The following is a 57,382-nucleotide window of genomic DNA, read 5'->3' on the forward strand; positions in this document are numbered from 1 at the left end:
GCCTCGGGTTCGGGTGTCGCAGACGTTGGGCGTCGTGGTGATTGGCGTGCCTTCGAGGATGCTCCGCTCGACGTGCCTCTGCAGGCGGCTCTCGACGCGTTCATGGAGATCGGTTATCACGGCGCGACGATGCGAGACATCGCCCGGCGGGCGGGCCTGTCGGTGCCGGGCATCTACCACCATTATGCGAGCAAGCAGGACATGCTCGAGACGATTCTCGACGCGTCGATGGACGACTTGATCTGGCGGTACGAGGCCGCGATCACCGAGGCGCCGGACACCTACAGCCGCTTCACCAATGCCGTGGAGTGCATGGTCTTGTTCCATACATGGCGTCGTGATTGGGGCTTTCTCGGCCGCAGTGAGCAGCGCAGTCTCGAGGGTGAGGCCGCGGTGCGTGCCCACGAGCGACGCATCGCCACCGAACGGTCCTTGATCGGGATCGTCGAGGACGGTCGCACCGAGGGGATCTTCGCCACGAAGCAGGCCCGGGTCTCCGGCCGTGCCGTGATCATGATGTGCGTCGGGACCGTCTACTGGTTCCGCTCAGACGGACAGGACCGCCCCGAAGAGATCGCCCGTCAGTACGTCGACCTAGCACTGCGCATGGTCGAACACACCAGCACGCCGTGAACCGACGCCTCGGACGCGACCGATGATGACTCCTTGAACGAGGTCGATCCGAATGTTCCCGGAGAACTATCGAGTCTCCCGCAGACCCTCAGTGGGGGCGGGAGCGATTGACGCGAGGCGCTTGAGCTGGCTGACGTGGGACGGTTCGAGCTCGGCGATCGAAGCGACTCCAAGCAAGGTCATCGTGCGAACGATCTCCGACCTCAGGATCTCCAAGGCTCGATCCACCCCGGGACGGCCGCCCGACATCAGGCCGTACAGGTACGCGCGCCCGACCATGGTGAAGTCGGCCCCGAGTGCGATTGCCGCGACTACGTCCGCTCCGGACATGATGCCGGTATCGACACCGATCTCGATCTCCTGACCGACCTCTCGTACCACGTCGGGTAGGAGATGAAAGGGAACAGGCGCCCGATCGAGCTGACGGCCGCCGTGATTGGAGAGAACGATGCCGTCGACGCCGAGCCCGGCCAGCCGCTGTGCGTCGGCGACACTCTGGACGCCCTTGACGACGATCTTGCCCGGCCACAGTTCGCGAATCACTTCCAGGTCCGTGTGCGAAATCGTCGGGTCCATCGCCGAGTCGAGCAGTTCGCCTACCGTGCCGCCAGTCGACGTGAGGGACGCGAACTCCAGCTTGGGCGTCGTCAGGAAGTCGAACCACCACCAAGGGCGGACCATCGCGTTGGCAAATGTGCGGACCGTGACATGGGGTGGGATCGAGAACCCGTTCCGCTTGTCGCGCAGGCGCGCGCCGGCGACTGGAGTGTCGACGGTGAAATGAAGTGTGTCGAATCCGGCGGCAGCGGCGCGGCGAGTGAGCTCGAAGGAAATCTCCCGGTCGCGCATCACGTACAGCTGGAACCAGTTCCTTCCTTGGGGGTTCGCTGCTTTTACCGCCTCGATCGAGGTGGTTCCCAGTGTCGACAGCGTGAACGGAATCCCGGCCGCGCCCGCGGCGCCGGCCCCGGCAATCTCGCCCTCGGTCTGCATCAACCGCGTGAATCCCGTAGGGGCGATGGCGAGCGGTAGTGCCGCCGGTCCACCCAGGATCGTGGTCGATGTATCGACGTTCCCGAAGGATCGGAGGACGCGCGGGTGGAACTCGACATCCTCGAATGCCATCCGTGCGCGGGCGAGGGAGAGCTCCAACTCGGCCGCGCCGTCGGCGTAGTCGAAGGCCGCTCGGGGAGTGCGGCGACGGGCAATGCGGCGCAGGTCGTAGATCGTAAGCGCCGATTCCAGCCGACGCTTCCTAGGGCTGATCGTAGGGCGGTTGAACCTGACCAGGTCGAAGATCTCGCGAGGACGGGGGAACTGTCGCTGCACCATCTGGAACCGCCTTGAAGTGGTGATCTGTCTGACGCTGACTGAGCTTGAGTCGTGTGTCGTGGTGGGCCTTGCTCGAGGGCTCCGGGGCAGTTGCCTTCGCGTCTACCACCCACAAGCCGAGTGGCGCGCGTCGAGCCGCCAACCGGCCTCCGGCTAGCTTCGATGTTCGGAATGCTTGTCGAACATTAGCACCACGTCGATTCGTGTTCGGCATCTCGTGTGAGCCGCTGACCTCAGAATGGCCTTCCAGTGCGGGTGTCTTGCTGCAGATCGCTCGCGAGCGCTGCTTGTGTGCAGAACATGACTTGCCCGATCGATCGCTCGGTGCTTAGATGGCCTTCACGCGGTCGGCTGCCCGACCCGCGGTCGCGATCCGGGCGATGAGCACGTCGTAGACCCACTCTCTCGAGTGCGAGTGGTGGTCGGTTGCGAACAGTGGAAAGTGGGAAGCGCACGATGAAGAATCTGATGGCGTACTCCGCCTATTTGCCGGGCCATGTGCTCGCGCATGAAACGTTGGCCGGGGCAGTCGGTGGGCGAGGCGGTCGAGGCGGTCGTTCGGTGGCCGGCTTCGACGAGGACGCGATCACGATGGGGGTCGCCGCGGCAAGCAAGTTGCCGCCGGTCGACGAAGGCGCACCACTGTTCTTCGCAACGGCGTCGCCACCATTCGCCGACAAGACCAACGCCACCATCGTGCGAGCAGCACTTGGCTGGGATGAATGGCGGCTCGCGGTCGACCTTGCAGGTCTTCGGAGTGGGTTCGGTGCGCTCAGCGTCGCGTCCTTGACCGGCGGTGTCGCCGTCATGGGCGACCACCGACAGGGCCGAACTGGATCCGCCGACGAAGCCGATGGTGGCGCCGCGGGAGCTGCGTTTGCCTTCGGAGAAGGCCCGGACCCCGTAGCGGAAGTCCTTGCGACAGCCTCTGCGTCGACCGAGTTGATGGACGTCTGGCGGGCCCCAGGGGCCCAGTATGCCGAGTCGTGGGAGGAACGCTTCTCGCAGCACGTTCTCAGCAAGGCGATCGACGACGTAGTGGCGGAGGTCGGGAAGCGTAGCGGGATCAGCGACTCCCCCGCCGTTGTGCTGGTCGCAGCTCCTCAGCGACGCTTCGCCCTAGGTAGGGCGAAGGCGCTCGGCGCTCTCGACACGTCCGATGTCCTTTCAGTCCATCGTTCCCAGGTGGGCTACTGCGCCGCCGCTGATGTGGGGGTTCAGCTTGCACGCGCCCTGGACGTGTCGCGAGCGGGTGACATCGTTCTCGTGATCAATGCGGTCGGGAGTGTTGATGCGATGACGCTTCGGGTGCTGCGGGACGGCCCAGGAGTCGACGGATGGACACAGTGGCTGGAGTCCCGTCGCTCCCTGAGTTACGTCGAGTTCCTGACGTGGATCGGCCGGCTCGGGCGGGAGCCTGCGCGTCGCCCCGAGAAGCCGGGTGTGGCAGCGCCTCCAGCGGTCCGGAATGCCTCGTGGAAGTACGCGATGACAGGTGGGCAGTGCCGCCAGTGCGGGAAGGTCTATCTGCCAGCGCATCGCGTGTGCGGAGGGTGTGGTGCGGTTGACAGCCAGACACCGTACTCGGTGGCATCTCGGCAAGGCCGGGTCGCGGCGATCAGTACGGATGCGGTGACTGATTCGCCGTCGCCCCCGGCGATTGCGGCCATGGTCGACTTCGACGGCGGCGGCCGGATCATGATGGAGATCGCCGACTCGGCTGCAGGCGAGATCGCCCTTGGTGACGTCGTTGAACCCGTGTTCCGTCGGGTCTACGAGGTCAAGGGAATTCCGAACTACTTCTGGAAGGCACGTCGAGTCATGGGAGCCGAGGCATGAGTAAGGGGTTGCACGACAGGATCGCCATCGTCGGCATGGGCTGCACGAACTTCGGTGAGCTCTGGGACAGCTCGAGCGACGATCTTGCAGTAGATGCGGTCGAAGCCGCGATCGCTTCGGTCCCGGGCCTGAACAAGTCCGACATTGAAGCCTACTGGTACTCGACACTCGCGACGGGTCACTCGGGTTTGCCCCTAGCGAAGGCTCTGAAGGTTGAGCGACCCGTGTCCCGGGTCGAGAACTACTGCGCTAGCGGTTCAGACGCGTTCCGGAACGCGGCGTTCGCCGTGGCCGCCGGAGTGTATGACGTGGCAATGGCGGTCGGGGTGGAGAAACTGAAGGACTCCGGATACTCGGGGCTTACGGTCGATGATCCGCCGAGCGACAACACACTTCCAGAGATCAGCAATCCAGCCTCCTACGCGATGCTCCCAGCGTCGTACAGCGAACACTACGGCGTCGATCCGGCGGAGTTGCGCCAAGCGCTGACCCACGTTGCTTGGAAGAACCACAGCAACGGAGCACTCAATCCCCGCGCTCAGTACAAGTCGGTCGTCTCGAAGGAGACCATCGATGCCGCGCCGCGAGTAGCGGGCGACCTGAGCGTCTTCGACTGTTCGGGCGTTGCGGATGGCGGTGCTGCCGCGATCATCGTCCGCGCTGAGGATGCATACAAGTACACCGACATGCCGATGTTCCTGAAGGGGATGTCGCTCCATGCGGGGTCCAGTTCCGGGGCGTCGACAGCGGGGCAGCGGCACGTGACATTCCCGGAGGTCACGGCCTGCGCCAAGGCTGCATACGCAGAGGCAGGCGTGACTGATCCACGCACCCAGATCTCCATGGCCGAGGTGCACGACTGCTTCACGCCCACCGAGATGATCCTGCTGGAAGATCTCGGGTTCTCCGAGCGTGGACAGGGCTGGAAGGACCTGATCGCAGGCCGTTACGATCTTGATGGGGACCTCCCCGTCAACCCCGATGGCGGTCTCAAGTCGTTTGGACACCCTGTCGGTGCCAGCGGTCTGCGCATGATGTTCGAGCTCTGGCTGCAGTTTCGAGGTGAGGCGGGTGCACGCCAGCTCGACAACCCGACCCTTGGCCTGACCCACAACATGGGCGGATTGCCTGGCGAATTCGTCAGCTTCATCGCATTGTTCGGCGCGGAGCTTGATCGATGACGGGAGTCGTCCGCAGGGTGCTTGTCGTTGGCGCAGGTCAGATGGGCGGCGGAATCGCGCAAGTGGCGGCCCGGGCGGGGTTCGACGTCACACTGGTCGACACGACGGACGATGCGCTCGACCGAGGACTCGCCAGCATCCGCGGCAGCCTTGACCGCTTCGTGCGTTCGGGGCACATCAACTCGGAGGACGCGGCTCGGGCCCTCGACCGCATCGATACATCGGTGGATGTGTCCAGCTCAGCGAGCGGGGCCGACCTGGTGATCGAGGCGATCGTGGAGGATCTTGGTGCCAAGCAGGGGCTCTTTGCCCTGCTTGACGCGGCATGCTCACCTGAAGTTGTCTTGGCGACCAACACTTCGCAGTTCCAGATCGGCCGGATCGCCGAGTCGTGTCAACATCGGGATCGTGTCATCGGGGTTCATTTTTCCAACCCACCCCCGCTCATGCCGCTCGTTGAGGTGATCCTCGGCGCCCTGACGAGTCCCCGCACACTCGATGTCGTGAACGACTTTCTCGTGACTTGCGGCCGTGAGACCGTGCTGTGCCGCAAGGACGTGCCGGGATTCATCTCCAACCGGCTCAGCACTGCCCTGTTCATGGAAGCGGCCCGCCTGGCCGACGAGGAAATTGCCTCGCCGGCGGACATCGACAAGGTGGCTCGGCTCATGTACGGCCACAAGATGGGACCTCTTGCGACCCTCGACCTAGCAGGACTCGACACGGCCTTGAAGGTGTCGACCGCGTTGAGCGAACACTACGGCGGGGACCGTTTCACGCCGCCGCCCATCTTGGCTCGTCTCGTCGCCGAAGGCCGGTTCGGAAGGAAGACCGGGTCCGGATTCTACGAGATTGCTTGAGCGCGTCCGGTGAGCCGGTCCGCACCTCGACGGTCATCTCGACCTCGATCGCCCAGCGGCTCGGATCGCGAAATGAGCGGCGCCATCATTGCGTCACCTCGGTCAAAACTCCATCACGAGTGACTGACCGCCCTAGGTGCCGAAGGGGAGTCCAAGTGCCTAGTGTCGCGCGCACACGGAATCCTTGGACGGTTCGACGCCGCCATGGCACGCCCCTCGCTGCGTTGGCAGCACTCGGAAGACAGCCGGTATGCCGTCGTGCCGCCGCCTTGCGAGGCACGCACCCTGACGACGCCAACCATCCAACTACTTCGCACCCGCGCCGCTAGAGGGACCGTTCTTACCTACGACTTCCACGACCACTTGGGCTATCTCGACGTGCACGGCGATGGCGCACGGATCCGCTTCGTTCGCAGCTCGGTCGTGGCAGTCGAGCGACGAGATCTCGAGGTGGGAGAGGAGGTCGAGTTCGACGTTGTCCAGTGCCGAGGAACTTTCTGGGCCGAGAACCTCCGCCGCATCGACCGCCCCCGCAATGTCGGCGGTCGGGGTGTTCCGCCGGGAGTTCAGCTGTTCGGGGACGCAAGACGGAGTTGTTTTTCTGCGGCATCGGGGAGACGAGACAACGTTGCCGGTCCATCTCGCCGATCCTCCGCTGCGAGCGCCGCCTGCAGCCGCTGCCGCGATACATTGACTTCACGCGGGGCGCTGTCCGCCTTGACTCAGCCAACCGCTCAGGATCGCTTCCAGCGCCTGACGCGCGAGACGCTGTGCCCGCTCATTGCCGACGGAGTCGAGGCGCCCGAGGGCTCCTATTCCGTACAAGGTGCCCCACACCACGTCGCATGCATCGCGGTTGTCTCCCAAGTCGACCCGCTGACTGCTGGCCCACACCCCCAGCCAATCCTGGAGCAGATCCAGAACCGGCTCAACGATGGCGCTTCGCTGTACGGACTCCACCGCCACCACGTTCATCGCGTCGAACAGGTGAGGGTGTTGCCCAGCGAAGCGCACGTAAGAGGTCGCTGCGCTTAGAAGACGCAGGGAGGGATCGGTCTGAGCAGATACCTCTTGCAGTTCCGCGGTGAGCATCTGATAGCCGTGTGACACCAGCTCGAGCACAAGTGCGTCCTTGTTCTCGAAGTGCTGGTAGACGATCGGTGCCGTGTAGTCCATCTCCGTTGCTACACGCCTCGTCGTCACGGCCGTCGTGCCCTCTTGTTCGAGAAGCTGGAGAGCGGTCTCGACGATGCGTCGACGCATAGCGGCCCGCTCCTTGCTGCGCCGCGAGCTGCTGGCGGTCTCCTCCACCCGTTGCCCTCCTGTGCCTTGCGTGTAGTCTAACAACGTTAGACAATCTTCCGATGTTAGGAGCCGTGATGATCTATCACATCAATCGAGTCAGCATGAAGCCGAGCGCGACGGCGGAGCAAGTCGAGGCGGCACTGCAGAGCTGGCGCAATCAGGGCCAGACCATCCGGGCGGTCAAGTCATACGTCGTGGGCCGCGACCTTGGCGGCGACTACGAGTACAGCGCAGTCTTCGCAGTGGAGGATCTGGATGGGCTCTTCGAGTACCTCACGCATCCGACCACGTACGAGACTGACCATCTCGGGCTGAGTCTCGTCGAACGCCTCGACATCTTCGACGTGAGTGACGACAACGACCCCGAGCTCAACGCGAAGATCCAGGAGCTTCACCGACGCCGTAATGCTCTCAATCCGGAGATCGCCAGCATGCTCGCTGACGTCCCGACCTACAAGGGGGCCGGCGTTGATGACTGATGCGCCCGCAGTGAACCAGCCCTGCCGCGAGCAGGGCGCTGCGATCAATGTGGCTGCTAGCTGGCCCGTCAACGCGAGAAGGGCGCGCCCAACATTTAAGGCAGACGGCGAGTGGAGGGGCGGAAATGGCTGACTACGTCATCCTCGGTGCCGGGTCAATCGGCTCCAACATCGCGCGCCTGCACACCCGGCGCGGGGAGCGCGTCCGAGTCGTCACTCGTAGCGGCTCGGGACCAGATCACCCACTCGTCGAGAAGGTCGCTGTTGATGCGTCCGACGCAACGCGCCTGACCGAATTGTCCCGGGGCGCGAGAGTGATCTATCACGCCGCGAATCCGCCCTCCTACACGATGTGGGAACGCATGCTTCCGCCTCTCCAGGATGCGGCAATCGCCGCGGCGAAAGCCAACGACGCAGTTCTCGCACTCACGGGGAGTATGTACGCCTACGGGCCTCAGCCCGATGGACACATGGACGAACACACGCCGATGAATGCCACGGGAAGAAAAGGCCGACTTCGTAGGCGTCTGTGGGAACGGGCCCAGGCGGCCGACATCCGCACAGTCGAGGTGCGTGGCTCGGACTATGTCGGCAGAGGGGCTGCCGGCATCTATTCCATGGTCATCGGACCAGCGTTGGAGAAGGGGAAGACAGCCTGGATGCCGGGTGATCTGGATACGCCGCACACGTTCACCTACAACAAGGACATGGCCGCAGCCCTGGTCGCGTTGTCCGATGACCAGCGTGCCTGGGGGCATGCCTGGCATGTGCCTTCACCGCCAGCCATCTCGCTACGAGACCTCGCGCACCGCTACGCTGCGGCCGCTGGCAAGCCACCGGTCAAGCTCGTCCGAATGCCACGCTTTGTCATGCGCACGGCGGGGTATGTTGTGCCGATTGCTCGAGAGATGGCCGAGATGGACTACCAGTGGTACTCGCCCTTCCGGATGGATGCCACGCGGACCGCGAACATGTTTGGCCTTACAGCGACGGATATCGACACCGCAATCGAGGACGAGGTCGCCGGCGCCGGTCCCAGTAGTGAGTGACCGGATGAACGCCACGGCTTTCGGCCGCAGGGTCGAAGTGACCAAGGTTCCGACGTCCGCTGCTGAGAGCGATAGCACGATCGCGGATACACTGTGACGTGAACTGGCGGGATTCGGACACGTCACCGGGGTGCAGAAGCGTTGGGCTTTCAGCGATTTCGGGCATCACCGAAGTTCGTGAAACGGTCAATCTCGAGCTCTAATCCCACCGCCAGCTGACAGCCGGATCCCCTGGGGGGTCCGGCTGTCACTCTTTCAGCGGGCTCTGTTCCCCTGCATATGCGGAGAATGAGCGTTCTTGGGTGTTGCAACAATCGAGAAGGCGACGGAACACGACGTCGCCGACGGCGACCTTGATGGCGGTGAACCCCGCCGCGCGTCCTGCGTGAGCAGGGCGGTTAGATCGCCGCACGGACCCACCGCGACTGGACGTGCTCCAATACCCGGTCGCGTCACCCGGTCGCAATCGATGATCGGAGACGATTTGGATGGAGTCGGAGACGGTGATCGAGGTGGCCCGGCGGGCGGCGGGCCTGTCGCGGCGTCGTCTGGCGGAGCTGGCCCAGACCCAGCAGTCGTCGGTCTCGGAGCCCTAGAGTCGCTGCACGCAGGTGCGCACGGCATGGCAGGGTTTCGGGCGTGTCCAAAGCCGAACCGTCCTCTGCTCCGGGTCGCGGCCGACCTCCGGTGTCTTCGCGTGCAGCTATCGAGCAGCACGCGATGGCGCTCTTCTTGGAGCGTGGGTATGCAGGTACGACAATGGCGATGATCGCTGCCGAGAGCGGCCTGAGTCGAAGTAGTGTCTTCCGGTACTGGGGATCGAAGTCCGAGATCATCTGGGCGGAGTTCGACGCCCACACCGCGCATCTGCGCGAGTTGCTCGACGCAGCTGATCCCACCCCGCCCACGATGACGGTGATCCGGTCCGCCGTGGTGGCGAACCTGTCCCGTTCCATCGACGCGTCGGCGATGTGGCTCGAGCGTTTCATGATCCTGGACAGAACTCCGGAGCTGCGGGTCGAGGAGTCGGCTCGCTGGCTCGCCTGGGCAAGCGAGGTCGCCGAATACGTCGCTCGGCGTCACGGACTCCCGGTCGACGGCGTCACAGCCCAGAGCATCGGCTCGGCAGTCCAAGCCGCCTTCCTGGCCACCCTTCGGCAGTGGGCGAAGAGTGCGGAACCGCCGCGCGATGGAGTCGCCCAGGCGGACGCCGCGCTGGCGCCGCTCTGTGCGGCACTTCAGGGATGGCTGGACCAGGTCTAGGCGAGCACCTTTATTTTGGAACTCGGTCCCATTAATCTCGAAGGAGGTCTCGGCATCGCGAGACCGCGCAAGCCGTGATCACACGGCGGCGGAACCGATATGAACGGAAGTCGACATGGGAAAGCTCGACGGCAAGGTCGCCATCGTCACTGGCGCGGCCCAAGGGATGGGCGAAGCGCACGCGCGACGATTCGTCGCTGAGGGCGCCAAGGTGGTGCTCACCGACGTCAATGAGGCGGTCGGCAGCCAGCTCGCAAACGAACTCGGGAGCGACGCGCTGTTCATCCGCCACGACGTCGCCTCGCTCGAGGACTGGGTGCGGGTCGTGAGCCGCGCGGAGGAGTCGTTCGGGCCTGTGACCATCCTCGTGAACAACGCCGGAATCTTGGGGCCTATCAAGGACGTCGTCGAGATCGAGCCTGAGGAGTACCTCCGGGTCATCGCGATCAACCAGCACTCACAGGTGTGGGGGATGAAGACCGTGATCCCGTCGATGCGTAAGGCCGGCGGCGGCTCGATCGTGAACATCAGCTCGACCGCCGGGATGGTTTCAGTCGTCGGAGCCCCGAACCTGGGATACGTGGGCAGCAAGTTCGCTTCCAGAGGCATGACCAAGCAGGTCGCAGTGCAGTTTGGCCCCGAGCAGATCAGGGTGAACTCGGTGCACCCCGGCTACATCAAGACTCCGATGATGGTCGCTGCCACGGACAGTGACGGCGGTGGCATCGCCGACGCCGTACCGCTCCGTCGGATGGCCGAACCGGAGGAGGTCGCAAGCCTCGTCCTGTTTCTCGCCTCCGATGACTCGTCCTACATCAGCGGCATGGAGCACGTCATCGACGGCGGGCTCACGGCGTCCTAAGCATCGATTGCTTGGCGCTGTCGGCGCCGCTGGTTGTGCGATCGGGGTGTTCGCTGCTCAGTCGGCGAGCACCCCGAGCCTCGCTCTCGGGCGAGGGCTCACACCGTGTGCGCGCGTGGAACTCCCCGCTGAGGACTGCTGGCCGAACGCGTAGGCAACCAGACGGGTGCCGACTGCTCCTGGTCCGGGAGCTGTCCGCAGAAGAACTTCAGGTGCAATCGCGCAGGCTGGTTCGAGCCCCGCACCGCGTTGACGGATCAGCGGGGTCGCGATACGCCACGACGACGCAGAACATCCAGCGTCGTCGTCGCCCGAACCGGACGCTGTTTGCCCTGTGCGCCGAGTGGGAACCGTGCCGGAAGTCGCGGGGGTGACGACGCTCAAGGAGAACCATCATGGGTTACGGCATCGGCGCATTCCTGCTCGCTCTCGGATTGATCCTGGCTCTAGCCGTTCAAGACGCCATCAGTGGCGTCGACCTGACCACGGCCGGGTGGATCCTCGCGGCAGTCGGCGCCATCGCACTGGTGCTCACCGCGGTCACCTTGAACAGCCGTGGACGCGGTTCGCGGATCCGGACGACGTCCACACATTCGGACGGCAGCCAGACGGTCCGCGAGACTCGCTCCGACCTCGGATGACGGCCCTGCGTGCCAGGCGAGGTCGCCGTGCTGCTGGTGCACGAGCATGACTGGCACCTGCGAGAGGTCCGGCATGAGGAGGGGAACGCCATCGAGGAGTACGCCTGCACGGGCTGCCCGGCAGTGACGTTCAGGTGACCAGACGCTGGTCCTCGGCGATGTAACGGAACGACCTGGCCGCGACATGAACCCTTTGTCGGCGGCCCTGACCACCGCCACCCCCGCGAGTCAGGGCCGCCGACGACCCCTCCGCGCCTTCACGATCTTGTCACGCGGCGTGGGGTGACCGACGATCGGCGATCGTCCGGATGCGCGTCAGTTTGGGAGTAGTCGGTCCCTCGGCGTGCCCGGTGGAGCGCGGCTGCATCGGGCACGCGGTCACCCGACGTGGGCCGTCCCAAAAAGATCTCGGCAGGCGCGTAAGGAATCACCCCGGTCGTGAGTCCTTGGTATTGCCGTGTCCGCACCTGGGCACGTGCAGTCCCTCAGAGGAGAGCACGCATGCGTTTCCCGTCGTCACTACCACTCCGTCGCCCGGTGCCGCCCAGAGGCTCCTCGAGGGCCACCCATCTGGCTCTCGCCACGGCGGTCGTCGCCACCGGGCTCAGCGTCCTCGTCGGTGGCCCCAGTGCCGTCGCCGCTCCGGCGCCGGACCCGGTCGCCTTCACGGCCGGCGTCGGGGCCTACTCAGGCACGGTGCCGGACGGTTCGTGCTTCGTCGACGTCCGGGTGACCGGCGGCGCGGGGGGACACAACATGGTCGGCAACGGCGTGAGCCAGCCCGACGCCAACGGCGCGGCGGCCCGGATCAGCACCCGGTTCGCCGTCGTGCCCGGTGAGTCGTTCGGCGGAGTCGTGGGCGGCGGTGGCGGGCAGAACCGCACGGCTGGCAGCAACGGCGGTGGCAACGGTGGCGCGCTCACCGGCTCGAACCAGATCCACCCGGGCGCCGGCGGTGGTGGCTGGACCTCGCTGCAGCTCGACGGAGTCGACGCCGTGGTGGCTGGCGGCGGCGGCGGCTCGGGCGGCGGGCACTCCTTGAACCAGGGCGGCGGCGGCGACGCAGGGCTGCCCGCCGCCCCCGGCGTCACGGCCGGCGCGGCCGGCGTCGACGGTCTCGACGACCCCGCGGCGAACGTCGTCAACGCTGGCGCGGGCGGCGACTCGGGCGGTCCCGGGGCAGGCGGCGCCAACAGTGCCGACAGTTCGCGGAGCGGCGCCCCGGGTGCGGGCCGCGTCGGAGGCGACGCCGGTCCGGACAGCACTCCCGACACGGGCGGCGGCGGTGGTGGCGGCTGGTTCGGTGGCGGCGGCGCTGCCTCGACCGTGGGCAACGGCAACGGCGGTCTCAGCCAGGGTGGCGTCACCGGCGCCGGCGGTGGCGGCGGCGCCAGCTTCATCGCCGCCGACAGCCCGGGCCTGCCCGGTTTCGCAGCCTCCGGCATCAGCTCGGAAGCCGTGGGTGAGCGGGCGACGGCGGGTGTCGGCCAGAACGGCGATGTCAGGCTCGACTTCGTCCCCTGCGACTACGACCTCGCGGTGACCAAGACTGTCGACAACACCACGCCGGCTCCGGGCGACACCGTGACCTGGACGGTCACCGTCACCAACAACGGTCCCGAGCCGATGATCCGCGGTGACCTGCTCACCATCGACGACACCCTGCCCGGGCCTGGCGCCAAGACGGTCACGTCCGTGGCCGTCAGCGGCGGCAGCAACGACCGCGGGCTGTCGCGCGGAGCGGTGACCTGCGGAGTGGCCGCCGGCGACCCCATGCCCGCCTCCCTCACGTGCTCGCGCCCGTACGCCGACGACGTGTCCAGCTCTCCCGATTCCGGGACCCGCGGCATCGACTCCGGGGAGACGGTGACCATCGTCTACACGCAGGAAATCCCGGCAGGCACCGCCGACGGCACCAGCATCGAGAACGTCGTCACGGTCACCGACCGCGGAGCGCCCGGCGACAACACCGACGACGCCACCGTGACCGTGACCGCCGGACCCCCCGTTGCGACGGATGACTCCCGCAACACCCCGTTCGACACTCCGGTGACCCTCCCCGCGACCGACAACGACGACCCGAGCGACCCCGGGACGCCTCTGGTCCCTGCTTCCACCGTGTTCACCAGCCCGGACGCGACCGACAACGGCAAGACCCTGGTGACCCCGGAGGGCACCTGGAAGGTCAACGCCGATGGGACGGTCACGTTCACCCCGGCTCCCGGCTACACCGGGACCACCCCGCCGGTCGAGTACCGGATCACCGACGCCGCCGGTGGCACCGACACGGCCGACCTGGTCGTCACCGTCCGTCCCGGCCCCTCCGCCACCCCGAACACCGACACGACGCCGCAGGACGTCGACGTCACCGTGGACCCGCTGCCCAACGACACCCCCGGCCCCCTGGCCGACGGATCGGCAGGCAGCTGGGACAAGGCCACGGTCGTGTTCCCCGCCGGCCCGAACCCGGGCACCGTGTCCAACGGGGGCAAGACGCTGACCGTCCCGGGTGAGGGCGTCTACACGATCGACCCGGTCTCCGGCGAGGTCACCTTCGACCCCGAGCCGCAGTTCACGGGTGTCGCCACCGCCGTGACCTATCGGGTCACCGACTCCAACGGCAACGACGCCACGTCGACGGTGACGATCACGGTGACGCCCATCGTCCCCGTGGCGAACGACGACGCCGCCGACACGGCGTACGACACGCCGGTCACCCTGCCGGCGGTGACCGACGACGCGGCTGGTGCTTCCTCGGCACCGCTGGTGCCGGGTGCGACGGTCTTCACCAGCCCGAACGCGACGAACGGCGGCAAGACCCTGGTCACGTCGGAGGGTACGTGGCAGGTGAACAACGACGGTTCGGTCACCTTCACCCCGGTCCCCGGATACACCGGGACGACGCCCGCTGTGGAGTACCGGATCACCGACGTGAACGGCACCACGGACACGGCCGCGTTGACGGTGACGGTGCGTCCCGGGCCGTCGGCTCGACCCGACACTGGCGCGACTCCTCACGACACCCCCATCACAGTGCCCCTGCTGCCCAACGACACCCCCGGCCAGAACGCCGACGGGACGCCGGGCGACTGGGATCGCTCGACGGTGGTCTTCACCTCTCCGAATGCCACCGACGAGGGCCGGGTCCTGCAGGTGCCGGGCGAAGGCACCTACACCATCGACCCGGTCACGGGTGCGGTCACGTTCGACCCCGAGTCCGGCTTCTCGGGCCGGGCCACGCCGGTGGAGTACCAGGTGCGCGACAGCAAGGGCCACGCTGCGCGCTCCACGCTGACGATCACCGTCACCCCCGCACCCCTTCCCCCTGCCGCGCATGACGGCTTCGACCTGGTGCTGGACAAGCGGGCGGTCAGCGGGACCCAGGTGCGGGTCGGCGGGGCCGTGCGCTACAAGCTCACGGTCAGCAACAAGGGCAAGGACGCCGCGAAGGGGCCGATCACGCTGACCGACCCGCTGCCCAAGGGACTCGAGCTGGTCTCGGCCACGGGCAAGGGCTGGACGTGCAAGACCCGCAAGGCGTCCGACACCGTCACGTGCGTGCTGAAGAAGGGCCTCGGGGCCCACAAGAAGGCAGCTCCCGTGTTCGTGGTCGCCAAGGCGACCAAGGCCGCTCTGGGTCGCGCCGTGAACGTCGCCAACGTGCGCGTCGCCGGTGAGACCGTCCGGTCGAACAACAAGGGCAAGGCCGCCGTCACCGTGGCTCCCGCCCAGCTGCCCGCCACCGGGTTCCGTCTCGCACCGCCCGGGATGTGATGCAGTGACACGTGGACGGCTCCACCGCAACATCCGAGCCGTCCTCGTCCACGGGGTCGTGCTGGGCGTCGCAATCGCGGCGTCCGCCACGACCCCGTGGGTCGTGTCGGCTCATGCCGACACGACCCGGGCGAGGGCACAGTGCACGTCGGTCGACCACGGGTTCCGGCCCACCACGATCGCGGTCGAGGGTGTGCTCCGCGCGACCAAGGTCCTCGCCCGCGGGCAGGACAGGAACGGGGTTCCCCAGCCCCCGCCGCTCACCGCACGGGGCAAGTGGCAGCTCGCCTGGGACAAGGCAGCCGGGGTCCGTCCCGGTGACGACAGGGGTGTCGTGCGCTTCACCGCGCACACCTATCCCTATGACAACCCGCCACCGGCACTGGGCAACCTCCTCCTCAAGCGCCTGCGCACCGGCGCCCGGCTGACGGTCTCCGGCGCCGGAGGAGAGCAGATGTGCTACCGGGTGACCCGGCGCCAGCAGGTCCGCGCCGACGCGTTCGTCTCGGGCTACTACGACACCGTCGGCAAGCCCCGCCTGGCCATCCTGGTCTGCTCGGGCAAGCGTCGGGGTCCGGGGGACTGGACCCACCGCACGATCTGGTACGCCGTCCCGGTGCCTGCCGCAGACAAGTGAGTGGCGTCCGCGCGCGGGGCCTCAGCCCTTCGCGATCCGCAGCATCTCCTCGCGGGGCACGACCTTGATCCGCTCCCGGCCGGCGGCCTCGCCCAGGGCGACCTCGTGGGCGTCGAGGCGTTCCCAGCCGGACCAGGTCGTGACGGCGACCCCGCGCTCGGCGAGCTGGGCCACGATCGCGTCCGGGTCGCGGTCCACCGAGGGGGCGTGCTCGAGGTCGGCGAGCAGGCTGGCGACGGTCTCGGCGGCGTCCGACTTGGTGTGCCCGATCAGGCCGACCGGCCCACGCTTGATCCAGCCGGTGACGTAGGTGCCCGGCACGGCGGCGCCGTCGAGGTCGAGGACCCGGCCGGCGTCGTTGGGTACGACGCCCGCGGTCTGGTCGAACGGCAGGTCGACGAGCTCGCTGCCCAGGTAGCCGACCGCGCGGTAGACCGCCTGCACCGGGGTGTCGACGTACTCGCCGGTGCCCCGCACGGTGGCGTCGCCCTGCAGCTCCATCCGTTCGGTGCGGATGCCCTCGACGCGGTCGGTGCCCAGCACCTCGACCGGTGCCTGGCAGAGATGGATGTGGATGCGGCGCGAGGCCCCGGTCGGCTCGGCCTCGACGTACTTGAGCAGGGTGTCCACGACGAGGCGGGTGCTCTTGTTGCCGCTGATCGCGGCCTGGCTGGCCTCGTCGATCTCGAAGCCCTCGGGGTGCACGATCACGTCGACCTCGGGGGAGTGCGAGAGCTCGCGCAGCTCCATCGGCGTGAACCGGACCTGTGCCGGGCCGCGGCGTGCGAAGACGTGGACGTCGGTGACCTGGTTGAGCGACAGGCCCTGGAAGACGTTGTCCGCGATCTCGGTGACGAGCTGCTCCTCGGCCGGCTTGGCGAGCATCCGGGCGACATCGAGCGCGACGTTGCCGGCGCCGATGACCGCGATCTCGCGGGCGTCCAGCGGCCAGGACTCGGTGGCGTCGGGGTGTCCGGCGTACCAGGAGACGAAGTCGGCGGCGCCGTGGCTGCCCGGCAGGTCGATGCCTGGGACGTCGAGCGGCCGGTCCGTCGCCGCACCGGTGGAGAAGACCACGGCGTCGTAGTGGTCCTGGAGGTCGGCGAGCTTGAGGTCGGTGCCGTACTCGACGTTGCCCAGGAACCGGATCCGGTCCCGGCTCAGCACCCGGCGCAGCGCCTTGATGATCTCCTTGATCCGGGGATGGTCCGGCGCGACGCCGTACCGCACCAGTCCGTACGGCGCAGGCAGGCGCTCGAGCACGTCGACCCTGACCTCGGGGTGCTCCTGCGTCAGGATGTCGGCGGCGTAGATGCCGGCGGGGCCGGCGCCGACCACGGCGACGCGGATGGTGCTCATGGGGACTGTCCTTCGGTGAGGGTCGATGGGGCGTGTACCACGAGCGTGCGTCATCACGGGGGGTCGCCGTAGACCCTCCGTCCCTGTGGGGACACAGGCTCAGCCTGTGACTGGAGGATGCCGTAGCGTTGTCGCTCGTCCGAGGGAGGGTGCCGTGTCCGACGGTTGGGAGTTCGCCGACACCTGGGTGCTGGCCGCCATCGGCGTCTACCAGCGACCGTGCACGATGGTCGAGGTGATCGGTGCAGCGGACTGGATCAACCACGCCGTGCTCCTCGAGGACGAGGTCGCGTCAGCGCTCGGCAAGCTGACCGGCGCTGGCCTGGTCCGGATCTACGAGGAGTGGACCTTCGAGCTGACCGACGAGGGCACGAGCCTCTGGTCGGAAGGCGCCGGGGACCTCCAGGGTCAGCTCCAGCTGATCGAGGCGCAGCTGTCGGCGTTCGAGCCGGGGAGGGCGGCCGTGAAGCTGCCCCGCGGTGTCATGGACCAGGCGCTCGCGGACTACCGACACGGCTCGTGATCGGGTGACCCGAGCCCACCCCGCAGGGTGGGATAGAAGGTGACCGCACGGGCTACCGCACTGGTGCCGGCTCGGTCGGGTGACTCCTTGACACTCCGCATCCGCGCGCCGGAAGTGCGGTTTGCCGCGCGGATGACGCCCTCGCCGACGGCGGGGGCGTCGTCTGCCGAACTGGCCGGGAATGCCGTCGTCGCCGATCGGGCACCCCTGGGTGGAACTCCAGAGGAGGACACGCATGACGGACGAAGCACAGGACAGGCCGGCGCCGATCCGGGTGGCGCTCTCGAACGACTACGAGATCGCGCTCCTCGGCTTGGCGCAGATGCTGGCGCGTCACCCAGACCAGGTCCAGGTCGTCGACCTGACGACGCTGACGACGATGCCGCGCGAGGCGGACGTGATCCTGTTCGACACCTTCGGTCGGCTCCCCGACGGTGACCAGAAGCTTCGCAAGGTCGTCGCCGAGAACACCGGCAAGGTCGTGGTCTACAGCTGGGAGGAGTATCCCGAGGAGGCGGCGCTTCAGCACGGCGCCGTCGGCTACCTGCACAAGGGACTCAACGCCGCGCAGCTCGTGGCCGCGATCGTCGCGCTCCACGACGGGAATCCGCCCCGTGACGCGGACGGCGACGACGATCCGGTCCTGACCTGGCCCGGTCAGGCACTCGGACTCTCGCAGCGGGAGTCCGAGATGCTGAGCTTCATCACGCGTGGCCTCACGAACGAGGAGATCGCCCGCCGGTCGTACCTCAGCATCAACACCGTGAAGACCTACATTCGGACCGCCTACCGCAAGATCCACGTCAGCAGCCGGTCGCAGGCGGTGGCCTGGGGATACCGGAACGGGTTCGACTCGACGGACGACACCGGCGTCTGAGACGAGGGCGTACGACGAGGGTCAGGCCGCGGACTCGCCCAGGACCTCGATGCGGGTGCGTGCCCACGAGGATGCGCGCTGACGGTCACTGGTCGCGACGGTGCTGGCTGAGCGCAGCTCCTGCTCGGCGCGGGCGCGCCAGGCGGCGCCATGGGCGCCGTGGAGGCACAGGCGGAAGTCGTCGAGCCAGCCGGCGACCCAGGCCTCGGTGTCGACGGGAGTAGTCATGTCCAACTGATCGGCCGGGACGTGCCGAGTCTTAGCGTTCGCTCACCGCGCGTTCTTCGCCCGCCGTGAGCGCACGTGCTCGACGGCCTGCTTGATGCGGCGCTGGTTCTCGGGCTTGCGGGACTCGTCGTACAGCTTCTTGGCGATGCCGATCGTGGCCGCGGCGCGGAAGAGCTTCATGTACGGGCGGTACCCACTCGGCGGTCAACGCAACGCGTCGATCAGCGGACGCGGGTCGGGGGCGTGCTCGGTGGCCTGCAGGATCACCGAGTCGGCTCCGGCCTCCGCGAGCTCGGCCACCCAGTCCGCGACTGCGGCGACATCGGTGATCTCGGTGTAGACCGCGACCTTCCGGTCCGGGCCGACCAGCTCCCGCGCCCGTCGTACGACGGCGGGGTCGACGACCGTGTCGAGCAGTACGCCGTCGGAGACCTCGCCCGCCAGTGCGATCGACTTCGGCCCGCGGGCGCCGACGAGCAGGGTCGGTGGGGTCGCCGGTGGCCAGTCGAGTGCCACCCGGTCGAGGTGGACGTAGCGGCCGGAGACGTCGACCGTCTCGCCGGCCAGCAGGGCGCGTACGGCGACGGTGTGCTCGCGCAGCAGCGTCACGGGCGAGTCGACCGCGGCACCCACCTGGGCCATCCAGTCCTGTACGCCGTGGCCGAGCACCATCGTGAGCCGGTCGGGGAAGACCCGGGCGAGTGTCGCGATCTCCATCGCGGCGAGCGCCGGGTTGCGCAGCGGCACCGGCAGCAGGCCGACGCCGACGCGCAGCCGCTCGGACCAGGCGAGTGCCAGAGCCGCCGTGGTCGGTCCGCCCTCGAGGAAGCAGTCCTCCCACAGCCAGAGCTCGGCGAGGCCGCCCGCCTCGGCGTACTCGACCACGGAGCGGAGCTCCTCGGGCGGGGACTGGGGCCGGAAGACGACACCGAGGGTGGTCACGACGCGACGATGTCGGGGTTGACGCCGTCCTCGCGCAAGGCGGCACGAGCGCGGTTCTCCGCCCGTCGGTCCACGAACTTCGTGGCTTGGGAGTCGAGCGCCTCGAGGAACGTCGCGAGCTCGGTCCGTGCTTGCTCGCCCTCCGGCCCGAGGTCGGTCCGGTCGAACACGTCCCAGTGCCGCAGCACCGGCATGATCACGTCGTCGTGGTGGAGGCGTAGGTCGTAGATGCCGGCCTTCGCGATCATCATCGAGCTGCGCCGGAAGCCCGCCATCGTGGCGCCCGGCATCTCGAAGCCGATGACCTCCTTGGCGATCGCCTGCATGGTCGCGTCGGGCGCGATCTCGAGCGCCGCCGCGACGATGTTGCGGTAGAAGACCATGTGCAGGTTCTCGTCCTTGGAGATCCGGGCGAGCATCCGGTCGGCGATCGGATCGCCGGTGACCTTGCCGGTGTTGCGGTGCGAGACGCGGGTCGCGAGCTCCTGGAAGGACACATAGGTCACCGCCTCGAGCGCAGTCTTGTCGCCGGAGTCGTAGCCGGAGGTCATGTAGTCCATCCGGGCCCGCTCGAGCTCGACCGGGTCGACGCCGCGGGTCACGACGAGGTAGTCGCGCATGGCGATGCCGTGCCGGTTCTCCTCCGCCGTCCAGCGCCCGACCCAGGTGCCCCACGCACCGTCGCGGCCGAAGCGGGTCGCGATCTCGCGGTGGTACGACGGCAGGTTGTCCTCCGTCAGCAGGTTGGTGAACATCGCGGCCTTGGCGGTCTCCGAGAGCTGGGACTGCTCGGGCGCCCAGTCCTCGCCGCCGAGGAACGCGAAGTCGCGTCCCTGGCTCCACGGGATGTAGTCGTGGGGATGCCACTCTTGGGCGATCGCCAGGTGGCGGTCGAGGTTCTCGGCGACGACGGGCTCAAGGGCTTCGAGCAGGTGCTCAGGTGTGCTCACCTCACCATCGAACCACTTCTACAATGGCGACACCATGAAGACGAAGCTCCGCCCGGGTGTCCGTGCCCTCGATCGGTTCATGAAGTCGACCCCGGGGATGTCCGTTGCCCGGATGACCAACGAGCAGCTGCTGAGGGCCCAGACCACCGTGATCCCGGAGCGCGGGCCCGCGTCGCTCTTCCTCGGCAGGCTGCAGAAGGAGGTCGACGTACGGACGACCACCTTCACGGCTCGCCACGGCGAGCTGTCGCTGCGGATCTACACGCCGCAGAGCTGGGCTCGCGCGGCCCGGCCGGTCGTGCTCAACATCCACGGCGGTGGCTTCGTGCTCGGCAGCGCCCGTCAGTGCGACTGGAGCTGCAGCCTCGTCGCCAAGGAGCTGGATGCGATCGTCGTGTCCGTCGACTACCGGCTGGCGCCGACGCACCGCTACCCCGCCGCCCTCCTCGACTGCTTCGATGCCCTCCTCTGGGTGGCCGAGCACGCTCCCGACCTCGGCGGTGACCCGGGCCGGATCGGGCTGATGGGAGACAGCGCCGGCGGCAATCTGGCCGCGGTCGTCGCGATCGCGGCCCGCGACGAGGCCGGGCCGGCGATCGGCCACCAGGCGTTGATCTACCCCGTCACGGACATGACCGAGGCGTTGATGCAAGACGCGTCGTACGTCGACAACACCGACCGCGGCATCGTGCTGTCGAACGACGACATGGAGGTCTTCCACGCGTTCTACGTCAACGAGCACGACGACCCCACCGACTACCGCCTGTCGCCGATCCTGACGCCGGACCTCTCCGGGCTGCCGCCCGCGGTGGTCGTGGTCGCCGGCCTCGACCCGCTCCACGACAGCGGCGTGCGCTATGCGCAGGCGCTGGCCGATGCCGGCAACGAGGTCACCGTCGAGGACTTCCACGTGATGCCGCACGGGTTCCTGAGCTTCCCCTACTTCAGCGTCAGCGCCCGCCCCGCGATGGATGCGATCGTCGCGTCGCAGCGGGCCGCGCTCTACTGACTCAAGACGCTGGGTCCGAGCGACCCGGTGATCGAGCAGGGAGGACCGCAGCCCACCCGTCTGCCTGGGGTTGCCGGGGTTTCGAGGCTCGGCGCTGGCGCGCCTCGCACCTCAACCACCGGGTTGCTCGGCGTCCCCGCCCTCGCACCTCAACCACCGGGTTGCTCGGCGTCCCCGCCCTCGCACCTCAACCACCGTGTCGCCCGCCGCATCGGCCGCCCGCGGACGGTGTACGTCGTGCGGAGTCGGCGGGTCTGAGTGGAGGTGGACATGGCGGAGCCCTTCCCGAGAGGTGTGCTCAGTGGTGTGCCCGCCCGGCGTCCCGAAGGAGACCGTGCTCACCCCTGTGCCTTCCGCTGACCAGAAGTGGTGACCGATGGGTAACCTGCGTCACAAGTGCGCGTGACGGCATGGAAAGATCGCACCCGTGAGCACGAGTGCGGAGACCAGTGACGTCATCGTGGTGGGCGCCGGCCTGGCGGGTCTGGCGGCCGCGGCCGAGGTGGCCGACGCCGGCAAGAGCGTCCTGCTGCTGGACCAGGAGCCCGAGCAGTCCCTTGGTGGACAGGCGTTCTGGAGCCTCGGTGGGCTGTTCTTCGTCGACAGCCCCGAGCAGCGGCGAATGGGCATCAAGGACTCCCGTGAGCTCGCGATGCAGGACTGGCTCGGCAGTGCCCAGTTCGACCGCGAGGAGGACCGCTGGCCGCGCCGCTGGGCCGAGGCGTACGTCGACTTCGCGGCCGGCGAGAAGCGCGCCTGGCTACGCGAGATGGGGCACCGGACCTTCCCGATCGTCGGCTGGGCCGAGCGCGGCGACGGTCGCGCGGACGGCCACGGCAACTCGGTCCCGCGCTTCCACATCACCTGGGGGACCGGTCCTGGCGTAGTCGAGCCCTTCGAGCGTCGGGTGCGCGAGCACGCGGCGACCGGCCGGCTCCGGTTCGGATTCCGGCACCAGGTCGACGAGCTGGTGGTCGAGGACGGCGCCGTCGTCGGCGTACGCGGTACCCTGCTCGAGCCCAGCGCGATCGAGCGCGGCCGGGCCAGCAGTCGCATCGCCGCGGGCGAGTTCGAGCTCCGGTCGCAGGCGGTGATCGTCACCAGCGGCGGCATCGGCGGCAACCACGACCTGGTCCGCAAGACCTGGCCGAAGCGGCTCGGCACGCCCCCGAAGACGATGGTCGCCGGCGTCCCCGCCCACGTGGACGGGCGGATGCTCGGCATCACCGAGTCGGCCGGCGCCCGGGTCATCAACCCGGACCGGATGTGGCACTACGTCGAGGGCATCCGCAACTGGGACCCGATCTGGGACAACCACGGCATCCGGATCCTGCCGGGGCCGTCGTCGCTGTGGCTCGACGCGACCGGCAAGCGCCTGCCCGCGCCGTACTTCCCGGGCTTCGACACCCTCGGCACGCTGACCCACCTGCGCACGACCGGCTACGACTACTCGTGGTTCGTGCTGACGCAGAAGATCATCGAGAAGGAGTTCGCGCTCTCGGGCTCGGAGCAGAACCCCGACCTCACCGGCAAGGACCTCAAGCTCCTGCTGTCGCGGATCAAGAAGGGCGCGCCGAGGCCGATCGAGGCGTTCAAGCAGCACGGCGAGGACTTCGTCGTGGCCGACAACCTCGCCGATCTGGTGCGGGGCATGAACGAGGTCGGCGACAAGGCACTGATCGTAGAGGCCGAGCTGCGTGAGCTGATCGAGGGCCGCGACCGCGAGATCGACAACACCTTCACCAAGGACGCGCAGGTCACCGCGATCCGCGGCGCCCGCACCTACCGCGGCGACAAGCTGATCCGGGTCGCCACGCCGCACAAGCTGCTCGACCCCAAGGCCGGCCCGCTGATCGCCGTACGCCTCAACATCTTGACCCGCAAGACCCTCGGCGGCCTGGAGACCGACCTCGACGGGCGCTGCCTGACCTCGGACGGCACACCGCTGCCGGGGCTGTACGCCGCGGGTGAGGTCAACGGCTTCGGCGGCGGCGGGATGATGGGCTACAACGCGCTCGAGGGCACGTTCCTCGGCGGCTGCCTCTTCTCGGGTCGTACGGCGGGCCGGGCGGCCGCCCGCGCGGTCTAGGCAGTGACCTCGCTGCGCCGTCGGCTGCGCGCTCCGATCGCGCCCACGGTGGGCGCCGTACTCCTCTTCTGGGCGTCACTGACGCCTTCCCTGCTGCCGCTCGGCCCGGTCTTCCAAGGTGTCGTGTCGGCGGTCTGCGCCCTGCTCGGGTACGCCGTCGGCGCGCTGCTCGGCTGGATGCTGCGCAGCAGCGGCGTGGTCCTCGCCGGGCCCCGTCGCCGTCAGACCTGGCGGGTGGTCGGGGTCGTCGGCGGAGTCGGCACGCTGGTGGCGCTGTGGCTCGGCCACCGCTGGGACGACCAGGTCCGCGACCTGGTGGGCGTCGACCGCGACTCGATCGGAGCGGACCTGCTCCAGCTCGTGGTCACCGCGCTGGTGTTCGTGCTCCTGCTGGCGCTCAGCCGGGGTCTCAAGTCGGCCGGCCGGTGGGTCGGTCGCCAGGTCGGGCGCGTGCTGCCGGACCGGGTCGCGCTGGTGGTGGGCGCGATCGTCGTCGCCTGGATCGCGTGGGGGCTCGTGACCGGCGTGATCGGCGGCCGCGTCGTGGGTGCCCTGGACGCGACCTTCCAGGCCATCGACGACGAGTTCCGCACGGACACCCCCGCGCCGACCAGCCCCTACGTCTCGGCCGGACCGCGGTCCGGTGAGAGCTGGGACGACCTCGGGCGGCAGGGGCGGGTCTTCATCGCCAGCGCGCCGACCGCCGACGACATAGCCGACTTCACCGGTGGTGAGGCGCAACAGCCCGTCCGCGCGTACGTCGGCGCCTCCGGAGACGTGGACCTCGCCGAGGAGGCGCAGCGCGCGGTCGACGAGCTCGAGCGCACCGGAGGTTTCGACCGGGCGGTGCTCAACGTCGTGACCGGCACCGGTCGTGGCTGGGTCAACGAGAACCAGGCACGTGCCCTCGAGTACATGTGGGCAGGCGACACCGCCACCGTCTCGATGCAGTACTCCTACCTGCCGAGCTGGATGTCCTTCCTCGCCGATGGCGAGCGGGCACAGGAGGCCGGGCGGCTGCTGTTCGACGCCGTCTACGCCCACTGGGTCGAGCTCCCGGCGGACCAGCGACCGCTGGTCGTCGTGAGCGGCGAGAGCCTCGGCTCGTTCGGCGGAGAGGCCGCGTTCAGTGGCGCCCAGGACCTGGCGACGCGGACGGACGGCGCGCTCTTCGTGGGGCCGACCGCCAACAACCGGCTGTGGAGCCGGTTCACGTCCGAGCGCGAGGCGGGCACCCCCGAGGTGCTGCCGGTGTACGGCGACGGGCAGACCGTCCGCTTCGCCGATCGGCCGTCCGACTGGGACGCACCGGGGGAGTGGACGGGGACGCGCATCGGCTACCTGCAGCACGCCAACGACCCGATCACCTGGTGGGACTTCTCGCTGGCGCTGCAGAAGCCGGACTGGCTGTCGGAGCCGCGTGGGCGTGACGTGTCGCCGCGCGTCCACTGGATCCCGGTGGTGACGATGCTCCAGCTGGCCGCCGACCAGATGGTGGCCAACGACGTACCGGCCGGGCAGGGACACCAGTTCGGGCAGGAGCCGGTGCGAGCCTGGGCGGAGATCCTGCCGCCGGACGGGTGGACCGACGCCGACTCCGAGCGCCTCGCCGTACGGATCGGAGAGCTGGAGCCCGACGTCATCGGGTGATCGGGCCTGGGTGCGTACTGTCGACCCGTGTCGGCCATCCTCCAGCGCTTCATCCGCGTGGCGGGGATGTTCGCGGCGTACGCCGTCGTCGCGGCGGTCGTCGCCGCCCCGATCGCTGCCGAGCGTGCGGTCGAGGCCGTTCGTTTCGACGATCGGCTCGGCACCCTGCCGGTCACGGTGCGCCTGTCGCACAACGGCGTCTCGACGCTCGACACCGGTGTCCTCGGCCGCCTCTACTGGGCCCAGACCGGCACCGGCGGCTTCGGTGCCTCGCTGCGTGCCACGGGCCCTCCCATGGCAGCGGGCACGCTCGCGTCGTACGCCAGTCCGTCCTTCGTCCGGGCCAACGCTCAGTTCGTGAACGACCCGGAGCAGCTGGCCCGCATCTACGGCGCCGAGCTCGGGTCGCAGCTCAGGGAGAGGTTCCTGTGGTTCGAGCTCGGGGCGGCGGTGGCTGGTGGGCTTGCCCTCGTGGTGGTCTTCCGGGGCAGGGCGCCGTTTCCCGCGAGGATGCCGCGCCGCCGCAAGATCGTCCTCGGTGTGGTCACCGGCGCCGTGTGCCTCGGCGTCTCGGTCGTGATCGCTGTCGTCAGCTTCGACGGGTGGGAGGGTAGCGACCCGATCGTGGACGCCTACGCGATGCCCGGTGTCGACGAGCTCAGCTTCAGCGACCCCCAGACCCTGGAGATCGCACGTCAGGTCCAGCCGTTCATCGAGAAGAACACCAAGCGGATCCGCGAGCGCGCCGCGCGGTACGAGGCCGCCGCTGCGGCCTCACTCGAGACCCAGATCCCTGCGCACGCAGCAGACCTGCGCCCACGGGCCGGCGAGACGGTGGTCATCGCCGAGGCGGACCCGCAAGGCAGCGAGGTCGGCACCGCGGCCCGCGCACACCTCTACCCGCTGCTCCAGGAGTACCTCGGCGAGGAGTCGTTCACCATGCGCACCATCTCGGGCGACGTCACCTCGAACGGCACCGTCGCCGAGGACGGCTTCGTCAGGAGCGAGGCGGAGGCGGGTCCCGGCATCGCGGTGGTGGCGGTCAAGGGCGACCACGACACCGACACCACCGTCGAGCAGATGCTCGACCACGGCATGCTCAACCCCGACCTCGAGACCACCGGAGTGGGCGACCTGCGTGCGGTCGCCGGCAACGACCCGGGATTCAAGGCGCTCTTCGGCGGCCTCGTCATCAACGAGACCGGGGTCAGTGCAACCGATGTCGGGCAGGAGCTGCGCGAGGAGGTCGACCCAGGCGAGCCACTCGTCGTGGTCCTCCACCAGCCCTCTACTGCCGCCGGCTATCTCGGGGTCGACAGTCTCGGCGACCTCGACGCCAGCTACGGCCACGAAACGGTGCCGTGGGACGACGGCATCCCCGACCTCCCGCCCGGCACCGTCAACATCGGGCACTACCACGACGAGTCACCGCCTCGGGTCATCTGGAACACCGACGGGGACGAGGTCACGTGGACGGTCGTCAACCAGCTCGGCACCTCCGGAGGCGTCGAGGAGAGCCCGACGTTCAACCGCTTCTCGACGCCGTTCTCAGTGCCCCTGAAGACGGTGAGCGTGCAGCTCCAGTACGTCGACGTCGACTCGGGCCTCCAGACCGGCTACGCCGACATCGGCATCGCCACCGATGGTGCGGTCACGGTCGCCGACCGGGTGGACGTGGGGCTGCCCCTCGGGGAACGCTCGGCTCAGTGAGCGCCGGCGAGGTTGAGCCCGACCACGCCAGCGACGATCATCGCCAGCGACAGGGCCTTGACCCAGTTGAACGACTCGCCGAGGAAGACCAGGCCGACGACGGCGACCAGCGCCGTGCCGGCACCTGCCCAGATCGCGTAGGCCACCGACACCGGCATGCTCTTGACCACGACGGTGAGGAGCCAGATCGCGACGCCGTACCCGACGAGCACGACCGCGGTCCAGATCGGGTTGGTGAACCCCTCGGCCTTCGGCAGCAAGGCGCTCGCCGCGACCTCCACCCCGATCGCCAGGGCCAGCAGCACCGCGGTCAACATGTCCATCTCCTCGTCGTGTAGCAGTCGCTACGTTTGGCTCCAAATGTAGCACTCGCTACGCTGAACTGGTGGATCGCCGTGAGGAGCTGCTGGATGAGGTCACCGACCACGTCCTCGAGCACGGCCTGATCGGGCTGACTCTCCGACCCGTGGCCGCCGCCATCGGCACCAGCGACCGGATGCTGATCTACCACTTCGGCAGTCGTGACGGCCTGGTGTCGGCCGTCGTCGCGCACGCAGGTGCGCGCAGTGTCCTCGCCGTCGACGCGCTGCCGGCGGCACGTTCAGTGCGTGCAGGGGTCAACGCCTTGTGGGTGGCGTACCAGACCGAGCCACTCAACAGCTGTCTCGACGTCTACTGCCAGGCCGCCGCCACCGGGCTGATCGGCGAGGAGCCCTACCTCTCCGACGCACGCGCCAGCAACGAGAAGTGGGCGGTCAGCCTGCGCGACTACCTGGTGCGGTGCGGCGCCCCGCCGCGCAGGGTCCACCGGATCGTCACGCTCGTCGACTCTGCCCTCTACGGCTTCCACCTCGACCTGGCGACGGACCGGCCGGACGAGCTCGCCCGAGGGGTCGACGACCTGGCCGTAGCGGCTCAGCGCCTCGCGGACTGAACGCGGCGCAGCCCGGTTTGCTGGCACGAGGGTTTCGAGGCTCAGGCGCCAGGGCGCCTTCGCACCTCAACCACCGACCCCTCCGTTTGGTCGGGAGAAGCGGCCGGTTCAGGTTTTAACCGGCCTGAAACGTCTGTGCCAGGGCCTGAAACGCGGGCTCAGTAGCGTCCCGGCCACCCGAGACGTTCAACTGGAGGACTCCCACATGGCTGCAACACTGCGCGCCCGCCGCCTGGTTCGGCGCCGCCCCACGATCGCGACGACCGCCGTGTCGCTCGCTGCGGTCCTCGCCCTCACCCTGGCCGGCTGCGGCTCGGACAGCGAGGGTGGGTCGTCGTCGGCCGAAGACTCTGTCGACGCGTCGTACGGCGAGATCAGCATGCAGTACTCCTGGATCAAGAACGAGGAGTTCGCCGGCGAGTACTACGCCGACGAGAACGGCTACTACGACGAAGCAGGCTTCGACGCGGTCAACGGGATCTCGGGCCCCGACACCGGTGTGGCCAAGCTGCTCAGCGGCTCCGTGCAGGTGGCGCTCAGCGACGCGGCCTCGATCGGCGCCGCGATCGCCGAGCAGGACGCTCCGCTGAAGATCATCGGCGCGACCTTCCAGAAGAACCCCTTCACGATCCTGTCGCTCAAGGACGGTGCGGACATCACGACGCCGCAGGACCTGGTCGGCAAGAAGATCGGCGTCCAGGACTCCAACGCCAGTGTCTTCGCGGCGATCCTCAACGCCAACGGCATCGACCCGAAGGACGTCGAGGTCGTCCCGGTCGACTTCGACCCGACGCCGCTGATGAAGGGCGAGGTCGACGGCTTCATGGCCTACCTGACGAACGAGGCGATCACCGTCGAGACGTCCGGCTACGAGGTCACGAACCTGCCGTACGCCGAGAACGGCGTGCCGTACGTCGCCGAGACCTACTCGGTCACCGACGACTACCTCGCGGACAACAAGGACCTGCTGAAGGCGTTCCTGACGGCGGAGATCAAGGGTTGGACCGACGTGTTCAAGGAGCCGACCGACGACACCGTCAGCCTGATCACGAAGTACTACGACAAGGCGGCGTCCGAGAACGACGAGGGCCTCGAGGCCGTCTTCGGCGCGCTCGACCCGAAGAAGACCGGCCTGGGCCTGGAGGCCGAGAAGAAGCTCATCTCGACCCCGGACACCGAGGCCAACGGGCTCTTCACGATCACGCCGGAGCTCCAGGAGCAGACGGTCGCGTCGCTCGCTGCCGCCGGCTGGGACGTCTCGGTCGAGGACCTGTTCGACACCTCGATCATCGACGAGATCTACGCCGACAACCCGGAGCTCAAGGACTACCTCTCCTAACCGATGACCACTGAGAACATCACCCTGGATGCCGGTGCCCGTCGCGGCACCGGCATCCAGGTCACCGGGCTGGGCAAGACCTTCCGATCAGCTGGCAAGGTCCGCGGCGGCCGCAGCGTCACCGCCCTGCAGGACGCTCATCTGCACACCGACCAGGGGTCGTTCCTGGCGCTGCTCGGACCGTCGGGCTGCGGCAAGTCCACCATCCTGCGGATCCTCGCGGGACTGGAGGAGCCGTCCTCGGGGCAGGCGCTCGTCGACGGCAAGACCCCGTCGGAGCTGCGCAGGGGCAGCGAGCTCGGCATCGCCTTCCAGGATCACGCGCTGCTGCCGTGGCGCAGCGTGCTCAAGAACATCCAGCTCCCGTTCGAGGTCGCCGGCCGCAAGGCCGACAAGACCTACGTCCAGGAGCTGGTCGAGCTCGTCGGCCTGACCGGGTTCGAGGACGCCAAGCCGGCGCAGCTGTCCGGTGGCATGCGGCAGCGGGTCTCGATCGCGCGAGCGTTGGCGCTCAAGCCGTCGGTGCTGCTGCTCGACGAGCCGTTCGGCGCCCTCGACGACATGACCCGGCAGAACCTCAATCTCGAGCTGCTCCGGATCTGGACCGAGAAGCCGGCGACCACGTTGCTGGTCACCCACGGGATCAACGAGGCGATCTTCCTGTCCGACCAGGTCGCGGTGATGAGCCCGCGACCGGGGCGGATCAAGGAGATCATCGACATCGACCTGCCACGGCCTCGGACTCCTGACATGATGCGCAGCCCGGAGTTCCACGCCCTTGCGGACCGGGCGTCGGAGCTGCTGTTCGGGGCCGACGGTCGGGCGGCGGCCGAGTCATGAGTGCCGAGTCATGAGCGCCGAGTCATGAGTGCCGAGCCGTGACGAGTCGCCGTACCGTCCCGGGCTGGCTGGCCGGCATCATCGGGGCGCTCGTCCTGCTAGCGGCGTGGTGGGTCTTCTCGTTGGCGTTCGTGCCCGACGACGGCACCAGCTACACGCCGGTGCCGTCACCGTTCGCGGTCATCGGGCAGCTGTTCGAGGACGGACTGTCGGCGTACTGGCCGTCGTTCAAGGTCACCATCACCGAGGCGGCGTACGGCTTCGCGTGGGGCAACGGGCTCGCGTTGCTGCTCGCCGCGTTCGTGCTGGTGGCCCCGAAGCTGGAGCCGGTGATCATCCAGGTGGCGGTGGTCAGCTACTGCCTGCCGCTGGTCGCGGTCGGCGGCATCGCGATCGTCATCCTCGGCGGCGCGACCCAACCGGGCGACCCGTCGAAGACCGCGATCTTCCTCGCGGCGCTCGCGGTCTTCTTCACGACCGTCGTCGGTGCGCTTCTCGGGTTCAAGGCTGCCGACAAGGCGAGCCTCGACGTGGTGCGCGTCTTCGGCGGCGGCCGGATCACGCAGCTCCGCAAGGTACGCCTGGTGGCCGCGCTGCCGTCGATCCTCAACGCCCTGCAGATCGCCGTGCCGACCGCGTTCCTCGGCGCCGTGCTCGGTGAGTACATGGGCGCCACCGACCGCAGCGTCGGCATCCTTTTGATCCGACTGCAGGGCAACCTCGACTCCGAGCGGGTGTGGGTCGTGTTCCTGCTGAGCGCGCTGGTCGCGCTGCTGGGGTACGCCGCGCTCGGTCTGGTCTCCCGCCTGGTCACACCGTGGGTCTCCGGAAGGGCGCAGCCATGAGCCACGTCATGACAGCGACTCCGGCCGGCTTCCGCCGAGAGCGCACGAAGGACTTCGGGAAGTCGATCGGCCGCTCGGCACTCAACGCCGTCGTCACCCTCGGCATCGTGCTGGGGCTCTGGCAGGCCGTCGTCAGCTTCACCAGCGTGTCGCCGTACGTCGCCAAGGGGCCGGTCGACGTCTGGAACTACCTCTTCGTCACCGAGCCCGGCGCCAGGACCACCGCCGCGGAGCACCGCGAGCAGATGTGGGATCTCACCCAGCAGACGCTCCAGGACGCGGCGATCGGGTTCGTCGTCGGGATGACGCTGGCGATCCTCCTGGCAGTGCTGTTCACGCTGTCCAAGACTGTCGAGGCCGGCGTGATGCCGCTGGCGCTGCTGCTGCGCAGCGTCCCGCTCGTCTCGATCGCGCCGGTGATCATCCTGCTGACCGGCCGCGGCACCCAGGCCTCGGTCGCGGTGATCGGGAGCATCGTCGTCCTCTTCCCGGCGCTGGCGTCGGTGCTCTTCGGCCTCAGCCGGGCGAGCAAGGAGAGCCTCGACCTGGTCCGCGTGTACGGCGGCGGCAGCTACGCCGCTCTGCGCAAGGTCTCGATCCCGGGTGCGCTGCCGTCGATGTTCGCCGCGGCGCGCGTCTCCGTGCCGGGCGCCGTCACCGGCGCGCTGCTCGCCGAGTGGCTGTCGACCGGCAAGGGCATCGGTGGGATGATCCAGAAGTTCAACGCCTCCGCGCAGTTCGACGCCCTCTGGGCATCGGTCGCGATCATCACCGTCATCACGCTGGTGCTCTACAACCTCGTGCAGCTGGCCGAGAACGCCGTGCTGGCCCGGATGGGGATGAGTCAGACCTAGCGGGACGTCGTACGAATCGTGGCCTCCGACCCACGATTCGTATGACGTCCCGCGCACCTCACGAGCTCGTCAGGACCACCAGCCGCTCGGTCGCGCGGGTCATGGCGACGTACCGGTCGACGGCGCCCTCGATGCCGGTGCCGAATGAGTCCGGGTCGAGCAGCACGACGAGGTCGAACTCCAGGCCCTTCGACAGCTCCGGGGTCAACGAGCGCACCCGCGGCGTCGGCTCGTACGCCGCGTCGACGCTGATCACGCACGCGATCCCCTCGTCGTGCTCGGCGAGCCAGGCGTCGAGGATCGAGTCGAGCTCCGCTGTCGACCCGCGTACGACGGGGATGCCGCTGCTGCGGATCGACGTGGGGACGTTGGCGTCGGGGAGTGCGGCACGGATGACCGGCTCGGCCTCGGCCATGACCTCCGCAGGCGTCCGGTAGTTGATGCTGAGCGAGGCGAGGTGCACCTGGTCGAGGCCCGCGCGCCTGAGTCGCTCCTGCCAGGACTCCGTGAACCCGTGTCTCGCCTGGGCGCGGTCGCCGACGATCGTGAAGCTGCGCGACGGGCAGCGCAGCAGCAGCATCTGCCACTCAGCGTCGGTCAGCTCCTGCGCCTCGTCCACCACGATGTGCGCGAACGGACCGGCGAGCAGGTCCGGGTCGGTGGAGGGGAGGGCGTCCTGGTCCACGAGCGCTTCGCGGAGGCCGCCCTGGCTGAGCTGGGCCCACATGCCGTCCTCGTCCTCGAGCTGGAGGATGCTGTCGACGACCTGGTCCATCTGCGCGCGCTCGGCGGCGACCGCGGCGTCGCGCTGCCGCCTGGTCCGCGCGATCTCCGGGTCGCCCAGCCGTTGCCGCGCGGCGTCGAGCAGCGGCAGGTCGGAGACGGTCCAGGCCTGTGGGTCGTCGCGCTGCAGGGCTCGCACCTCGTCGGGGGTGAGCCATGGGGCGCACCTGCGCAGGTATGCCGGCACGTCCCACAGGTCGCCCACCAGGTCGGTCGGCTCGATCATCGGCCAGGCCTCGGTGAGGGTCTGGCGCAGGCCGGCGTTGCGGCCGAGCGACTGCCGGAGCAAGTCGGGGGAGACGTCCTCGCCGTCGTACTTCTCGACCAGGATCGTGAGCAGCTCCTCCCAGATCTGGTCGCGCGCCTCGTTGTGCGGGATGCCGGCCACCGACGCGAACGCGTCCACCCAGTCGCTGGTGCTCAGCCACAGGTCGACCCACGGGGTCTCGACCTCCATGCCCTGCGTCGGAGCCTCCTCGTACAGGCGTACGGCGGGCTCGATCGCCTTCACGATGTCTGCCGTCGCCTTCAGCCGGGCGACCTCCGGATCGGCCTCGAGCGGCGCCTTGGCTCCCTGGGGGACGAGCTCCCGGAGCGTGCAGGTCTGCACGCCCTCCTCACCGAGGCTGGGCAGCACGTCGCCGACGTACGCCAGGTAGGGCTGGTGTGGACCGACGAACAGCACGCCTCCACGGCGGTGGCCGAGCCGAGGGTCGGCGTACAGGAGGTACGCCGTGCGGTGCAGCGCGACCACGGTCTTGCCCGTGCCGGGGCCGCCGTCGACGACGAGGGTGCCGCGGGAGCTCGCCCGGATGATCGCGTCCTGGTCGGCCTGGATCGTGCCGAGGACGTCGCGCATCCGCGCCGACCTGGTGTTGCCGAGGCTGGCGATGAACGCGGACTGGTCGTCGAGCGCCGCCGCGTGGCCTTCGAGCCCGTCGGAGGTGAAGACCTCGTCCCAGTAGTCGCTGACCTGGCCGAGGGTCCAGCGGTAGCGGCGACGGCTGGCGAGCCCTATCGGGTTGGCGTGGGTCGCCCCGAAGAAGGGCTCGGCGGCAGGCGCGCGCCAGTCGAGCAGCAGCGGAGTCCCGGTGCTGTCGCTCAGGCCCAGGCGCCCGACGTACACAGGGTCGCCGCCGTCCGCAGGGACCATGTGTCCGAGACAGAGGTCCAGCCCGAAACGGCTCAGGGCTCGCCGACGAGCGGTCAGTCGGTGCACCTCCAGGTCGCGGTCCAGCGCCGCCTGGCCGTGCCCGCCGGGGGCCCTGCGGGTTTCGTCGAGGCGGCCGGAGAGGTCGGCGAGCGCCTGCTCGAGGCTCGCGGCGATGGCGGCGAAGTGCTGCTCGTCCTTGCTGATCAGGGCCGGGTCGGCCTTGGCGGAGAGGTTGTCGGGGAGGGCGAACGCGGCGGTCACGGGGTCGATGGTGAAGCATCACAGGGGTCTTGCGGCAAGCCCGGGTGTCCGCTATAAGTTGAGAGTGGAGAAGTCGACGGGCTTCTCCACTTCCACGTCCGCCGGTGTGGCGCAGGCTCTGCCGTCGCGCGCAGCCTGCCTAGACGTTGGTCGGGATGTGCATCACGGTCCCGCCGTCCATGACGAACTCGGACCCTGTGGTGAACGTCGACTCGTCGCTCGCGAGGAACACCACGAACGCCGCCACCTCCTCGGGCCGGCCGGGGCGCCCCAGCGGGATCGGGATCAGGTCCGCGGGCATCTGGTCGGTGGCCGGCGTGCTGATCCGGCCGGGGTGCAGGGACGGCTGGACCGGCGCGTCCGGCTGGTCTCGGCCGCGGGCGAGGACGGCCAGGTGCCGTCGGAGTACGTCCTGCGCTATCGGTCTGGCCTGTTCACGTTCCGGACGCGCCTCGGTCGTCGAGGCCGAGGCCGGTGCGCGCCTGGCGACCGACTGCTGGCGCGGCGACACGTTGGTTGCCAAGCAACGCGGCGAGCTCGCGCGCGCCGGAGACGGCAGCGTGCTCCGCTGGACCGTTGTGCAGTGGATCGGACCTCGCACTCGCCGATTCGCCGAAGCCTCGTGCGAGAAGCAGCTCAAGCTGTGGCTGGACGCCGTCGAACGAGAGTCTCTGCTGGTGTGAGCTCACCATAAGTCGTCGAGTGACGCGGATTGGCCCCGAACCGGCCCCGACGAGGGCCATTTCGCGTCACTCGACGCGACAGGGTCCGTCAGTAGTCGACCCGGTCCGCCTTGCTGAGCCAGGCGTCGAACGGCGCGAAGGAGTCGGCGTGCTCCCCGGCGTGTACGACGGTCGGCCAAGTCGAGCGGTCCCGCGCGAAGAGCTCGTAGAACTCCCGGTCGTCGAAGCCGCCGCGGGCGGCGTCGTCGCGGTCGGCGGCGTAGACGACCCGGTCGAGGCGCGCCCACAGGCAGGCGGCGACGCACAGTGGGCAGGGCTCGCAGGACGTGTAGAGGACGCAACCCGCCAGCGAGAAGTCGCCGAGGTCGGCGCAGGCCGCCCGGATCGCCAGCACCTCCGCGTGGGCGGTCGGGTCGTTGTCGCGGGTCACCCTGTTCTGCCCGGTCGAGAGCAGCACCCCGTCGCGCACGATCACCGCGCCGAACGGCCCGCCGCCGTCGGCGACGTTGGCGACCGCGAGGTCGAGGGCGTGTGCCAACCAACGGTCGTCGGTCATGAGTCCTCCGTGATGGTGGTGGCGAGCCGCCAGAGCCGGTCCCGGCTCATCGGCAGCTCATAGGGACGTACGCCGAGGGCGTCGCGCACGGCGTTGGCGATCGCCGGTGCGACCGGGTTGTACGGCGCCTCGCTCATCGACTTCGCACCGCGCGGGCCGAGCTCGTCGTACGTGTCGGCGAAGAGCACCTCGGTCGGTGGCACGTCGGCGATCTGCGGCACCCGGTAGTGCCGGAAGGCGCGGGTGAGCACCTCGCCGTCGCGGAGCATCAGCTCCTCCTGCAGCGCGCTACCGAGTCCCTGGGCGACGCCGCCCTCGACCTGGCCGCGCAGCTGCTCGGGGTTGATGACCCGGCCGGCGTCGACGGCATGCACCGAGCGCAGCACCCGCAGCTCGCCAGTCAGCCGGTCGACGGCGACCCGGATGCCGTGGACGTTGAAAGCGACCGATCTCGGCGTACCCGAGTGTCGCCCGGATCGGCTCAACGGCGGGGTTTCGCCGGCGTCGAGCGCCGCGCGCAGCTCGCGGGCGGCGTCCGCGACGGCCGTACCGGCGACCACCGAACCCGTCGATCCGAAGGCGCCGGTGTCGTACGCCGCGGCGTCGGTGTCGGAGGAGTACAGCCGGATCCGGGCCGGGTCGATGCCGAGCTCCTCGGCGACGAGCTGCACGTGCACGGTGGCGGAGCCGTTGCCGAACTCCGCGCTGCCGACTCCGATCGTGACGGTGCCGTCGGTGTCGATGCCGACCGTCGCCTCGCTGTGGTGGCCACGGGGCGGGATGGTGGCGATCATCGATGCGGCCAGGCCTTCGCCGACCGCCCACCGGTCGCCGGTCGGAGCAGGGGTGTCGTCTCCGGATGCGAGCGCCGACTCGACCAGGTCGAGGCACTGGTCGAGGCCGTAGCTGCCGAAGACCAGGTCGGTGTCGGGCTCACCGTTGACGACGAACTCGTCTCCGGGGCGTACGGCGTTGCGCCGACGCAGCTCGGCGGGGGGGAGGCCGAGCTCGCGCGCGAGGTCGTCGAGCGCGGACTCGATGCCGAAGATCACCTGGCCGAGCCCGTAGCCGCGGAACGCGCCCGACGGCAGATTGTTGGTGTAGACCGCCTCGGCGTCGACCCGCTTGTTGGCGCAGCGGTAGAGCGCGACAGACTCGTGGCAGCCGTGGAACAGCACGCCGACCGAGTGGTTGCCGTAGGCGCCCGCGTCGCTGAGCACGTCGAGCGCCAAGGCGGTGAGTAGGCCGTCGGCGTCCGCGCCGAGCGTCACCGAGATCCGCATCGGGTGCCGGCACGGAGCCAGCGTGAACTGCTGCTCGCGGGTCAGCTCGATCTGCACGGGCGCGTGGGTCTTCAGCACCGCAAGCGCCACCAGATCCTCGACCAGCATCTCCTGCTTGCCGCCGAAGCCGCCGCCGACGCGGGCGGCGACCACCCGCACCCGGTCCGGCTCCAGCCCGAGCACGTGGGCGAGCTCCGCGCGCACCAGGAACGGCACCTGGGTGCTCGACCTGACCACCAGCCGACCGTCATCGTCGAGCCAGCCCCGCGCACCATGGGTCTCCATCGCGGCGTGAGTGACGCGGGCGGTCTGCCAGGTGCCGCTCACGGTCACTGCTGCGGCGGCGAGCCCGGTGACCACGTCGCCGATCTCGCCATGGATCTGCGCGACGACGTTGCGCTGCGGCTCGTCGACCCTGCTGACCTCGGGGACCTTGTCGCCGTGCAGGAGCGGGGCGCCGGCAGCGCGGGCGGTCTCGGGGTCGAAGACGGCCGGCAGCACGTCGTACTCGATCTCGACCAGAGCCGCCGCGCGCTGTGCGGCGCCGACGGACTCGGCCACGACCGCGGCGACCCGTTGGCCGCGGAAGCGGACGACGTCATCGAGCATCCGGGTGTCGTCGGGGTCGTCGAGCCGGCTCTCGTGGCGGGCGGTGGAGTAGAGCACGTCGGGGACGTCGAGGTGCGTGAGGACGAGGCGTACGCCGGGGGCGGTGCTCGCGCGCGTGGTGTCGATGCGGACGATCCGGGCGTGCGCGTGCGGGCTCTGCACCAGCGCCATGTGCAGCACGCCGGTCGTCGGCAGGTCGAGGGTGTAGGCCTCGGTGCCGGTGACGACTCGTTGCGCCGCCGGCGCGCCGAGGGAGGCGCCGAAGGCTGCACCGTCGCCGGGTCCGACGTTGCGCTTCCCGGCCAGCGCGTCACGGATCGAGCGATAGCCGGTGCAGCGGCACAGGTTGCCCTTGAAGCAGCGCTCGACGTCTGGTGTCAGGTCGGTGCCGGCCGCGGTCATCACGAAGCCGGCGGTGCAGAAGCCGCACTGGAAGCCGGCGGCATCGGCGAACGCGCGCTGCACGGGGTGGGGGTCCTCCGGCGTACCCAGCCCGGCGAGCGTGGTGACCTCGTGGTCGACCGCGCGGCCGGCGGGGTAGAGGCAGGAGTGCACCGGCGCTCCGTCGACGTGCACGGTGCACGCACCGCAGTCGCCGGAGTCACAGCCCTTCTTGACGTCCAGGCGCCCGGCGTCGCGCAGGAAGGTGCGCAGGCACTGGCCGGGTGCGGGGGTCTGCTCGACGGGCTCACCGTTGATCCTCATGCGGGCCGTCCCCGGGCGGCGGTGAGCAGGCAACCGTTCGGGGCCGCGCAACCGGCGAAAACGGTTGCTGACGCACCGCTGGCCGGCGCCCTCATGACAGCAGCTCCGTTCGGACCTCACGCGCCAGTACGCCGGTGACGTGCGCGCGCCAGTCGGCGGGGCCGTGCGGGTCGTCGTACCAGCAGTCGATGGCGGCCAGCCCGGCGTCCAGGTCATCGAGGGAGAGCACGACCGGTCTGGTCGTCGAGGCGCTGACGGTGACGCGCGGGCCGCTGCCGATGACGACGGCGGAGGCTCGGCCGAGCGGGGTGAGGGACGCGCGGCGGAAGGCGGAGGGCAGCGACAGTGCGGCGGTGGGTACGTCGATCGCGCGGACCACCTCGCCCGGGGTGAGGGTCGTCGTACCCGCACCGGTGACGAAGTCGACCGCGGGTTGCTCACGCGAGCCGCCGTCAGGAGTCCAGACGATGACGGTGGCACCGAGGGCCGCCGCCAGGGACACCATCGCGGCGGCCGGGAGCGCGAGACAGAGGTTGCCGCCGACGGTCGCGACGTGCTGGACCTTCCACGACATCAGGAGTGAGTCCGCGGTGGCGCGGACCAGCCCGGCGGCCGGCCCCCAGGGAGCATCGACGACCCGCGAGACCGTGCAGGTCGCGCCGATGCGCAGCACTCCCGGCAGCGACTCCCAGTCCGGCCACCCGAGCGTGGTCAGGTCGACGAGGCCGCTGACCTCCGGCTGGGGCTCGGAGAAGAGCCAGGTGCCGCCTGCGAGTAGGGCCTCGCCGGGCGCCAGCACGAGGTCCTCGCGCCCGCGGGCCGCCCGGTGGCTGGTGACGGTGACGAGGTCCATCACTCGACCTCGGCGAGCCGGCCGTACGACGCGCTGATCTCGGCGATCCGGTCGCGTGCGGGCCGTCCGAGGGCGGAGAGCACACCGTCGGCGAGCACGCTGACCAGACTCATCGCGGCGGCGTAGCTGTCGAAGGCGAGGGTGCTGGTGACGGGGCACTCGAGCCAGTACGCCGAGGCGGCCGCATGCCTCCGGGCGGTGGAGTCGGCGAGCAGCACGACCGTGGCGCCGGTGCGCCCCGCCTCCTCGAGGAACGCCCCGAAGTCAGCGGGCCGGCGCCGGAACCCGACGACGACCACAGCATCGCCGGCGACCAGGTCGGCCAGCTCCTCGCTGATCACCTGACCGGGCAGCGGAGCCAGGCGTACGTCGCCGCGGGCGTGGGCGAGCTGCTGGCGCAGGTGCAGTGCCACGGGGTGGCTGTTGCGCCAGCCGACGACCAGCACCCGCCGGGCTCCGGCCAGCAACGCGACGACGTCGCCGAGCACCGGGCTCTCGAGGGCGTGGCGCAGCGACTCCTGCTCGTGGGCGAGGTGGTCGCCAGTCGTCGAGGCGCCGTCGACCCGACGCGGCTCACCGGCGGAACGGAGGGCGCGCAGGTGGTCGCGGACCTCGTCGAAGTCGGTGAAGCCGAGACTGCGGAAGAGCCGGCTCATGGTCGCCTTGGAGACGCCGGCGAGCTCGGCGAGCTCGGCGGATCGGTAGGTCGCGAGGTCGTCGAGGTGCTCGAGCAGGGTCTCGGCAGCCCGACGCTCCTGGGGCGAGAGCACGGCGTACCTCTGCGTGATCCGTTCGTCGATGCGTTCAGCCACGAGCTCCTCCGATCCGAGCCGCGACGTCGAGCACCGCCGCCTCCAGTGCGTCCAGCCCGGCGGTGACGTCGAGCTCTCGCACGTCCTCCTCCGGGTGGTGGCTGATGCCGTCGTGGCAGCGGACGAAGAGCATGCCGACGTCGGTGACCCTGCCGACCGCCATCGCGTCGTGGCCGGCCCGGCTCCACAGCCCCATCGGGTCGTCGTCGCCGATGCTGCGGATGCCTGCCATCACGGCCTCCTGCAGCCAGGTCGCACACGGCATCGCAGGTGCCCGGTGGGTCTCGCGGACCTCGAACCGGAGCCCGCGGATCGCGCAGGCTCGCTCGATCTCGGCGCTCAGCGCGGACCACATCTCGTCGCGCTCGACGTCGGTCGCCGCCCGCAGGTCGAGGCTGATGTCGGCACGACCGGGGATGACGTTGATCGCGCCGGGCTGCACCTCGATCCGCCCGACGGTGGCGATGCACTCGGACTCGCGGGCTCGCCGTTCGATCAGCGTGATCGCCTCGCTGGCGCCGACCAGGGCGTCTCGCCGGCGGTGGTACGGCGTACCGCCCGCGTGCCGGGCCTCGCCGACGAACGTCAGCCGGAAGCGCCGCGCGCCGGCGATGGTGGTGACGTAGCCGAGAGAGCGGTTCGAGGCCTCCAGGTAGGGCCCCTGCTCGATGTGCGCCTCGAGGTAGCCGACCAGCTCGTCGGGCCTCCGGGCCGCGTCGCCGACCCGGCGCGGGTCGAGGCCGAACTCCAGGAACGCCTCGTGCAGCGTCACGCCGTCACGGTCGCGCAGGTCCCACCAGTCCTCCTCCCACACGCCGGCGAACGCCTGGCTGCCGAGCAGGGCCTTGCCGAACCGGGTGCCCTCCTCGTCGCTGAAGCCGATCACCTCCAGGGCGAAGGGCAGGTCATGGTCGCGCAGGCGCCCGGCGACCGCGATCGCCATCACCACACCGAGCATCCCGTCGTACGACCCGGCGTCGGGCACCGTGTCGAGGTGGGACCCGAGGAGCAGCGCCGGCAGACCGGGCGTCGCGCCCTCGCGCCGGCCGCACTGGTTGCCGGCCGGGTCCTGCCAGGTGCGCAGGCCGGCCTGCTCCATCCAGCGGCCGGCGACCGCGTTGGCGCTGGCGTGCTCGCGGGAGAGGTAGACGCGTTCGAGCTGCGGCGGGGTAGCGGTGAACCGGTCGAGCTCGGCACACCGGTCGAGGACCTCACGGGCGGTCGTCACGATGCGTACACCTCCTGGGCGGCACCGACGCCACCACCGGCAGTCAGCGGTACGCCGTACGCCCGGAGCACCTGCTCGAGCGCGGCCAAGGTGACCAGCACGGCGTCCTTGCGGGCGTTGTAGCCCATCGTGCCGATGCGCCAGACCTTGCCGTGGAGCGGACCGAACGACGTGCCGATCTCGATCCCGAAGTCGTCGAGCAGGCCGGACCGCGCCCTGTCGCCGTCCACCCCGTCGGGGATCTCGACGGCGACGACGTTGTGCATCTTGTGCGCGACGTCTCCGAAGACCTCGAGTCCCAGACCACGCACGCCTTCGAGCATCGCGCGACCGTGCAGGGCATGCCGTTCGATGGCGGCGTCGAGCCCCTCCTCGACCAGCAGCCGCGCGCACTCGCGGGCGCCGTACAGCATGGTCGTGGCCTCGGTGTGGTGGTTGAGCCGGCGCGGACCCCAGTAGTCCATGACCTGCGCGAGATCCAGGTAGTTGCTGACGATCCGCTCGCCCGGTGCGTCGGTCTCGCCGTCAGCACGGAGCCCTGCCTCGACGTGCTTGCGGCCGTCGATCACGTCGACGGCACGGCCGGAGATCGTGATCGGGGCGCTGCCGGACGGGCCGCCGAGGCACTTCTGCAGGCCGGCAGTGACGACGTCCATGCCCCACGTGTCGGCCTCGAACTCGTTGCCACCGAGCGAGGCGGTGGCGTCGCAGTAGAGCAGCACGTCGTGGCGCCGGCAGATCTCGCCGAGGTCGGCCAGCGGCTGGCACATGGTGGTGGACGTGTCGCCCTGCACGATCGCGAGCACCTTCGGCCGCACCCGTCGTACGGCGTCCTCCACCTGCTCGGCGGAGAACACCTGGCCCCACGGGACCTCGATGGTGTGCACCTCGGCGCGGCAGCGCTCGGCGATCTCGGTGAGCAGGTGGCCGAAACGGCCGAAGACCGGCACCAGCACCCGGTCACCCGGCTCGAGCAGCGACACCAGCGCCGCCTCGATCCCCGCGCGCGAGGTGCCGTCGACCAGGAACGTCTGCTCGTTGGCGGTGCGGAAGACCTCGCGGTAGAGCGCCATCGTCTCGTTCATGCTCGCGGTCATCCACGGGTCGTACTGACCGACCAGCTGCGCCGACATCGCCCGCAGCACGCGCGGGTCGGCGTTGATCGGGCCGGGGCCCATCAGCAGCCGCGGTGGTGGGTTGATCGGACCGCTCATGTGGGCTCCTTCCATGCGGCGGTGAGCAGGCAACCGAATCGGCACCTGTGGCGGTCGGAAACGGTTGCTGGCTCACCGCCGCCGGGGGTTGCTGGCCTCATGAACCGGGCCTCCTCAGCTGCTGACCCCACCGATGGTCGGGGTGCTCGACGTCGATGGCGTTGCCGCGCACCACCGTGCGGGTGACGCGGCCGCCGTACCGGATCCCGTCGTACGCCGAGATCGGGTTGCGGTGCGCGAGCCTGGTGGCCTCGATGCGGAACTCGACGCCGGTGTCGTAGATGGCGAGGTCGGCATCGGCGCCCACCACGATGCGGCCCTTGGTGGCGAGGTCGACGAGGTCGGCGGTGTTGCGCGACATCCAGCGGCTGACGTCCTCGACCGGGATGTTGCGGCGGCGCGCCTCCTGGGCGACCGCGCTGAATCCGACCTGCAGGCCGGACACCCCGCCCCAGGCCTGCTGCAGGTCGCCGTCGCCGCGCCCCTTCTCCTCGGCGGTGGCGGGGGAGTGGTCGCTGACGACCATGTCGATGACTCCGGCCCGCAGCCCCTGCCAGAGCTCCTCCCGGTTGCCGGCGTCGCGGATCGGGGGGCAGCACTTGAACTGCGACGAACCGTCCGGGATGGTCTCGGCCGCGAAGCAGAGGTAGTGGGGGCAGGTCTCGACGGTGACCCGCAGTCCCTCGGCCTTCGCGTCGGCGATCAGGTCGAGCGCCTTCGCACTGGAGAGATGCAGGATGTGGACCTTCGCGCCGGTCTCGCGGGCGCCGTCGAGGACCCGCTGGATGGCGGTCAGCTCGGCCGCGTCGGGGCGCGACAGCAGGAAGTCGCGGTAGGCACGACCCGGGGTCACGGGTGCCACGTCCAGCACCGCAGCGTCCTCGGCGTGCACGATCATCAGCCCGTCGAAGCGCGCGATCTCGGTGAGCGCGGTGTGGAACTGGTCCGGGTCGAGCGGCGGGAACTCGTCGACGCCGCTCGGCGACAGGAAGCACTTGAACCCGAAGACCCCGGCCTCCCACAGGGGTTCGAGATCGGCCAGGTTGTCCGGTACGGCGCCGCCCCAGAAGCCGACGTCGACCATGAGTTCGCCGTCGGCCGCCTCCTGCTTGAGTTTCAGGTGCTCGACCGTGGTGGTCGGCGGGACGGAGTTGAGCGGCATGTCGACCAGCGTCGTCGCGCCGCCGAGCGCAGCCGCCTCGGTCGCCGACACGAAGCCCTCCCACTCCGTGCGCCCGGGCTCGTTGATGTGCACGTGGGTGTCCACGACACCGGGCACGACGTACGCCGTGTCGGGTGCGCGCACCACGACTCCGTCAACCTCGTGGTCGACCGGCTCGATCGCCTCGATCCGGCCGCGGTGCACCAGGACGGTGGCCGGCCTGAAGGCATCGTCGATCAGCACCCGCTGGGCCTGTACGGCGTCAATGCGCATCCGGGCTAGGCCTCCGCACGCTGCACGGTCGCCTCGATCAGGCCGTACGGGCGGTCGGCAGCGAAGAACACCTCGCCCGGGTTGTCGAGGCCGAACGGCTCCAGGTCGACGAGGAAGTGGTGCTTGTTGGGGCAGGACAGGCTGATCTCCGCGACCTCGTCGTACCTCTCCAGCACGGCCTTGCCCATCTCGAAGATCGTCTGCTGGAGGGCGAGCGAGTGGACGCCGGCGAAGGTCGCGAGCAGCAGGTCGCGGATGCCCTCGTACAGGGCGTTGAAGTCGACGTCCGCGCTGCCGTAGCGCCAGGACGCGGTGACGCTGGTGGCGAGGATCCGGTCGGTCGTCTCCTGCAGCGTGGTGTAGCGGTCGCGGGGGAACCCGTGGAACTCGGAGCCGGTGGACTTCAGGACCGTGCAGTCCTCGAGTCCTGCGGTCACGGTGGCCTGGTCACCGTCGAGCTCGACGACCGCGGTCCGGGTCTCACGGCCGCTGCGCACGAACGAGTGGTCGCCGTCCTGGATCCGCTCCCACCCGTACTGCTCGGCTGCCCACCGACCACCGGTCACCCACGCGAACTCGTCGGTGAAGTGTCGGCCCAGCCGCAGCAGGAACTCCTCCGGGGAGCCGATGCCGTCGCGGGCGAACGCGTAGACGGTGTTCTTCTGGGTGTCGGTCGCGACCACCTGGCTGTTGTCGCCCTCGGTGTGACAGGCCTCGAAGTCGCCGCGCAGCTGGCTGGTGACGTTGAGGTCCTCGATCGCGTGGCGCGCGGTGTCCCGGGTGACTTTCACCAGCCTGCACTCGGCTTTGCCGTACTGGTTGGGTCCGAGGACGATGTCTCCGACTGCCACGTCAGCTCCCCTTGTAGGTCGTGTACGAGTACGGGCTGAGCAGGAGCGCCACGTGGTAGTGCTCGTCGCCGCCTACGGCAAAGCCCAGCGAGACGCCCGGGAAGAAGGTGTCCCGCCCCGAGGACGCGAACCACGGGCCGGTGTCGAAGTAGAGGCCGTAGCCGCCGGGGGCGAGATCGAGGTCGAACCGGACCCGGCCGTCGGCGTCCGTGGCCAGCACAGCGAGCTCCTCGGCGTCGGGGCCGATGAGCGCGACCACGAGAGCAGTGGCGGGTACGCCGAGGGCGGCGTCGAGGACATGGGTCGAGAGGGTGCTCATGAGAGAAGGCCTTCCAGCCGCAGGAGGGCGATCTCGCGGAGCTGCCCGGACGTCACCGCGATCTCGGTCTCGGGATCGTTGCCGAGCCGCTCGTCGAGCAGCGCCAGGATCTCCTCGGCGCTACGGCCTGCTGCGCGGACCAGGTAGATGCGGTCGAACCGCTCCTCGTACGCCGCGTTGCCCGCCGCCAGCCGGCGCTGGATGTCGGTGTCGCGCGGGTCGACGCCCGCCTGCTCGCTGCCCGACATCTGCGCGCTCGCGCCGGAGCCGGCGTGCCGCTCACCGATCCGCGGGTGGTCGGCGAGCGCCTTCTCGACCTCGACCGGCGTCCAGGCCCGGGCCAGCGAGTCGGCCCGGTCGAGCAGCTCGGCGATCCCGGCGTACGGCCGGCCGTTGACGACGCCGTCCACCCAGCTGTCGATGTCGACACACGGGCGCACCGCATCGGCGGCCTCGGTGGCCGGCGCGTCGTTGAACTCCTGGAGCAGCAACGTTCCTCCTCGAGCCGCGACACTAGGGATCCGATGTAAAGCCGGACCGAAACAACCGTTTCAGAGACGTTAACGTCAGCCGAGGTCGATCGCGAGGTCCAAGAGGTCTCGATCTCGTCCGGGACCGGCCACGAGGCAGACCCCGACGGGCAGCCCGGCCCTGGTGCTGCGGGGGATGCTGAGCGCCGGGAGCCCGGCCAGACCGGCGAGACAGGTCAGCGACATGTTCGCCGTCCGCACGGCGTCGAGCCCCTCGCCGATGAGCGGCGCGACCGAGGCCGCGGACGGCAGCATCAGCACCCTGTCTCCGACCAGCTCGCGGATCCGGGCGCCGGCCTCGTCGACCAGCCGGCGTGCGGCTGCCGCCCTGGCGTCGTCGATCAGCGAGGCCGCCTCGAACCGCCCGCGTACGTCGGCGCCGAGTTCGTCGAGCCGCGGGGCGACCCACGCGCCGCGCTCCTGCCAGGCCTCCCAGGCCTGCAGGGTCTGGAACGCCTGCAGCCAGTCGGGCAGGTCGCTGAGGTCCCACGACTCCCGCATCGCGCCGTGCTCGGCGGCGTACCGGTCGACGACCAGCGCCACCTCCTCGCTGGCGATCGCGGTGAGGCCCGGCACGCTGACCAGCTCGCTCGCGGCGCTGCGCGGACCCGCTGGCAGCAGTGCCTCGGCGACCTGCCGCAGGAGCTCCGGGGTGCGGGTCACCCAGCCGACCGCGTCGAAGGAGCGCGACAACGGGAGCAGCGCGTAGGCCGACGCCGCGCCATGCGTGGTGCGGATGCCGTAGAGACCCTGGTACGACGCGGGCACCCGGATCGAGCCGCCGGTGTCGGTGCCGAGACCGATGGTCGCGTGGCCCAGCGAGACCGCGCTGGTCGACCCGGACGTGGAGCCTCCGGAGATGCGCAGCGGCGCCTTCGGGTTCGGCGGAGTGCCGTAGTGGGCGTTGGTGCCGGCCAGGGAGTAGGCGAACTCGTCGGTGCGGGTGATCCCGCGCACCGACGCGCCCGCCTCGAGCAGCAGCTCGAGGGCACGGGCGTGCACCGGTTCGACGCGCGCGTCGGCCAGCCAGGCCGGGTTGCCGGCGCCGATCCGCTGGCCCTGCACGGCGTACAGGTCCTTGACGGCGACGCTCTCGCCGTCGAGCGGACCACTGCCGGTCGGCGCGACGAGGGGGTCGCCGATGACGCGCCAGATCCGGGTGTCGATCGCCGGAGCGGGGACGGAGACGTGGGCCGCGGTGACCCGCCAGCCGTCGGAGGTCCGGACCCAGAACTGGGTCTGCTGGCCGCGGCCACCGCGCTCGAGCTCGGTGACCGCGATGACGAGCGCGTGGTCGTCGTCGACGGTCTGCACGTGGGTCTGCACGATCCGGCGCTGCGGGGCGCCGCCGCGACCGCTGCGGAACGCGCTGATCTGGTCGTGGCCGACCAGCAGCCCGTTGGCGTCGCCGCGCAGTGTCGTCGGCCCGGGAGCGAAGAGACGGTCGAGCGCGGGGACGTCGTCGGACATCAGTGCGCGCTCGTACTCCCAGAAGGCGTCGACGAGTCCGTCGGGCACAGGTGCTTGCGTCATGGAGACAGTCTGGCGAAGTCCGCCTTGCGGATCCGCGCATGCACGCCCTTCACGACGTCGACGACCTGCGAGATGTCGAAGTCGGTGGCGGCCGAGAGATAGGCGTACGCGAGTCGCGGGTCCATCCCGTAGCGGCTCTCGAGCAGGGCGATCGCGTTGCGCACGCAGTTCTGCATCGCGACGTCGAGGTCCTCGTCCATGCCGGTCGCGACCAGGTGCTCGGCGGTCTCGCCGAGCGGCCCAGCGAGCTCGCCGAAGCGTCGTACGGCGTCCTCGTGCGGCACCACGTCGAGGCGGACGGTGGCGCGCAGCGACGCCTCCATCGCGGTCAGCGACACCTCGCCGTCACCTTGCGCGAAGTGCGGGTCGCCGACGTACGCCAGCGCCCCCTCGACCTGCACCGGGAGGTAGAGCGTGGCGCCGACCGTGAGCAGGTTGATGTCGATGTTGCCGCCGTGCCGGCCGGGAGGGACGGAGTGCGGGCGTGCGTCGCCTGCGACGGCGACGCCCATGATCCCGAGGAACGGCGCGAGCGGGAACTCGACCAGGTGCTCGCCGCCGATCTGCAGCGGCAGCTGTCCGTGGGCGCCGTCCTCGCTGACGCTGGCGAACGCGCTGAAGAGCCCGCCCTCGCGCGGGTACTCGCCGGGCAGCGCGCCCTTCCCGTGTCGGTTGGAGATCACGCCGTACGGCACTCGCTGGAGGGTCTCGACGACGGTCATCGCCAGCAGGTCGCCCGGGCGAGCGCCGGCGACGCGGACCGGTCGGCTGACGACGTGCGGACCGTCCACCCCGAACGTGTGGGGCACCTCGCTCGCCGCGATCTCGATCGCGTCGTCGAGCACCGCGGCCACGTCGTACTGCCCGAAGAAGGCCTTGGGGTCCCGTCCCTGATCCTCGAGGATGCCTTCGTGGCTGACGGTGTCGAAGGTGACCTCGGTCCCCGGCTCGACCGTCAGGACCGGTTCATCGATCGCGCACGGCAGCCGTCCCCACAACACGTGGTCCGGCGTCGACGGCAGGTACGCCGACCCGCGGATCGGCCCCGACCCCGGCTGCAGCACCTCGCTCATGCCGGCCGAGGCTAGGCAACGCTTGTTTCAGGGATGTTCCACGGTGGGGTGGTTTCGAGGCTCGGCGCTGGCGCGCCTCGCACCTCAACCACCGACACCGGCGCGCCTCGCACCTCAACCACCGGCAACACCGGTGGTTGAGGTGCGAAGGCCGCTAGGCCTGAGCCTCGAAACCACCTGCCGCGAGACTCACGTGTACAGCCGGTCCACGACGTCGGAGTACTTCGTGTTCACGACCCGCCGCTTGAGCTTCAGCGTCGGTGTGAGCTCCTCGGACTCGGCGGTCCACTCGACGCCGAGCAGCTCGAACGACTTCACCTGCTCAGGCCGCGACAGTCGCTCGTTGGCGGCATCGACGGCCTGCTGCACGATCTCCCGGATCTCCGGCTTCTCGGCAAGGTCGGCGAGGCTGGTGAACTCGATGCCGAGCTGCTGGGCCATCAGCGGTGCGATCTCACCGTCGAGGGTGAGGATCGCGACGACGTACGGGCGGGCGTCGCCGATCGCCATCGCGTGGCCGATCAGCGGGGACTCCTTGAGGAAGCTCTCGATGTTGGACGGGGCGACGTTCTTGCCGGCGGAGGTGATGATCAGCTCCTTCTTGCGGTCGACGACCGCGAAGAAGCCGTCGTCGTCCAGGGTGCCGATGTCGCCGGTGTGGATCCAGTCGTCGTCGTCGATCAGCGCCCGGGTCGCCTGCTCCTGGAGGTGGTAGCCGGGGGTGTTCACCGGGCCGCGGACCAGGATCTCGCCGTCCTCGCCGAGCTTGACCTCCATGCCCGGGTTGGCGCGGCCGACGGTGCCGAGCTTGAAGCCGCCGGGCCCGTTGGCGGTCACGGCGCCGCAGGTCTCGGTCATGCCGTAGACGTCGTACACCTTGAGACCGAGGCCGGCCATGAACTTCGCGACGTCCAGGGGCATCGGTGCCGCGGCGGAGCCGGCCCAGGTGACCTGGTCGAGGCCGAGCAGCAGCTTGAGGAACCCGAGGATCCCCTCCTCTGCCTGGCGGTAGGCCTCCTCGATCTCCGGCGTCATCACGCCGCCGACCTCCTGCGCCTCCACCCAGGCGAGCGCCGCCGCCATCGAGTCCTCGACCATCTTGCGGTTGGCCGGGTCGGGGTCGGAGGCGAGCTTGGCGGACAAGCCGGTCTTGATCTTCTCCCACACCCGCGGGACGCCGAAGAACGCCGTCGGGTGCACTTCACCGAGGGTGGCGAGCAGCTGCGCCGGGTCGCCGATCGCGTGCATGTGGCTGCCCTGGATCTGCGGGCCGTAGAGCCCGAGGACCCGCTCGGCGATGTGCGCCAGGGGCAGGTAGCTGACACCGACCTGGGCCTCCGTCAGGCCGGCGGCCTCCTGCGTGCTGATCGCCTCGAAGAGCACATTGTGGTGGGTGAGCACCACGCCCTTCGGGTCGCCGGTGGTGCCGGACGTGTAGAGGATCGTGGCCGGGTCGTCGGGGCTCAGCTCCGCGGTCCGGGCCTCGACCTCGGCGGTGTGCTCCGCACGGTAGGCCCGGCCCGAGGCGACCAGGTCGTCCCACGAGGTGTAGAGGTCGCCGGCCGGGACGGCGTCGGCGTCGATGACCACGACCCGGGCGATGTCGTCGCGCTCCTTGATCGCGCGCGACCACCGGGAGAGGTGGTCCGCATCCTCCAGGACCACGACGCGCGGGTGGGCGTGGCCGGCGACGAACGCGACCTGCTCGGGCGCCAGGGTGTTGTAGATCGACATCGGCGTCGCGGCCGCGTGCACGGCCCCGATGTCGGCCACGAAGTGCTCGATCCGGTTGGTCGCCATGATCGCGACGGTGTCGCCGACCCCGACCCCCGCCTCGATGAGCCCGGCCGCGGCGTCGAGCGCGAGCTCACGCGTCTGCGCCCAGGTCAGCGTCCGCCAGGACTCGCCCTCCGGCACGTGGTGCCTGTCGGAGTACGCCGGGTCGTCGCCGACCCTCGTCACGGTGTCGGCCAGGGCGTCGACGAGGGTCCGGCCCTCGATCTCGGCCTGGATGCGGGCTCGTTCGGCGAGTACGGCGTCGGGCATCGGGGGCTCCTCGGGACCGTCACGGTGGCGTGCGTCACACAGTAGCGGCGGATCAAACTCCCAGGGAACGCCCGATGATCTCCTTCTGGATCTCGGTGGTGCCGCCGTAGATCGTCTGGATCCGGCTGTCCGTGAAGGCCTTCGCGATCGGGTACTCCATCATGTAGCCGTAGCCGCCGTGCAGCTGGACGCCGGCGTCCACGACCTGCTTCTGCAGCTCGGTGGTCCACCACTTCGCCATCGACGCGAGCGCCGGATCGACCTCGCCGGCGTTGAGCTTGAGGATGCAGTCGTTGATGAAGACCCGCGCGATGTGGGCGTGGGTGGCCATCTCGGCGAGCACGAACCGGTTGTGCTGGAAGGACCCGATCGGCTTGCCGAACGCGGTGCGCTCCTTGGCGTACGCGAGCGAGATGTCGAGGACGTGCTCGATCGCGGCGACCGCCATGGCGGCGATCGAGATCCGCTCCTGACCGAGGTTCATCATCAGCGAGATGAAGCCGGAGCCCTCCTCGCCGAGCAGGTTCTCCTTGGGCACCTCGACGTTGTCGAAGAAGAGCTCCGCGGTGTCCTGGGCCTTCATGCCGACCTTGTCGAGGTTGCGGCCGCGCTCGAAGCCCTTCATCCCACCCTCGACGACGAGCAGGCTGATGCCCTTGTGGCCTGCGTCCGGGTCGGTGCGGCAGACCACGATCACCAGGTCGGACATGATGCCGTTGCTGATGAAGGTCTTCGACCCGTTGAGCACGTAGCAGCCCGTGTCGGCTTGGTAGGTGGCCGACGTACGGATGCCCTGCAGGTCGCTGCCGGCCCCGGGCTCGGTCATCGCGATCGCGGAGATGATCTCGCCGCTGACGAGGCCGGGCAGCCAGCGCTGCTTCTGCTCGTCGGTCCCGAGCGCGGAGATGTAGGGGACGATGATGTCGCTGTGCACCGGGAACCCGGGGCCGCTCGCGCCGACCCGCGCCATCTCCTCGGCTACGACGGTGTTGTAGCGGAAGTCCTTGACCCCGGCGCCGCCGTACTCCTCCTCGACGTCGAAGCAGAGCAGGCCCGCCTCGCCGGCCTTGGTCCACACCTCGCGGCTGACCTGGCCGTCCTTCTCCCACTGGTCGTGGAAGGGGACGACCTCCTTCTCCAGGAAGGTCCGGACGGAGGCACGGAAGTCCTCGTGCTCCTGCTCGTAGATGGACGGACGTGTAGACATCAGCTGGCCCACTCCTTGATCTGCGCAACGGTGGCCACTGGGTCGCCCGACGCCGGGGAGATCTGCAGGTTGGTGACGCCGGCTTCCTTGAAGGCGGCGATCCGCTCCTTCACGTACGACGCCGGGCCGACCAGGTTGCCGGCCTCGAGCCACTCCGTGGGGACGAGGGCCTCGGCGTCGCGCTTGTTGCCACCCAGGTAGAGGTCCTGGATCTCCTTGGCCTCCTTCTCGTACCCGTAGTGGCAGGCGAGCTCGTTGTAGAAGTTCTTGCCGCGGGCGCCCATGCCGCCGACGTACAGCGCGTAGAGCGGGCGCATGAAGTCGAGCAGCTTCTTGGTGTCCTCGCCCTCGCCGATCGCGACCATGCCGCCGGCGGAGATCTCCAGCGGCGCCAGGTCGGCGGAGCGCTTCGCCGTGCCCTTGGCGAGCGCGTCGCCCCAGACGGTCTTGGCCTTCTCGGGCAGGAAGAGGAAGGGCAGCCAGCCGTCGGCGACCTCGGCGGTCATCGCGACGTTGTTGTCGCCGAGCGACGCGACCCAGATGGGGACGAAGTTGCGCTCGACCTTCGTCAGGATCTTCAGCGGCTTGCCGAGACCGAGGCCCTGGTCGGCCGGCAGCGGCAGCGTGAAGATCTTGCCTTGGTGCTCGAGCCGCTCGCGGCGCAGGCCCTGGCGCATGATCTGGATGACCTCGCGAGTGCGGCCGAGCGGCTTGTCGTACGGCAGGCCGTGGAAGCCTTCGATCACCTGGGGTCCGGAGGCGCCGAGGCCGATGACGGCGCGACCGCCGGACACGTTGTCGAGGCCGGCGGCGGTCTGCAGCAGCGCGCTCGGCGTACGCGAGAAGACGTTGAGGATGCCGGCGCCGATCTCCACCGTCTCGGTCTTGGCGGCCAGGTAGCCCATCAGCGTGGGGGAGTCGAACCCGTAGGCCTCGGCGACCCAGACGGTGTCGAGCCCGGCCTTCTCGAGGGCGACGACCTGGTCGGCGGCCTCCCGTGGGTTGCCCGAGTACATGAGCGGCGTCGAGAGCTTCATTGTGACAGCATAACTGTCACGGTTGTGGTCGGGGCAAGAGATCGAGTCGGCGCAAAGTGACCCTCGAGTCGGCGCAAAGTGACCCCACTCGGGTCAGTTTGCGCCGACTGGCGGGTCAATCTGCGCCGACTCGGCGTTCAGCCCCGGCCGTGCCAGCTGTCCCAGAGGGCGGCGTAGGAGCCGCCGGCGGCGACCAGCTCGTCGTGGGAGCCGAGCTCGGCGATCCGACCGTCCTCGACGACGGCGACCCGGTCGGCGTCGTGGGCGGAGAAGAGCCGGTGCGCGATCGCGATGACGGTGCGGCCCTCGAGTACGGCGGCGAGCGAGCGTTCGAGGTGCCGAGCGGCGCGCGGGTCGATCAACGAGGTGGCCTCGTCGAGCACGAGCGTGTGCGGGTCGGCGAGGACCAGGCGGGCCAGCGCGATCTGCTGGGCCTGGGCGGCGGTGACCGCATGTCCGCCCGAGCCGACCTCGGTGTCGAGGCCGTCGGGCAGCGCCTCGACCCAGTCGAGCGCGTCGACGGCAGCGAGCGCGCCGCGGACGTCGGCGTCGGACGACCCCGGTCGGGCGAGCACGAGGTTCTCACGGACCGAGCCCACGAACACGTGGTGCTCCTGGGTGACCAGTGCGACGTGGCCGCGGAGGTCGTCGAGCGGGAGCTCGGTGAGCCCGACGCCGCCGACCGTCACGGAGCCGGTGCGCGGCGGGTGGATGCCCGCGAGCAGACGGCCGAGGGTGGACTTGCCGGCGCCGGACGGACCGACCATGGCGATCCGCTCGCCCGCGCCCACGTCGAGCGAGACGCCGTGCAGTACGTCGCGCCCCTCGGCGTACGAGAAGCGGACGTCGTCGGCGGCCAGCCGCTCGCCGTCGGGCTCGCGGCCGCTGACCTCGCGGTCGTCGGGCACCTGGGCCACGCCGAGCAGGCGCGCGAGCGAGGCGGCGCCGAGCTGGAGCTCGTCGAGGATCGAGACGATCCGATCGACCGGGTCGATCAGCATCTGCACGTAGAGCGTGGCCGCGGTGACGGCGCCGAGCGATACCTGGCCCTGCGTGTAGAGGTAGCCACCGAAGAGCAGCGTCGCCACCGTCGGGATCAGGTAGGCGATCTCCATGTTGGGGAAGAAGACCGTGCGCAGGTAGAGCGTGTACCGCTCGGCCCAGTACGACGTGCGGATGTCGTCGTCCATCGCCTCGACCCGCCGCTGACCGAGCCCGAGCGACTCGACGGTGCGGGCGCCCTCGACGGTCTCGGTGAGGGTGGCGTTGATCTGGGAGTACGTCGCGCTCTCGCGCAGGTAGCCGTCCTTGGCGCGCTTGAGGTACCAGCGCAGCCCGATCACCAGAGGAGGTACGCCGAGCAGGCACGGCACCGCCACCCACCAGCCGACGCTGACGGCGGCGACGAGGGTGAGGACCGCGGTGATGACGGCGATGGTCCACTCCGGCAGCGCCATCCGCACCGACCAGCCGAGCTGGTCGACGTCGCGGCTGGTGCGGGTGAGCAGGTCGCCCGAGCCGGCTTCCTCGACAACGCCGACCGGGAGCGCGAGCGTGTTGTCGACGAAGTCCTCGCGGAGCTCGGCCAGCACCTGCTCGCCGAGCACCTGGCTGAGGTAACGGGCGAAGCGGGTCAGCACGGTCTGCGCGAGCAGGAAGCACGCGAGCAGCCCGATGATCGTGTCGACGTGGCCGACCGTCGTGCCCTCCTCGACGGCCTCGACGAGGCCACCGAGCAGCCGCGGTGCGGCCAGCGCCGCGAGGGCGGCGCAGACGTGCAGGGCGAGAGCGCCGTACAGCATCTTCGGGTGCCGGCGGGCGAGGGTGCCGACGTACGTGCGGACGGTGCGGCTGTCCGCGACGGGGAGGTGAGTCGTCATCGCGACGCCTCGCTCACGGCCAGCTCGGGCTCGGACTCGCGGGTGACGACGCGGCGGTACGCCGGGTCGGTCGCCAGCAGGTCCTCATGGGTGCCGACGGCCACGATCCGGCCGCTGTCGAGGAAAGCGACGGCGTCGGCTGCGTCCAGCATCAGCGGGCTGGTCGAGGTGACGACCGTCGTACGGCCCTCACGATGACCGCGGAGCCGGGCGGCGATCCGAGCCTCGGTGTGGGCGTCGACGGCCGACGTCGGCTCGACGAGCACCAGGATCTCGGGGTCGATCGCCAGCGCCCGCGCGAGCACGAGCCGCTGCCGCTGGCCGCCGGAGAAGCTGCGCCCGCGCTCGGCGACGACGGTGTCCAGCCCGTCGGTGAGGGCCTCGAGCACGTCGGCGGCGGACGCGGTGTCGAGGGCTCGCTCGACGTCGCCGTGGCCGGTGAGGTCGAGGTTGTCGCCGAGCCGACCGGAGAAGAACATGGCGCCGGTGTCCGAGACGACGATGCGCTCGCGCACCTCGGTCGGGTCGAGCGAGGTCAGGGGTACGCCGCAGAGGCGGACCTCGTCGTCGACCGGCGAGGCGGCCATCCCGAGTCGGTCGGCCAGCTCGGCGGAGTCGTCGGGCTGCTCGCTGACGATGGCGGTCAACAGGCCGGCGCGCACCTGGAGGCCGGTGCGGGTGTCGACGAGGTCGGAGCCGGCGGCCGGGGAAGGGGCGATCTCGGCGGGCACCGTCACCTCGGGCTCGAGTGACAGCACGTGCACGATCCGGGTCGCGGCGACGCGTGCGCGGATGACCTTGTTGGCGAACTCGGTCGCCGTGCGCAGCGGGATCATCAGGAAGGCCGAGTAGCCGTAGAAGGCGACCAGCTCGCCGGGGGTGATCGTGCCCTCGACGGCGTACCGGGCTCCGATCCAGACCACGACCACGACGAAGAGGCCCGGCAGGAAGACCTGGAGTGCGTCGAGCACCGACTGCAGCTTGGCGACCTGGACGCCGGCGCCGCGGGTGGTCTGCGACTCGCGGCGGTAGCGGTCCAGGAAGACCTGCTCGCCGCCGATGCCGCGCAGCACGCGCAGGCCGCCGACGATGTCGCTGGCGGTGTTGGACAGGCGGCCCATCAGGTGGCGCTGGTGGGCGCTGCGGCGCTGGAGCGGACCGAGGAGCGGGGCGACGCCGAGCATCAGCAGAGGTACGCCGACCAGCACGACCAGGCCCAGCGTGACCGAGGTCTGGAGCAGGATCGCCGAGACGACGACGAACGAGACGACCGCGCCGGCGAACCGGGCGGAGACGTCCATGACCTGGCCGATGTGGGAGAGGTCGTTGGTGCCGATGGCCACGACCTCGCCGGTCGACACCTTGCGCGGGAGGGTGCCGCCGAGGCGGGTCGCCTGCCGGGTGACGAGCTGGACGACGCGGTAGGCCGCGATCAGCCAGTTGGTCACCGCGAACCGGTGCCGCATGATGCCGGCGACCGCCTGGACCAGCCCGATGCCGAACAACACGGCGGCCCACTCGACCAGCTGCTCGCGGTCCTTCGCGGCGACGCCGTCGTCGATCGCGTGGCCGATCACGGCCGGCATCACGGCCTGCGCGCTCATCCAGACGATGCCGAAGAACATCCCGCCGGCGAGGGTGCGCCACTGCCGCCGGGCCATCCACCAGAGGAACCTCCCCGGGGTGCCGGTCTCCGCGACACCTGGATGGTCGAGGGGGAGTCTCTGCACTCACCCACGCTAGAGACTGAACCCCTTCGTCAGCGAATTGTTTTCGCGGTGACGGCCGTCACTCGCCGCCGGACACGGTGTCGAGCGACCCGCAGGACGCCTTGGCGAAGTCGATCGCGTTCTTCGCGCCCGGGATGCTCATCCGGAGGGTGATCTGCCCCGGCTTGCCGTCGAGCTGCAGGCCGATCTTGAACGCTGTCGCGCCGCCGGCCTCCATGAACCCGTGGTCGTCGCAGCGGTTGGGCTTGATCGGGAGGTCGATGCGCGACGGTGCGTCGGTGCCGCGGATCGTGGCGTCGGGTCGCCACACGTCGGTGCCGACCGGAGCGAGGAGCGGCGTACCCGAGACGGTGTCGATGGTCAGTGTCTGACCCGGCTTGCCGCTCGGGCGTACGACGAGCGTCAGGGTCCCGGGATCGCCGACCTTGCCGCTGGAGGGCACCTCGTCGTCCCAGGAGAGGTCCGCGACGTCGGCGATCGCGATCTCGAGGCAGCGCGAGGTGGTGAACCGACCGGCCACGTCGGTCGAGTCCTCGACCTCGATGGTCCTGCGGGTCTCGCCGTACTCAACGGTGACGGTGCCGCTGCCCCGCGGGTGGTCGCAGGCCGGTCGTGGTGGGAGGTAGAGCGGGAAGCCGCGCTCGGACTGCGAGGGGACCGGTCGCAGCCGGGTGCCGCGGAGCTCCGTGCGGAACCGGGGGTCGCTGTAGGTGATCCGGGTCGGCAGGATCTCGTCGGCGGTGTCGTTGTCGACCCACACCTCCATCCGGCCGGCGGCGGCATCGCGCGAGGACTGCCGCATGTCGGCGATCAGCTTGCCGGTGGGCGGGGGCTTGGTCGGCATCGGCAGCGGCGACAGCGTGCGGATCGACCGCGAGGGCGAGGGGCTCGCGTCCGGGGCGGCGTCGCCGGGGTCGCTCGAGGAGCAGCCGGCAGCGAGCAGCGCCAGCACGATGACGAGCCACCTCATGGCGACAGTGTGCCTGCGAGCCCTTCGATCGTCTCGGCGTACGGGAGATCGGCGGCGAGTCTCCCGGGGATGAGCAGCTTGGAGCGGCGTACGCCGGAGCCGATCACCGCGACCTCGATGTCCAGGACCCGCGGGTCGACCAGCAGCCGCCAGCCCTCCGGCAGCCCTATGGGCGTGATCCCGCCGTACTCCATCCCGGACTCCTCGACTGCTCGGTCCATCGAGAGGAACGACGCCTTGCGCACGTCGAGCGTGCGCTTGACGACGTTGTTGACGTCAGCCCGGGTGTCGGCGCGCACCAGGCAGGCGGCCACCCGCTCCTCGCCGTCGCGCCTACCACCGACCACCACGCAGTTGGCCCCGGTGTCGAGCCCCAGCTCGTAGGCCTCCGACATCGCCGCGGTGTCCGCGATCGCCGGGTCGATCTCGACCACGCCCACCTCGGCGGCGTGCGCCCAGCCGCGGAGCGCTTCCGCCACCGGGTCGGCGAGGAGGTCGGGTCGGTCCAGGGCGGGCACGCTCTCGAGGCGGCCCAGGGTCGGCGTCGTCATGGGTTCATCCTCGCTCGGCGAAAGGTGACATGGACGCAACTCTCACCGAGCGCAAAGTTGGCATAGGCGTGACAAG

Annotated in this window: 52 protein-coding genes; 23 read left to right on the forward strand and 29 right to left on the reverse strand. The window is 69.7% G+C overall.

All coding sequences use genetic code 11. From position 1 onward, the window contains the following. A partial coding sequence (locus ABEA33_RS08460; RefSeq protein ID WP_345526316.1) for a TetR/AcrR family transcriptional regulator occupies nt 1-633 on the forward strand: 633 nt, incomplete at its 5' end. 66 nt (nt 634-699) lie between these two features. Here the strand turns inward: ABEA33_RS08460 and ABEA33_RS08465 are convergent. Further along, nucleotides 700-1,965 (reverse strand): alpha-hydroxy acid oxidase, encoded by a 1,266-nt coding sequence (locus tag ABEA33_RS08465; RefSeq protein ID WP_345526317.1) that lies wholly within the window; start codon nt 1,963-1,965, stop codon nt 700-702. A 561-nt stretch (nt 1,966-2,526) separates the two neighbouring features. Here ABEA33_RS08465 and ABEA33_RS08470 point away from each other — a divergent pair. Genes ABEA33_RS08470 through ABEA33_RS08480 form a run of 3 tightly spaced genes read left to right on the forward strand, consistent with a single transcriptional unit; the run spans nt 2,527 to nt 5,845 of the window. Continuing rightward, entirely contained in the window at nt 2,527-3,804 is a 1,278-nt protein-coding gene (locus ABEA33_RS08470; protein WP_345526318.1) for an OB-fold domain-containing protein, read from the forward strand. Continuing rightward, entirely contained in the window at nt 3,801-4,985 is a 1,185-nt protein-coding gene (locus ABEA33_RS08475) for an acetyl-CoA acetyltransferase (protein ID WP_345526319.1), read from the forward strand. The genes ABEA33_RS08470 and ABEA33_RS08475 overlap by 4 nt, the downstream gene beginning before the upstream one ends. Then, nucleotides 4,982-5,845, forward strand: a complete 864-nt coding sequence (locus ABEA33_RS08480) for a 3-hydroxyacyl-CoA dehydrogenase family protein (RefSeq protein WP_345526320.1) — start codon at nt 4,982-4,984, stop codon at nt 5,843-5,845. Before ABEA33_RS08475 ends, ABEA33_RS08480 begins: the two co-directional genes overlap by 4 nt. Before the next feature lie 696 nt (nt 5,846-6,541). On the opposite strand, the gene ABEA33_RS08485 is transcribed toward ABEA33_RS08480, so the two are convergent. Continuing rightward, nucleotides 6,542-7,156, reverse strand: a complete 615-nt coding sequence (locus ABEA33_RS08485; protein WP_345526322.1) for a TetR/AcrR family transcriptional regulator — start codon at nt 7,154-7,156, stop codon at nt 6,542-6,544. Nucleotides 7,157-7,224: 68 nt separating this feature from the next. On the opposite strand from ABEA33_RS08485, the gene ABEA33_RS08490 reads away from it, so the two are divergent. The 8 genes from ABEA33_RS08490 to ABEA33_RS08525 all read left to right on the forward strand — a co-directional run bounded on the left by ABEA33_RS08490 (nt 7,225) and on the right by ABEA33_RS08525 (nt 15,855). Next, entirely contained in the window at nt 7,225-7,629 is a 405-nt protein-coding gene (locus tag ABEA33_RS08490) for a Dabb family protein (RefSeq protein ID WP_345526323.1), read from the forward strand. A 125-nt stretch (nt 7,630-7,754) separates the two neighbouring features. Continuing rightward, nucleotides 7,755-8,678 (forward strand): NAD-dependent epimerase/dehydratase family protein, encoded by a 924-nt coding sequence (locus ABEA33_RS08495; protein WP_345526324.1) that lies wholly within the window; start codon nt 7,755-7,757, stop codon nt 8,676-8,678. Between the two features lie 720 nt (nt 8,679-9,398). After that, entirely contained in the window at nt 9,399-9,941 is a 543-nt protein-coding gene (locus tag ABEA33_RS08500) for an acyl-CoA-like ligand-binding transcription factor (protein ID WP_345526325.1), read from the forward strand. Nucleotides 9,942-10,056: 115 nt separating this feature from the next. After that, entirely contained in the window at nt 10,057-10,803 is a 747-nt protein-coding gene (locus ABEA33_RS08505) for a glucose 1-dehydrogenase (RefSeq protein WP_345526326.1), read from the forward strand. Nucleotides 10,804-11,198: 395 nt separating this feature from the next. Continuing rightward, nucleotides 11,199-11,444, forward strand: a complete 246-nt coding sequence (locus ABEA33_RS08510) for a DUF6458 family protein (protein ID WP_345526327.1) — start codon at nt 11,199-11,201, stop codon at nt 11,442-11,444. A gap of 9 nt (nt 11,445-11,453) precedes the next feature. Then, on the forward strand, nt 11,454-11,582 hold the full coding sequence (locus tag ABEA33_RS08515) for a hypothetical protein (RefSeq protein ID WP_345526328.1): 129 nt from the start codon (nt 11,454-11,456) through the stop codon (nt 11,580-11,582). Nucleotides 11,583-11,945: 363 nt separating this feature from the next. Further along, complete coding sequence (locus ABEA33_RS08520) at nt 11,946-15,218, forward strand: Ig-like domain-containing protein (RefSeq protein ID WP_345526329.1); 3,273 nt, start codon at nt 11,946-11,948, stop codon at nt 15,216-15,218. Between the two features lie 4 nt (nt 15,219-15,222). Then, entirely contained in the window at nt 15,223-15,855 is a 633-nt protein-coding gene (locus ABEA33_RS08525) for a class F sortase (protein ID WP_345526330.1), read from the forward strand. 21 nt (nt 15,856-15,876) lie between these two features. On the opposite strand, the gene ABEA33_RS08530 is transcribed toward ABEA33_RS08525, so the two are convergent. Beyond that, nucleotides 15,877-17,214: an FAD-dependent oxidoreductase gene (locus ABEA33_RS08530; RefSeq protein WP_345526331.1), complete on the reverse strand. Its 1,338-nt coding sequence runs from the start codon at nt 17,212-17,214 to the stop codon at nt 15,877-15,879. A 154-nt stretch (nt 17,215-17,368) separates the two neighbouring features. Between ABEA33_RS08530 and ABEA33_RS08535 the strand changes: the two genes are divergently transcribed. Together ABEA33_RS08535 and ABEA33_RS08540 are read left to right on the forward strand one after the other, a co-directional pair. Further along, nucleotides 17,369-17,737: a hypothetical protein gene (locus tag ABEA33_RS08535; RefSeq protein WP_345526332.1), complete on the forward strand. Its 369-nt coding sequence runs from the start codon at nt 17,369-17,371 to the stop codon at nt 17,735-17,737. Nucleotides 17,738-17,972: 235 nt separating this feature from the next. Continuing rightward, nucleotides 17,973-18,614, forward strand: coding sequence for a response regulator transcription factor (locus ABEA33_RS08540; protein WP_345526333.1), 642 nt, complete (start codon nt 17,973-17,975; stop codon nt 18,612-18,614). A 21-nt stretch (nt 18,615-18,635) separates the two neighbouring features. Here the strand turns inward: ABEA33_RS08540 and ABEA33_RS08545 are convergent, their stop codons facing one another. Genes ABEA33_RS08545 through ABEA33_RS08560 form a run of 4 tightly spaced genes read right to left on the reverse strand, consistent with a single transcriptional unit; the run spans nt 18,636 to nt 20,734 of the window. Next, nucleotides 18,636-18,842 carry a hypothetical protein gene (locus ABEA33_RS08545; protein WP_345526334.1) on the reverse strand — a complete coding sequence of 69 codons (207 nt, stop codon included), beginning with the start codon at nt 18,840-18,842 and terminating at the stop codon, nt 18,636-18,638. A 42-nt stretch (nt 18,843-18,884) separates the two neighbouring features. Then, on the reverse strand, nt 18,885-19,022 hold the full coding sequence (locus tag ABEA33_RS08550; RefSeq protein WP_345526335.1) for a hypothetical protein: 138 nt from the start codon (nt 19,020-19,022) through the stop codon (nt 18,885-18,887). A 24-nt stretch (nt 19,023-19,046) separates the two neighbouring features. Then, a complete protein-coding gene (locus tag ABEA33_RS08555) occupies nt 19,047-19,784 on the reverse strand; it encodes an LLM class flavin-dependent oxidoreductase (RefSeq protein WP_345526336.1) in 738 nt (245 codons plus the stop codon). Then, nucleotides 19,781-20,734, reverse strand: a complete 954-nt coding sequence (locus tag ABEA33_RS08560) for an acyl-ACP desaturase (RefSeq protein WP_345526337.1) — start codon at nt 20,732-20,734, stop codon at nt 19,781-19,783. The genes ABEA33_RS08555 and ABEA33_RS08560 overlap by 4 nt, the downstream gene beginning before the upstream one ends. Nucleotides 20,735-20,768: 34 nt before the next feature. On the opposite strand from ABEA33_RS08560, the gene ABEA33_RS08565 reads away from it, so the two are divergent. From ABEA33_RS08565 to ABEA33_RS08580, 4 genes are all read left to right on the forward strand, one after another. After that, a complete protein-coding gene (locus ABEA33_RS08565) occupies nt 20,769-21,743 on the forward strand; it encodes an alpha/beta hydrolase (protein ID WP_345526338.1) in 975 nt (324 codons plus the stop codon). A gap of 427 nt (nt 21,744-22,170) precedes the next feature. Then, nucleotides 22,171-23,832, forward strand: a complete 1,662-nt coding sequence (locus ABEA33_RS08570) for an FAD-binding dehydrogenase (RefSeq protein ID WP_345526339.1) — start codon at nt 22,171-22,173, stop codon at nt 23,830-23,832. Between the two features lie 3 nt (nt 23,833-23,835). After that, the gene (locus ABEA33_RS08575) at nt 23,836-25,482 is read left to right on the forward strand and encodes an alpha/beta hydrolase (protein WP_345526340.1); all 1,647 of its coding nucleotides are present in this window, start codon (nt 23,836-23,838) and stop codon (nt 25,480-25,482) included. Nucleotides 25,483-25,509: 27 nt separating this feature from the next. Then, on the forward strand, nt 25,510-27,192 hold the full coding sequence (locus ABEA33_RS08580) for a hypothetical protein (RefSeq protein ID WP_345526341.1): 1,683 nt from the start codon (nt 25,510-25,512) through the stop codon (nt 27,190-27,192). Here ABEA33_RS08580 and ABEA33_RS08585 read toward each other — a convergent pair. Further along, nucleotides 27,186-27,509 carry a DMT family transporter gene (locus ABEA33_RS08585; RefSeq protein WP_345526342.1) on the reverse strand — a complete coding sequence of 108 codons (324 nt, stop codon included), beginning with the start codon at nt 27,507-27,509 and terminating at the stop codon, nt 27,186-27,188. The two genes, ABEA33_RS08580 and ABEA33_RS08585, sit on opposite strands and share 7 nt — an antisense overlap. Before the next feature lie 68 nt (nt 27,510-27,577). On the opposite strand from ABEA33_RS08585, the gene ABEA33_RS08590 reads away from it, so the two are divergent. From ABEA33_RS08590 to ABEA33_RS08610, 5 genes are all read left to right on the forward strand, one after another. Next, nucleotides 27,578-28,126 carry a TetR family transcriptional regulator gene (locus ABEA33_RS08590; protein WP_345526343.1) on the forward strand — a complete coding sequence of 183 codons (549 nt, stop codon included), beginning with the start codon at nt 27,578-27,580 and terminating at the stop codon, nt 28,124-28,126. Nucleotides 28,127-28,331: 205 nt separating this feature from the next. Beyond that, a complete protein-coding gene (locus tag ABEA33_RS08595) occupies nt 28,332-29,465 on the forward strand; it encodes an ABC transporter substrate-binding protein (RefSeq protein WP_345526344.1) in 1,134 nt (377 codons plus the stop codon). Between the two features lie 3 nt (nt 29,466-29,468). After that, nucleotides 29,469-30,305, forward strand: a complete 837-nt coding sequence (locus ABEA33_RS08600; RefSeq protein ID WP_345526345.1) for an ABC transporter ATP-binding protein — start codon at nt 29,469-29,471, stop codon at nt 30,303-30,305. A 38-nt stretch (nt 30,306-30,343) separates the two neighbouring features. Continuing rightward, on the forward strand, nt 30,344-31,150 hold the full coding sequence (locus tag ABEA33_RS08605) for an ABC transporter permease (protein WP_345526346.1): 807 nt from the start codon (nt 30,344-30,346) through the stop codon (nt 31,148-31,150). A gap of 8 nt (nt 31,151-31,158) precedes the next feature. Beyond that, nucleotides 31,159-32,004, forward strand: a complete 846-nt coding sequence (locus tag ABEA33_RS08610) for an ABC transporter permease (protein WP_345526347.1) — start codon at nt 31,159-31,161, stop codon at nt 32,002-32,004. A 58-nt stretch (nt 32,005-32,062) separates the two neighbouring features. Here the strand turns inward: ABEA33_RS08610 and helR are convergent, their stop codons facing one another. The 21 genes from helR to ABEA33_RS08715 all read right to left on the reverse strand — a co-directional run bounded on the left by helR (nt 32,063) and on the right by ABEA33_RS08715 (nt 57,306). Further along, complete coding sequence (helR, locus tag ABEA33_RS08615; RefSeq protein WP_425577374.1) at nt 32,063-34,201, reverse strand: RNA polymerase recycling motor ATPase HelR; 2,139 nt, start codon at nt 34,199-34,201, stop codon at nt 32,063-32,065. A 139-nt stretch (nt 34,202-34,340) separates the two neighbouring features. Next, nucleotides 34,341-34,724: an SDR family oxidoreductase gene (locus tag ABEA33_RS08620; protein WP_345526348.1), complete on the reverse strand. Its 384-nt coding sequence runs from the start codon at nt 34,722-34,724 to the stop codon at nt 34,341-34,343. Between the two features lie 248 nt (nt 34,725-34,972). Beyond that, nucleotides 34,973-35,440, reverse strand: coding sequence for a nucleoside deaminase (locus tag ABEA33_RS08625; RefSeq protein ID WP_345526349.1), 468 nt, complete (start codon nt 35,438-35,440; stop codon nt 34,973-34,975). Then, nucleotides 35,437-38,037 (reverse strand): molybdopterin-dependent oxidoreductase, encoded by a 2,601-nt coding sequence (locus tag ABEA33_RS08630; RefSeq protein ID WP_345526350.1) that lies wholly within the window; start codon nt 38,035-38,037, stop codon nt 35,437-35,439. The genes ABEA33_RS08625 and ABEA33_RS08630 overlap by 4 nt, the downstream gene beginning before the upstream one ends. 91 nt (nt 38,038-38,128) lie before the next feature. Next, complete coding sequence (locus tag ABEA33_RS08635) at nt 38,129-38,890, reverse strand: FAD binding domain-containing protein (RefSeq protein WP_345526351.1); 762 nt, start codon at nt 38,888-38,890, stop codon at nt 38,129-38,131. Next, nucleotides 38,890-39,702, reverse strand: a complete 813-nt coding sequence (locus ABEA33_RS08640) for a MurR/RpiR family transcriptional regulator (RefSeq protein WP_345526352.1) — start codon at nt 39,700-39,702, stop codon at nt 38,890-38,892. Before ABEA33_RS08640 ends, ABEA33_RS08635 begins: the two co-directional genes overlap by 1 nt. Then, the gene (locus ABEA33_RS08645) at nt 39,695-40,930 is read right to left on the reverse strand and encodes an allantoate amidohydrolase (RefSeq protein WP_345526353.1); all 1,236 of its coding nucleotides are present in this window, start codon (nt 40,928-40,930) and stop codon (nt 39,695-39,697) included. Before ABEA33_RS08645 ends, ABEA33_RS08640 begins: the two co-directional genes overlap by 8 nt. Further along, complete coding sequence (locus ABEA33_RS08650) at nt 40,927-42,144, reverse strand: pyridoxal-phosphate-dependent aminotransferase family protein (protein WP_345526354.1); 1,218 nt, start codon at nt 42,142-42,144, stop codon at nt 40,927-40,929. The genes ABEA33_RS08645 and ABEA33_RS08650 overlap by 4 nt, the downstream gene beginning before the upstream one ends. A gap of 97 nt (nt 42,145-42,241) precedes the next feature. Beyond that, a complete protein-coding gene (allB, locus tag ABEA33_RS08655) occupies nt 42,242-43,579 on the reverse strand; it encodes an allantoinase AllB (protein ID WP_345526355.1) in 1,338 nt (445 codons plus the stop codon). Between the two features lie 5 nt (nt 43,580-43,584). Then, a complete protein-coding gene (pucL, locus tag ABEA33_RS08660; protein ID WP_345526356.1) occupies nt 43,585-44,430 on the reverse strand; it encodes a factor-independent urate hydroxylase in 846 nt (281 codons plus the stop codon). Between the two features lies 1 nt (nt 44,431). After that, nucleotides 44,432-44,749: a hydroxyisourate hydrolase gene (gene uraH / locus ABEA33_RS08665; protein WP_345526357.1), complete on the reverse strand. Its 318-nt coding sequence runs from the start codon at nt 44,747-44,749 to the stop codon at nt 44,432-44,434. Beyond that, nucleotides 44,746-45,240, reverse strand: a complete 495-nt coding sequence (gene uraD, locus ABEA33_RS08670) for a 2-oxo-4-hydroxy-4-carboxy-5-ureidoimidazoline decarboxylase (RefSeq protein WP_345526358.1) — start codon at nt 45,238-45,240, stop codon at nt 44,746-44,748. The genes uraH and uraD overlap by 4 nt, the downstream gene beginning before the upstream one ends. Before the next feature lie 75 nt (nt 45,241-45,315). Beyond that, nucleotides 45,316-46,812 carry an AtzH-like domain-containing protein gene (locus ABEA33_RS08675; protein WP_345526359.1) on the reverse strand — a complete coding sequence of 499 codons (1,497 nt, stop codon included), beginning with the start codon at nt 46,810-46,812 and terminating at the stop codon, nt 45,316-45,318. After that, nucleotides 46,809-47,885, reverse strand: a complete 1,077-nt coding sequence (locus tag ABEA33_RS08680) for an acetamidase/formamidase family protein (RefSeq protein WP_345526360.1) — start codon at nt 47,883-47,885, stop codon at nt 46,809-46,811. The genes ABEA33_RS08675 and ABEA33_RS08680 overlap by 4 nt, the downstream gene beginning before the upstream one ends. Nucleotides 47,886-48,074: 189 nt before the next feature. Beyond that, entirely contained in the window at nt 48,075-49,931 is a 1,857-nt protein-coding gene (locus tag ABEA33_RS08685) for an AMP-dependent synthetase/ligase (RefSeq protein ID WP_345526361.1), read from the reverse strand. A gap of 52 nt (nt 49,932-49,983) precedes the next feature. Beyond that, a complete protein-coding gene (locus ABEA33_RS08690) occupies nt 49,984-51,138 on the reverse strand; it encodes an acyl-CoA dehydrogenase family protein (protein ID WP_345526362.1) in 1,155 nt (384 codons plus the stop codon). After that, nucleotides 51,138-52,175, reverse strand: a complete 1,038-nt coding sequence (locus ABEA33_RS08695; protein ID WP_345526363.1) for an LLM class F420-dependent oxidoreductase — start codon at nt 52,173-52,175, stop codon at nt 51,138-51,140. The genes ABEA33_RS08690 and ABEA33_RS08695 overlap by 1 nt, the downstream gene beginning before the upstream one ends. 137 nt (nt 52,176-52,312) lie before the next feature. Continuing rightward, complete coding sequence (locus ABEA33_RS08700) at nt 52,313-54,055, reverse strand: ABC transporter ATP-binding protein (RefSeq protein WP_345526364.1); 1,743 nt, start codon at nt 54,053-54,055, stop codon at nt 52,313-52,315. Continuing rightward, complete coding sequence (locus tag ABEA33_RS08705) at nt 54,052-55,785, reverse strand: ABC transporter ATP-binding protein (protein ID WP_345526365.1); 1,734 nt, start codon at nt 55,783-55,785, stop codon at nt 54,052-54,054. The genes ABEA33_RS08700 and ABEA33_RS08705 overlap by 4 nt, the downstream gene beginning before the upstream one ends. A gap of 58 nt (nt 55,786-55,843) precedes the next feature. Beyond that, on the reverse strand, nt 55,844-56,755 hold the full coding sequence (locus ABEA33_RS08710) for a hypothetical protein (protein WP_345526366.1): 912 nt from the start codon (nt 56,753-56,755) through the stop codon (nt 55,844-55,846). Beyond that, on the reverse strand, nt 56,752-57,306 hold the full coding sequence (locus ABEA33_RS08715) for a YbaK/EbsC family protein (RefSeq protein ID WP_345526367.1): 555 nt from the start codon (nt 57,304-57,306) through the stop codon (nt 56,752-56,754). Before ABEA33_RS08715 ends, ABEA33_RS08710 begins: the two co-directional genes overlap by 4 nt. Nucleotides 57,307-57,382 lie beyond the last annotated feature (76 nt).

Source organism: Nocardioides endophyticus (assembly GCF_039543845.1).
Classification (GTDB): Bacteria; Actinomycetota; Actinomycetes; order Propionibacteriales; family Nocardioidaceae; genus Nocardioides; species Nocardioides endophyticus.

Excerpts from the sequence above, each read along its gene's own strand:
- ABEA33_RS08695 (WP_345526363.1), bottom strand. The coding sequence starts at position 52,175 with ATGAAGCTCTCGACGCCGCTCATGTACTCGGGCAACCCACGGGAGGCC.
- ABEA33_RS08625 (WP_345526349.1), bottom strand. The coding sequence starts at position 35,440 with ATGACCGACGACCGTTGGTTGGCACACGCCCTCGACCTCGCGGTCGCC.
- ABEA33_RS08510 (WP_345526327.1), top strand. The coding sequence starts at position 11,199 with ATGGGTTACGGCATCGGCGCATTCCTGCTCGCTCTCGGATTGATCCTG.
- ABEA33_RS08505 (WP_345526326.1), top strand. The coding sequence starts at position 10,057 with ATGGGAAAGCTCGACGGCAAGGTCGCCATCGTCACTGGCGCGGCCCAA.
- ABEA33_RS08600 (WP_345526345.1), top strand. The coding sequence starts at position 29,469 with ATGACCACTGAGAACATCACCCTGGATGCCGGTGCCCGTCGCGGCACC.
- ABEA33_RS08700 (WP_345526364.1), bottom strand. The coding sequence starts at position 54,055 with ATGACGACTCACCTCCCCGTCGCGGACAGCCGCACCGTCCGCACGTAC.
- ABEA33_RS08675 (WP_345526359.1), bottom strand. The coding sequence starts at position 46,812 with ATGACGCAAGCACCTGTGCCCGACGGACTCGTCGACGCCTTCTGGGAG.
- ABEA33_RS08520 (WP_345526329.1), top strand. The coding sequence starts at position 11,946 with ATGCGTTTCCCGTCGTCACTACCACTCCGTCGCCCGGTGCCGCCCAGA.
- ABEA33_RS08715 (WP_345526367.1), bottom strand. The coding sequence starts at position 57,306 with ATGACGACGCCGACCCTGGGCCGCCTCGAGAGCGTGCCCGCCCTGGAC.
- ABEA33_RS08685 (WP_345526361.1), bottom strand. The coding sequence starts at position 49,931 with ATGCCCGACGCCGTACTCGCCGAACGAGCCCGCATCCAGGCCGAGATC.
- ABEA33_RS08475 (WP_345526319.1), top strand. The coding sequence starts at position 3,801 with ATGAGTAAGGGGTTGCACGACAGGATCGCCATCGTCGGCATGGGCTGC.
- ABEA33_RS08530 (WP_345526331.1), bottom strand. The coding sequence starts at position 17,214 with ATGAGCACCATCCGCGTCGCCGTGGTCGGCGCCGGCCCCGCCGGCATC.
- ABEA33_RS08545 (WP_345526334.1), bottom strand. The coding sequence starts at position 18,842 with ATGACTACTCCCGTCGACACCGAGGCCTGGGTCGCCGGCTGGCTCGAC.
- ABEA33_RS08680 (WP_345526360.1), bottom strand. The coding sequence starts at position 47,885 with ATGAGCGAGGTGCTGCAGCCGGGGTCGGGGCCGATCCGCGGGTCGGCG.
- ABEA33_RS08495 (WP_345526324.1), top strand. The coding sequence starts at position 7,755 with ATGGCTGACTACGTCATCCTCGGTGCCGGGTCAATCGGCTCCAACATC.
- ABEA33_RS08595 (WP_345526344.1), top strand. The coding sequence starts at position 28,332 with ATGGCTGCAACACTGCGCGCCCGCCGCCTGGTTCGGCGCCGCCCCACG.
- ABEA33_RS08550 (WP_345526335.1), bottom strand. The coding sequence starts at position 19,022 with ATGAAGCTCTTCCGCGCCGCGGCCACGATCGGCATCGCCAAGAAGCTG.
- allB (WP_345526355.1), bottom strand. The coding sequence starts at position 43,579 with ATGCGCATTGACGCCGTACAGGCCCAGCGGGTGCTGATCGACGATGCC.
- ABEA33_RS08710 (WP_345526366.1), bottom strand. The coding sequence starts at position 56,755 with ATGAGGTGGCTCGTCATCGTGCTGGCGCTGCTCGCTGCCGGCTGCTCC.
- ABEA33_RS08540 (WP_345526333.1), top strand. The coding sequence starts at position 17,973 with ATGACGGACGAAGCACAGGACAGGCCGGCGCCGATCCGGGTGGCGCTC.
- uraH (WP_345526357.1), bottom strand. The coding sequence starts at position 44,749 with ATGAGCACCCTCTCGACCCATGTCCTCGACGCCGCCCTCGGCGTACCC.
- ABEA33_RS08635 (WP_345526351.1), bottom strand. The coding sequence starts at position 38,890 with ATGGACCTCGTCACCGTCACCAGCCACCGGGCGGCCCGCGGGCGCGAG.
- ABEA33_RS08630 (WP_345526350.1), bottom strand. The coding sequence starts at position 38,037 with ATGAGGATCAACGGTGAGCCCGTCGAGCAGACCCCCGCACCCGGCCAG.
- ABEA33_RS08490 (WP_345526323.1), top strand. The coding sequence starts at position 7,225 with ATGATCTATCACATCAATCGAGTCAGCATGAAGCCGAGCGCGACGGCG.
- ABEA33_RS08690 (WP_345526362.1), bottom strand. The coding sequence starts at position 51,138 with ATGTCTACACGTCCGTCCATCTACGAGCAGGAGCACGAGGACTTCCGT.
- ABEA33_RS08610 (WP_345526347.1), top strand. The coding sequence starts at position 31,159 with ATGACAGCGACTCCGGCCGGCTTCCGCCGAGAGCGCACGAAGGACTTC.
- ABEA33_RS08500 (WP_345526325.1), top strand. The coding sequence starts at position 9,399 with ATGGCGCTCTTCTTGGAGCGTGGGTATGCAGGTACGACAATGGCGATG.
- ABEA33_RS08465 (WP_345526317.1), bottom strand. The coding sequence starts at position 1,965 with ATGGTGCAGCGACAGTTCCCCCGTCCTCGCGAGATCTTCGACCTGGTC.
- ABEA33_RS08585 (WP_345526342.1), bottom strand. The coding sequence starts at position 27,509 with ATGTTGACCGCGGTGCTGCTGGCCCTGGCGATCGGGGTGGAGGTCGCG.
- ABEA33_RS08650 (WP_345526354.1), bottom strand. The coding sequence starts at position 42,144 with ATGAGCGGTCCGATCAACCCACCACCGCGGCTGCTGATGGGCCCCGGC.
- ABEA33_RS08480 (WP_345526320.1), top strand. The coding sequence starts at position 4,982 with ATGACGGGAGTCGTCCGCAGGGTGCTTGTCGTTGGCGCAGGTCAGATG.
- ABEA33_RS08565 (WP_345526338.1), top strand. The coding sequence starts at position 20,769 with ATGAAGACGAAGCTCCGCCCGGGTGTCCGTGCCCTCGATCGGTTCATG.